Origin of the sequence: Kocuria aegyptia, assembly GCF_039530085.1 — a bacterium.
Taxonomy (GTDB): domain Bacteria; phylum Actinomycetota; class Actinomycetes; order Actinomycetales; family Micrococcaceae; genus Kocuria; species Kocuria aegyptia.
Genome location: NZ_BAAAOA010000018.1, coordinates 1 through 41,266, shown reverse-complemented (window position 1 = coordinate 41,266; position 41,266 = coordinate 1). Strand labels below are relative to the sequence as shown.

Below are 41,266 nucleotides of genomic sequence, written 5' to 3'. Positions count from 1 at the left end.
CTGGGGCCGGGTGGCCTACTTTTCGAGGAGCGGAACTGGCCTACTTTTCAAGGAGCACCGACACGCCCGGCGCCCGAGGGGCAGTACTCAGACGGCATCGGCCCACCGGCCCGCCGACGATCGGCTCCCCGGCGCGCCGTTGTCCGGTCGGGACCGGCACTCGGTGCGGTGCCGGCGTCCATGACAGACCCATCGCCGGGGCTGCGGGACGACACCGTCCCGCACGGGCGGGTCGTCGGCACCGCCCAGGACCGGCCGGTGCCGCCCGCATCGCTCCGGTTGGGGAAGTTTGCGGGCTCAAAAACCTGCAGGCAGTGATCGATGGTGAAGCGGTTCGGGCGCTGCCCCCCGGACGGTGAGTCGCCGGCGGTGCCGCCACGGCACTTCCGCCCGTCGGAAGGTCGGGGAGGGGCCCCCGCCGTGCGGACACACCCCCGGCCCGCACAGCACGGGAAGCGACACACGTCCCCGGTGCACGCAGGCGAGGCTGTCACCAGGTCCTCGAGGGGGGATCACCTGGCGGCTCACGGGCAGGTCCCGACGACCCGTTGAGACGGCGCGCGCGAAAGGGCGGGCCGGCGCGAGCACGGACCCCCGCCGGTGATCGGCGAAGTCCTCTCCGGTCGGATCGGCGCTGGAGCGGAGCTGCGTGCTCGATCATCGCAGGTGCGTGCCCGGAGCCCCTGAAGGGCCCTCCGGCGGTCCGTCCTGGGGCAGACCCCATCATGTCGCGCAGTCGGCGACGACTGCCTCGCCGGAACGGCGCTGGGCGCCACCGGAGGGCGCCGGAAATCCGCGCGGGCGTGCGGAGGGCGACGACGGGTCCGGGGAATGCGACGGGGCCCCGAGAGGATTTCTCTCTCGGGGCCCCGTCGGACGTGCTCGCCGCTCAGCGCACGAGTTCCCGGTCCTGAGATCCGCCGGTGACGGCGGCGGCCTCGTGGTGATGGTGTGCCGCCTCGAGCTCGGCCGGAGTCACCGGTGCGACACGGTCCTCGAAGAAGAACCGGCTGACCCGCTCGCGCGCCTTCTCGCTGCGCGTGACCTTGCCCTTGGCGTTGGGCTGCGCCGGCAGAACCTCGTAGTTCGGCATGTCGACGAGTCGGTAGCGCTTGTACTCGTCGAGCGGCTCGTGCACCTCGATGAACTCCCCGTGGGGGAGCTGCTGCACCCGCCCGGTCTCACGGCCGTGCAGGACGATCTCGCGGTCCTTGCGCTGCAGCGCCAGACAGACCCGGCGGGTGACGATGAACGCCAGGATCGGGCCGATGAAATACAGGGCCCGCAGCCAGTACAGGACGTCGTTGACCGCCACCTGGAAGTGCGTGGCGATGAGGTCACCACTGCCCGTGATGAGCTGGACCGCGTAGAAGGTCACGCCGGCGGCACCCATGGCCGTGCGGAAGGGCGCGTTCCGGGGGCGGTCGAGGAGGTGGTGCTCACGGTCGTCCTTCGTCACCCACCGTTCGATCCACGGCCAGGCCGCCATGAGGGCGAACAGCAGTCCGAGCGGCGCCATCGGCAGCAGGACGTTCATCGGGATCGACATGCCCCAGAAGGTCCACTCCCAGTTGAACGGCCAGGTGCCGGGCATCAGACGGACGGCACCGTCGGTGAAGCCCATGTACCAGTCGGGCTGGGAGCCGGCCTGGACCGGGGAGGGGTCGTACGGCCCGTAGTTCCAGATCGCGTTGATGGTGGTGGTGGCCGCCATCAGGGCCATGATGCCGAACACGATGAAGAAGAACCCGCCGGCCTTGGCCGCGTAGATCGGTCCCACGGGGAAGCCGACGACGTTGTTCTCGGTGCGACCCGGGCCGGGGAACTGGGTGTGCTTGTGCACCACGACCATGAACAGGTGCACCACGATCAGCAGCAGGATGACGGCGGGGATGACGAGCACGTGCAGGATGTACAGGCGCGCGATGATGTCGTGCCCGGGGAACTCGCCGCCGAACAGGAACATGGACAGGTAGGCGCCGACGATCGGCAGCGCCTTCAGGATCGCGTCGGCGATGCGCAGGCCGTTGCCGGAGAGCACGTCGTCGGGGAGGGAGTAGCCGGTGAAGCCGGCGACGATCGCGAGCAGGAAGAGCGCGACGCCGACGAGCCAGTTCAGCTCGCGCGGCCGCCGGAAGGCGCCGGTGAAGAACACGCGGAGCATGTGCACGGACACGGCGGCCGCGAAGACCAGTGCCGACCAGTGGTGGATCTGGCGCAGGAACAGGCCGCCGCGGATGTCGAACGAGATGTCGAGGGAGGACGCATAGGCCGCGGACATCTCGACGCCCTGCATCGGGACGTAGGAGCCCTCGTACTCCAGGGCCGCCATCGACGGCTCGAACCACAGGGCCAGGAACGTGCCGGAGAGCAGCAGGATGACGAAGGTGTACAGGGCCACCTCGCCGAACATGAACGACCAGTGGTCGGGGAAGATTTTCCGGCCGAACTCCTTGACGATCGGCGACACGCCGACACGGGTGTCGACGAAGTTGGCGATCCGACCGGTGCCCGTCTGGGGCTTGTACTCGTAATCAGTGGACGTGGACATCAGTTCGCCTCACCCTGCATCTCCTCGACATGGGTACCGCGCTGCGAGTAGGTCGGACCGACCGGCTCGTGGAAATCGCTGCGGGCCACGAGGTAGCCCTCGTCGTCCACAGTGATGGGCAGCTGGGGAAGGGGCCGGGCAGCCGGCCCGAAGACGACCTCGCACTCGTTGGTGAGGTCGAACGTGGACTGGTGGCACGGGCACAGCAGGTGGTGGGTCTGCTGCTCGTAGAGCGCGACCGGGCAGCCGACGTGGGTGCACACCTTCGAGTAGGCGAAGATGCCGTCGACGTTCCAGTCGGCCTTCTCCGGGGAGACGTTGACGGTCTCCGGATCGAGGCGCATGAGCAGGACGACGGCCTTGGCCTTCTCGTCGAGGTAGCCCTCGTTGTGCCCGATGCTGCTCAGGTTCTCGGGGACCACGTGGAACGTGGAGCCGAGCGTGACGTCCGAGGCTTTGATGGGCGTGCCGGAGGGATCGCGCACCAGGCGGATCCCCTCATCCCACAGGGTCTCCTTGAGGACGTCCAGGTCGGTCGGGCCGAGGTCCCGCAGGAGGCCGACGAACGGCAGGGGAGCGAGCACGGCCGCACCGATGAGGGTGTTGCGCAGCAGGGGCCGGCGCTTGATCCCGGACTCGTCGTAGATCGTGGTGAGGATGCTCTGCGCCTCGGCGCGCTGCTCCTCCGTGCGCACCGCGTGCCGCTCCTCGACCAGCTCGTGGTCCGGCATGAGGGTGCGGGCCCAGTGGACGACGCCGAGCCCGATGCCGAACATGCCCAGGGCGATGCCGAGGCCGAGCAGGAGGTTCTGCAGCTGCAGGGCGCGCGTGGGGTCGGTGTTCGTGACGTCGTAGATGGGACCGTCCACGCGGATGCCGAAGTATCCGACGAAGAACAGGATCGATCCGACGATCGAAATCAGGAACAGCAGGACGACCTGCCGTTCGGCGCGCTTGGCGGACGTGGAGTCGACGTCCGTCAGGCGCGGGCGGTGCGGGGGCAGTCCGGGGTCGGGGAAACGCTCCATCGCCGTGGTGCCCGTGGTGGCAACGGTTCCCGACTGGTGGGGAGTGCCGTCACTGTGGCTTCCCATGTGGTCCCTCATTCTTCTCTTGGTGCAGTTGATCGTAGCTTCGGGGTCCGACATCTGCTGCCGGCGCGGAGCGTCAGGCGGAACGCGAGGTGAGCCAGACGGTGAACCCGATGATGACGGCGAGGCCGAGGGTCCAGACGAGCAGTCCCTCCGACACCGGACCGAGGGCGCCGAGCCCGAACCCGCCGGGGTTGGGGGACTCCTCGAGGGTCTTCAGGTAGGTGATGACGTCCCGCTTCTCCTCGGGGGTGATGTTCGCGTCGTTGAACACCGGCATGTTCTGCGGGCCGGTCTGCATGGCCTCGTAGATGTGCTTCTCCTCGACGTCCATCACCGAGGGGGCGAACTTGCCGCGGGTCAGCGCGCCGCCGGCACCGGCGGCGTTGTGGCACATGGCACAGTTCGCGAGGAAGACCTTGGCTCCGTTGGCGGCGTTGCCCTGGGTGACGTCCAGGTACTCCTCGTCGGGGATGCCCGGGCCGGCGCCGAACGTCGCCACGTAGGCGGCGAACTGGCGGACCTGCTCGTCGTTGAACTGGACCGCCTTCTTCGGTGCCTGGGGTCCGTTGGCCTGCATGGGCATGCGTCCCGTGCCGACCTGGAAGTCGACGGCGGCGGCACCCACGCCGACGAGCGACGGGCCGGAAGGGGTCCCGGCCCCGTCGAGGCCGTGGCAGGTGGAGCAGTTCGCGACGAACAGCTTCTCGCCCTCCTCGATGTCCTGCGCGGTGTAGGACTCGGTCTGGGCCTTGGCCTCGTTGGTGGTGGTGGCGACTGCGTAGAGTCCACCGCTGAGGAGCAGGGCCAGGACCATCAGTACCAGGACGGCCAGAGGGTGGCGCCGCTGCTGCGAAAGTGCCTTCACGTCAAACGTTCCTTTAACTCGGTGTTGGGTTGCTTGGTGCGTCCGCAGGACGGCGCGGCCTACCGGAGGAAGTAGACCACGAGGAACAGCACGATCCAGACGACGTCCACGAAGTGCCAGTAGTAGGACACGACGATCGCCGAGGTGGCCTCGAAGTGGCCGAAGCGCTTGGCGACGAAGGCGCGGCCCATGATGAACAGGAACGCGATGAGCCCGCCGGTCACGTGCAGCGCGTGGAAGCCCGTGGTGATGTAGAACGCGGAGCCGTAGGAGTTGGCCGGGATGCTGATGCCGTGGGCGACCAGCTCGGCGTACTCGAAGGACTGCACCGCCACAAAGATCGCGCCCATGATGAAGGTGAGGGCGAACCACTCGATCATTCCCCACCGCTTGACGTCGAACACGCCGCCGGTCCGGCGGGGCTGGAGGCGCTCGGCCGCGAACACGCCGAACTGGCAGGTCACCGAGCTCAGCACCAGCACGATGGTGTTGGCGAGGGCCAGCGGGATGTTGAGCTTGGCGGACTCCTCGGCCCAGAGCTCCGGGGCGACGGAGCGCAGGGTGAAGTACATGGCAAAGAGGCCGGCGAAGAACATCAGCTCGGAAGCGAGCCACACGATGGTGCCCACTGAGGTGAGGTTGGGTCGGTTGATCGACCCGCCTACCGGCTTGGCTGGGGTATGGGTTGCAGTCGTCACAGAGACATTATGTCGCCAAAACTCCCGGTGGACCAACCAGGAGCGAGGCCGGGCGGTTCGCGCCTCCGGATGCCCGGGGCCGACTCCGACCAGGCGCGCCGTCTCCTCGTGCCCCCGGGCGCGGGAGGACGCGGATGTGCCCGCGCCCGGAGACCGGATGTGATCCCTGACACGGCCCGCCGGCGAAGCGGGTCGTGCTGTCCCGGAGCCCGTTCCGGCCGGTCCGGCGGCGGGCGATACGATCAGGAGCGTGAACACGACGACACCGACGACCGCACCGCACTTCGAGTGGCCGGACCTGATCACCGCGCTGGTCTCCGGCACCGACCTGACCCGCGACCAGGCCTACTGGGCCATGGACACGATCATGTCGGGCGAGGTGTCCGACGTCGTCATCGCCGGTTTCCTCGTGGCCCTGCGGGCGAAGGGGGAGACGGTCGAGGAGCTGACCGGGCTGGCCGACGCCATGGTGGGCAACGCGCGGCCGGTCGACATCCCCGGACCGGCCCTGGACATCGTCGGAACCGGTGGGGACCGGCTCTCCAGCGTGAACATCTCGACCATGTCCGCCCTCGTGTGCGCGGGCGCCGGCGCGAAGGTCGTCAAGCACGGGAACCGGGCGTCGTCCTCCAAGTCCGGCTCCGCCGACGTGCTCGAGGCGCTCGGAGTGCGGCTGGACCTGCCGGTCGAGATGGTCGAGTCCGCGGCACGGCACGTGGGCATCACGTTCCTCTTCGCCCAGACCTTCCACCCGTCCATGCGCTTCGCCGCGGCGGCGCGGGCGCAGCTGCGCGTGGCCACCGCCTTCAACTTCCTGGGGCCCATCACGAACCCGGCGCGGGTCGAGGCCTCGGCGATCGGCGTGGCCGACCGCGCGCTGGCACCGCTGATCGCCGGCGTCTTCGCGGCCCGCGGCGACCGCGCCCTCGTCTTCCGGGGCGGTGACGGCCTCGACGAGCTCACCGTGACGGCGCCGTCGGAGGTGTGGGAGGTCCGCGACGGGCGGATCGACCACCACGACCTCGAGCCGCTCGACCTCGGCATGCCCCGGGCCACCATCGAGGACCTCCGGGGCCAGGACGCCCGGTACAACGCGGGCGTCGTCGAACAGGTCCTGGCGGGGGAGCAGGGACACGTGCGCAACGCCGTGCTGCTCAACTCCGCCGCCGGGCTCGTCGCCTTCGACCCCACCGCGGAGGAGCCGTTCCAGGACCGGATGGCCGCTGCGGTGCGCCGGGCCGCGGAGTCGGTGGACAGCGGCGCGGCCCGCGCCGTCCTGGACCGCTGGATCGCCCACACCGCGCGCTGAGGCACCCCGACGGCGACGCCGGAGGCCGGTGGGGAGCTCGCCCACCGGCCTCCGGCTGCCCGTGCGCCGCGCCGGACCGGTCAGCCGTTCCGGGTCGGAGGTGCCGGGCCGGTCGTGCCGGTCACTCGATGCCGAGCGAGAAGGCCGCGTCGAGATCGTGCTTGCTGTAGGTCCGGAAGGCAATGTTGGTGTTCGTGCCCACGACCCCCTCGACCTTGGAGAGCCGGTCGGCGATGACGTCCGCAAGGTCCTCGTGCCGGTGCACGCGCACCATCGCGATGAGGTCCCAGTCACCGGTGACGGAGTACACCTCGCTGATGCCGGGGATGTCGGAGATCTGCTCGGCGACCTCGGGGATCCGGTCGGCGGAGGTCTTGATGAGGACGATGGCGGTGAGCATGGAGCACCTTTCTGGAGGACGGGGCCGGCCGGGCCGGCGGGACGGGACGATCAGCCCGGACGGCGGGACCGGATCGCGCGCAGTGCCGCGACCAGGACCCGCGGACCCAGCAGGAAGGCGCCGAGCACGGCGAACGTGACGAGGACGAAGCTCGGTGCCGTGCCCTCGCCGACGGCCAGGCGCAGGCCCAGGCCCACCGCCACGGTCGTCACCCACAGCGCGATGCCGTGGGGCCGGACGGCGAACGGGGCGCGCCTCACCCGCCACACGAGCCAGCCCAGCGCGAGCCCGGCCAGGAACGGCCCCGCCGTGACCAGGAGACCGGCGGCGTCCAGGGCATGGGTGCGGCGTCCGAGCCCGGCGAACAGCAGGACGAGCAGGACGTCCACGGCCAGCGCCGCGGCCCAGGGCCCGGAGCCCGCGGTGCGGTCCTCGGGGAGGGTGGTGCTGGGGGCCGACGTGTGCATGCTCGCAGTCTAGTGCGGCGTCGACGGGCCACGGCCCGGCCCGTCGAAGCTTCAGGTGTAGCTTGAGGGTTGAAGGAGTCAGGGCGGCAAACTCTCAACCTTCCACCAGGAGTCGATGGTGCGGGCCGGGCAGGCCCCGGGCGCCGGAGGTACCGGCTGGTGGATCGCGGAGCCGGTCCGCCGCGGTGTAGGCGGCCTTGCCGGCGAGACGCGTGCTCCACGTCGTCCTGGGCGGGCTGTCTCGTCCCGGCGTCCGTCGGCCGTGTGCCTGAGGGTCATCGCACCGGGGGGTGCATCGGAGGGGAACGGCATCGGGGGGAGCCCCGCTCGCCTCGACTTTACATAATGTTGATTATCGGCGTTACGGAGAGGGGTGCCCGCCGGGCGTCGGAACGCGTCATGGCACCCCGCCGGGGTGCGCCGGGCCTTGGTCTCCTGAGCACGCCTCGTTCCCGGGTCGCGTGTGTTCCGCGCCCGGTGGCGGCCGTCGTCGTCGACCGTGGCGTTCATCGGCCGGCCGGTTCGCTGCGGCGCGGCGTCCGGTGCTGCCGTGACGATGCCCACCGGTGGACGGCCCGAGCGCCGCACCGGTGCGCGGCAATACTCGATCCTGCCTTCGTCGACCGGACACGGGCCAGACGTGGATCTCCGAATGTTGCGCCGCCTCGCCCTCGTCCTGTGGCCACTTGTGGGGAGATACCCCGGTCGGCCGTGCTCCGGCGTCCGGGCGCCGATACGCTCGCCGTGGCCGGCAGAGATTAGCAAGGGCAAATTCAGGGTTCATGGGGAGGAAAATCGTGGGACGACGGAATTGTGTGATCGTGGCCGACGGCCGGGGGCGCCGACTGGTGACGTCCGTGCTGGCTCTGTCCCTGCTGGCCCTGGCCGGCTGCGGACAGGACAAGGGTTCGGACGCGCCGCCCGCCGTCGCCTCCGGATCGGTGTCCCTCTCCCCCTCGCACGGCGGCCTGCAGGGCGGGAACCTGGTCCTGGCCGACACCGGTGGGGACACCGACGGCCCGGTCACCGTCCGCTTCGGCGAGGATGAGGTCGAGTGCGAGTTCGACGACCGCTCCGCCCGCCACGCCTGTGTGGCTCCGGCCCGCGGGACCCCGGGCACGGTCGAGGTCTCCTTCGCCTCCGGCGGGAGCGACGTCGGGGAGAAGACCGCCTACACCTATACGACGCAGGGCACGCAGGACGTGCCCCACCTGACGGTGAACACGGAGACCGTGCGGCGCAACGCCGAGGAGATCCGGGCCGATTTCCCGTCGAACGTCCAACTGGGCGCGGTGCTCAAGAACGGCGAGCCCGTGGACGTGTTCGGCAAGGTCATCGAGGACGCCGCCAAGGTCGACTACATCTTCGTGCCGAAGCTCGACGACGCCGTCGCCCTGCGCCAGGCCGGCGTCGAGGCGAAGATCGCCGTGCTCTACGTCGCCCAGGTCGAGGACATCCCCCTGCTCATGCACTACGACGTCGAGGTCGCCGCCACGGACCCCGCCTGGGTCGAGGCGGCCGAGCAGGTGCTGGCGACCACGGGCGGGACGCTGAAGGTCCACCTGTGGGTCGACTCGGGCATGGGTCGCGAGGGCGTGGTCCCCGAGGAGGCACTCCCCCTCGCGCGAGCCATCGAGGACGCCCCGCACCTGGACCTCGCGGGCATCGCCACCCACTTCTCCACCATCACGCAGGAGGACAACGACGCCATCGAGCGCAACGACACCGCCAACACCACGGTCGCCCAGAAGAACCGCTTCGACGACGCGGTGACCGCGATCCGGGACGCCGGTCTGGGGAAGGACGCCCTGATCCACGCGGGCGCCAGCGACGTGCTCGACCAGGAGATCGAGCCGCTGTACTACGACCTCCTGCGGATCGGGGGGATGTTCTTCGGCAGCGCCGCGCCGGATGATCGTGTCTACTCCTGGACGACAGAGTTGAGCCAGGTCAAGACGCTCCCGGCGGGATGGTGCATCGACTACGGGTGCACCGACCCCATCACGGAGCCGAAGAAGGTCGGCCTGGTCAACCACATCCCGTCCCGGGAGAACGACCTGACGTACACGGTCGGCGGCCGGCAGGTCCCGGTGCTGCTGGACCACGGCACCGTCCTGACCCTGGACCTCTCGGGGGTCCCGGAGGCGGCCGCCGGGGACGAGGTCGTGATCGACTTCAGCGCGGAGGCCTTCCACATGCTCGACGCGACGGCGCCGCTGCCGGTGACGACCACCGGCGGATGACCGGCACCGGTCAGGAGCGGCCGGCCGGGTCCTGGGCCTCGTGGTCCAGCACGAGGTCGGCGTGGAAGCTCCGCGCCAGTTCCCGGGTCCGGGAGGCCTGTCGCGCGGAGGCGCCCGGCCGCACGGTGAGGTCCACGTAGACGACGGGCCGGCCGCACGACGCCTCGAGGCGGTCCCGCAGCACCTCCGCCCGGTCGTCGTCGGGCGCGCGGCGACCGGTGCCGAGCAGGACGAACGCACGCTCGAGGTCGAGCTCGGCGGGGTGGCTCCGCGCGATCATGGCGGGCAGCCGGGACTGCAGCGCGGTGAGGCCGACCACAGCGGTCGCCGTTCCCGCGAACCAGGCACCGGCGGCGGAGACCGCCACCGAGGTGATGAGTTTCATGGATCTCCTCCTCCCGCAGGCCGGGGGTCGGTGGGCTCGGCCCGGCGCGGCGCACCGGGGACGGATCGACGAGGACGCTCGACGAGCAGTGGTGCCGCGCGGCCCCCGAGGGGTCCGGTGGCACCACCGTAGAGATCCCAACGTCCCCGGGACAGCGCCTATTCCGGGGACGACCGCCGGCAGCTGTGCCGCCACGCCGGTCCAGCGTCCTGTCAGGGCCGTGGGGCACAATGAGTTCAAGGCGAGGATGCCCTCGCGGAGGCGGATCGAGAGGCCGGGGACGAACATGTGGGAGTGGCTGGTCGAGAACTCGTGGGTCATGTGGCTGATCGTGGTGATCGGGCTGGCCGCCATCGAGATGCTCACGCTGGACTTCCTCTTCCTGATGATGTCCGCCGCCGCGCTGCTGGCGTTCGCGGTGAGCTGGGTGACGGACAGCTTCGTGCTCCAGGTGGTGACGTTCGCCCTCGCCTCCGTGCTGCTCATCTTCGCGGTGCGACCGGTTGCCCTGCGGCGCATCAACCGCTCCACGCCGGAGACCACGTCCAACGCCGCCCGTCTCATCGGACTGCCCTGCCAGGTCCTGGACCCGGTGACCGGCCGCAGCGGGCTGGTGCGGCTGGAGGGTGACACCTGGAGCGCCCGCTCCGTCACCGGCGAGCAGCTGCCTCCCGGCACCGACGTCTTCGTCCACGAGATCGAGGGCGCCACCGTCCTCGTGGCCCCCTATCCCGCCCCGGCCGCCGGCGGCGGGCCGGCACCGCGCCCGTCCTTCTGACCCCACCGACCGCTCCGGCCCGGCGTCGACGCCGGGCCGGAGGGGCCCCATAGAGAGAGGCACCCGTGGACCTAGCCGTCATCGTCCTGCTCGCCATCCTGGTCGTCCTGGTCTTCATCATCCTGCTGCGGTCGGTGCGGATCATCCCGCAGGCGCGTGCGGGCATCGTCGAACGCCTCGGCAAGTACCAGAGCACCCTCACCCCGGGTCTGCACTTCCTCATCCCGTTCGTGGACCGGCTCCTGCCGCTGATCGACCTGCGCGAGCAGGTCCAGTCCTTCCCGGCGCAGTCCGTGATCACCGAGGACAACCTCGTGGTCGGCATCGACACCGTCGTCTACTTCCAGGTGATGGACCCGCGGGCCGCGACCTACGAGATTGTCGACTACATCCAGGCCGCCGACCAGCTGACGTCGGCGACCCTGCGCAATGTCGTGGGCGGGCTGAACCTCGAGGAGGCACTGACCTCCCGCGACAAGATCAACGCCGAGCTGCGCGGCGTCCTGGACTCCACCACAGGACGCTGGGGCATCCGGGTGTCGCGGGTCGACATCAAGGAGATCACTCCCCCGCCGTCCATCCAGGACTCGATGGAGAAGCAGATGCGCGCCGAGCGGGAGCGCCGAGCGGTGATCCTCACGGCCGAGGGCGACAAGCAGTCCCGGATCCTCATGGCCGAGGGCCAGCGGCAGGCGGCCATCCTCTCCGCGGAGGGCGAGGCGAAGGCCGCGATCCTGCGCGCGGACGGCGAGGCCCAGGCCATCCGGAAGGTCTTCGACTCGATCCACCGGGCCCGGCCCACCCAGAAGCTGCTGGCCTACCAGTACATCCAGACCCTGCCCAAGGTCGCCGAGGGCAGCGCCAACAAGGTGTGGATGATCCCCGCCGAGCTCGGCGACGCCCTGCGCGGCGTCGGCGACTTCCTCTCCCGCCCGGACGAGGACGGCCAGGAACCCGAGCGGACCTGGTCGGACGCCGAGGACGGACAGGAGCCCGCGGACGAGCCCCTCGTGACGCCCGACGCCGTCCGGGTGACGGAGGAGGATCTCCAGCCCAACCTGGAGCGCACCACGGTCGACCCGGACGAGTTCACCATCCCCCGGCCCTCGACCATCGACCCGGACGCTCCCGTGCGCCTCGACGACCCGATGCCCCCGCAGGACGGTCCGGCCGCCCGCTGACGCGGCGGCCCGCCCGGGGAACAACCCCGGGGGCCCACGCGTTGCACCCAACGGATCCCGGGTCCATGACCCGCCGACAGCCCGAGCGTGCGCCACTGCCGTGGCCACCGTCAGTTATGGAGGAACCACCACAATGAGCGACCGCAGCCTCAGGGGAATGCGTCTGGGCTCCCAGTCCATGGAGACGGAGGCCGGTGTCGAGCCGGCTCCGCGCCAGCGCGTCGAGTACCGCACCGCGGACGGCGAGAAGGTCACGGTCACCTTCGCGGCGGAGGCGGAGATCCCGCCGGTGTGGGTGTCGAAGACCGGCAAGGAAGCGATCATCGTCAACGGCGAGAAGCCGGTGAATCCCAACGAGAAGCACCAGCGCACGCACTGGGATATGCTCCTGGAGCGGCGCAGCACGGAGGAGCTGGAGGAGATCCTCGCCCAGCGCGTCGAGTTCTACCGGGAGAAGCACGCGATCTGAGTCGTTGCCCGGTACGTGCGGAGGGCCCCACCCGAATCGGGTGGGGCCCTCCGCACGTACCGGGCGGCGCGCCGGAACGCGGGATCAGCGCCGGGCGAGCTTGCCCGCCAGGGTCTTCGCCCGGGCGGTGAGGCCCCACTGCGCGACGCGCACGACGGCCTCCCGGGTCACGTCAGGGCTCATCTTGGACTCACCCTCGGCGCGCTCCACGAAGGTGATGGGCACCTCGACGACGCTCAGGCCGGCCCGCTCCGTGCGCCAGCCGAGATCGATCTGGAAGCAGTAGCCCTTGGAGTCGACGGTCTCCAGCCCGATCCGCTCGAGGGTCTCGCGGCGGAAGGCGCGGTAGCCGGCGGTGATGTCGTGGATCCGGGAGCCCAGCAGCGTCCGGGCGTAGAAGTTGCCGCCGCGGGACAGCAGCTGGCGCTGCAGGGGCCAGTTGACGGTGCGCCCGCCGGGGACGTAGCGGGAGCCGATGGCGAGGTCGGCGCCGCGCTCCACGGCATCCAGCAGCAGCGGGAGCTGCTCGGGCTGGTGGGAGCAGTCGGCGTCCATCTCGACCAGGACGTCGTAGTCCCGGGCCAGGCCCCACCGGAAACCGGCGATGTACGCGGCGCCGAGGCCCTCCTTGCTGGTGCGGTGCAGCACGTGGATGTTCCCGTCCGCGGCCGCCATCTCGTCGGCGAGACGACCGGTCCCGTCCGGGCTGTTGTCGTCCACCACCAGCACGTCCCCGTCCGGGACCGCCTGGCGCAGCCGGTCCATGACGGTGGGCAGCGACTCGCGCTCGTTGTAGGTGGGGATGACGGTCAGTACGCGCACCGGGTCGGTCCTTTCGAGGTCTCACCTGTTAAACCACAGGGCAGGCTCCCTCGCCTTCGGACCAGGCCGGCCCTGAGGGGATGCCGACCTGTTTTCTAAGGACGAGTGAGCCCACCCAGCAGCAGTTGCCCAGCCTATCCTGCGCCGTGCCTGCGACCAAGATCCGGCGGCGGCACGGACCGGCGCGGCACCCGGCGGCTCAGAACCCGGCCGAGCGGTACAGCTCCACGCCGTCGAGCACGGTCTGCCGGCACACGGGCAGGGACGCGCCGTCGAGCGCGGGCAGCAGGGGGGTGCGGGCGCGCGGGTCCGTGCTCCAGGCGGACCCGGTCCCCTCGGCCTGCTGCACCATGAGCGCCTCGACGTCCCAGACGGCGAAGGTGGCCGGGGTGCCCGGCGCGAGCTGGCCCTGCATGGGGTCCGGGTGCCGGGCGGCCCGCCACGCGCCCCGGGTGGACGCGAGGAACGCGGCACGCGCGGAGATCCGCTGGTCGGGGTCGTGGTGGTGGAGGCAGGCCCGGACGGTCTCCCACGGGGACAGCGGCACCACGGGGGCGTCGCTGCCCAGCGCCACGGGCACCCCGGCGCGGTAGAAGGAGGCCAGCGGGTTCATCGCGGCCGCCCGGTCGGCGCCGAGCCGCTGCTCGTAGAGCCCGCCCGGTCCGCCCCAGGCGGCGTCGAAGCCCGGCTGCACGGACACGGTCACGGCGTGGTGGGCGAGCCGCTCGATGCCCTCGGGGTCGATCATCTCGGCGTGCTCCAGGCGGTGCCCGGCGCTGTGCAGCGCCCGCTCCCCCACGAGCTGCTCGGCGCGGTCGAATCCCTCGAGGACGATGTCCATCCCGGCGTCCCCGATGACGTGGAACCCGCCCTGCAGGCCGGCCTCCGTGGTCGCGGCCAGGTGGGCGGCCACGGCCGCGGCGTCGAGGTAGCGGTCCCCCCGATCGCCCGGGGCGTCGGCGTAGGGCGCGCGCAGGGCCGCGGTGCGGGAGCCCAGGGCGCCGTCGACGCACAGGTCACCGGCGAGGCCCACGAGGGACTCCCGGCGGTCCACGGCGCGCCCGAGCAGGTCCGCCAGGGCGGTGTCGAAGCGCTCGGCCACGGCCCGCGCCTGCCCGGCCGTGGCCGCGAGCTCGCCCCGGTAGGGCAGCACGCGGGGCGACGGGCCCTCGGCACCGACCCCGTGGTTGGCGAGGGCCGTGAGCCGGACGAGGTCGTCGAAGGGGGCGACCTGCTCGGCGTTGGCCTCGGCCAGGGCCACGTATCCCTGCGATGCCGCATGCCGCAGAGCGAGCCGGTGCAGCTCGGCGCGGCGCCCGGGGCCGAAGTCGAGGGCCGCGGCACGTACGAGGTCGTGGGCGAGGTTCTCCACGCGGCCGTCGCCGAGCCACCCCTCGAGGCCGGCGAGGTCCAGCCGCCGTGCCAGGGACGAGGACACGACTCCGGAGTGCACGTCGATCCGCGTCAGGTACACCTCGCGCCCGCCGGCGGCCCGGTCGAGCTCCTCCGCCGTCGGCGCCCGGCGCTCCGGCCACACGGACTCGTCCCAGCCCGAGCCCAGGACCGGGCCCGTGGCCGTGCGCGCGGCACGGGCCACGGCCTCGAGCACCTCGTGCAGGGACGCGGCCGCCGCGAGGTCGAGGGTGGACAGTGCCAGCGCGGTCTCCGTCAGGTGCACGTGGGAGTCCACGAAGCCCGGGGCCAGCAGCCGCCCGTCGAGGTCGACCACGTCCATGGAGGAGTCCTGCAGGGACTGCGCGGCCTCCTCGGAGCCGACCCAGGCCACGCGGGCGCCGTCGACCAGCACGGCGGTGGCGAACGGGTCGGCGGGGCTGTAGACGGAGCCGTTGCGGTAGAGGACGGGACGGCCGGGGACGGTGGTGCTCACAGGTCTCCTGTTCGGGCGGGCGTGCAGGCGGACGGGGTGGCGCGGGGCGCGCGGCAGCGCGCCGCTCAGTCCTCGAACGCGGAGTGGGCCACGACGCCGCGGCGCACCAGCGCGATCGCGCGCTGGCACTGGGCTCGCGTGCCGGCGTCGAGGAGGTCGATCTTGGCGAGCTGGTCGAGCATGTCGATCACCTGCTTCGCCCAGCGCACGAAGTCGCCGGCGGCGAGCTCCGTGCCGGTCAGGGCCGTGCTCAGGGTGGCGCCGCGCGCCCAGAGGTACATCGCCTCCACGAGCCCGAACTCCGGCTCCGCGGTGGCCGGGAGGTGGTGCTCCTGCTCGCGGTCGGTGAGCAGGGACCAGTTGCGCACCACGATCTGGGCGGCACGGTCCATGGCGGCGGACGGCAGGACGGGCTGGATGCCCTGCTCCTCGCGCTTGGCCTGGTAGACGAGCAGGGTCACGAGCCCCGCGGTGGCGGCGGGGTCGAGGTCGTCGAGGAAGCCGTCCCGCAGGCTGAGCGCGAGGAGCAGGTCCCGGTCCCCGTAGATCCGCCGCAGCTGCTCGCCGGCGCGGGTCGGCCGGACCTCCCCGTCCGGGAGGGTCTCGAGGTAGCCGAAGGAGCCCAGCACCTCGGAGACGCGATCGAAGGTCTTGGCGATCGTGTTGGTGCGGCTCTCGATCTGGCGCAGCAGGCCGTCGGTGTCCCGGCGCAGCGACCACCAGCGCTCCGCCCAGCGGGCGTGGCTCTCACGGTCCGAGCAGCCGTGGCAGGGATGCCCGCGCAGGGCCTTGCGGACCTCGGTGATCCGCCGTTCCGCCGCGCTGGTGCCGCGGTCGAACTGGATGGTGTGCCCGCGGCCGCCGCCGCGCGGGGGCCGGTGCTCGTGCAGGGCGTTGCGCACGGAGGAGGCGAGGTCGCGCCGCTCCTTGGGCGTCCGGCCCGTGAAGTGCTTGGGGATCCGGATCCGGGAGACCGGCTCGAGGGGCCCGTCCAGGTCCTGGGCGCCCACCCGGCGCAGCTGGTGGTCCAGGGTGAGGATCGAGGGGCGTGGGTCGTCCCGGTTGGGGTCGGTGGACAGGACCACGGCGTAGCCGGCGTTGCGGCCCCGCGGGATCTCCACGACGTCCCCGGGCAGCAGGTCGTGCAGGGACGCGACGGCGTCCGAACGGCGCCGCCGGGACCCGGCCTTCTCCTCGGCGCGCTCGAGGTCCTTGAGCTCCCGGCGCAGGGCGGCGTACTCGGAGAAGTCCCCGAGGTGGCAGGTCATGGCCTCCTCGTAGCCCTTGAGGGACTCCTCCTGGGACCGGACCCGGCGGGCCAGGCCGACCACGGAGCGGTCGGCCTGGAATTGGGCGAAGGAGGACTCGAGGATCTTGCGGGAGCGCTGGGCACCGAACTGGGCGACCAGGTTCACGGACATGTTGTAGGTGGGCCGGAAGCTCGAGTTCAGCGGGTAGGTGCGCTTCGAGGCGAGGCCGGCGACGGCGCGCGGGTCGATCCCGGGCTGCCACAGCACCACGGCGTGGCCCTCGACGTCGATCCCCCGGCGCCCGGCGCGCCCGGTGAGCTGTGTGTACTCCCCCGGCGTGATGTCCACCCGGGACTCGCCGTTGAACTTGTCGAGCTTCTCGAGCACCACGGAGCGGGCGGGCATGTTGATGCCCAGCGCCAGGGTCTCCGTGGCGAAGACGGCCTTGACGAGCCCGTCGGCGAACAGCTGCTCCACGAGCTCCTTGAACGCGGGCAGCATGCCCGCGTGGTGGGCGGCCACGCCGCGCAGCAGGCCGTCGCGCCACTCGTAGAAGCCGAGGACGTTGAGGTCCGCGGCCTCGAGCGAGGCGGCGGTCTCGCCCACCCGGGCGCGGATGGTCTGCTGCTCCTTCTCGCTGGTCAGGCGGATGTCCGCGGTGACGCACTGCTGCACGGCGGCGTCGCACCCGGCGCGGGAGAAGATGAACGTGATGACGGGCAGCAGGCCCTCGGCGTCGAGGCGGCGGATCAGCTGCGGGCGGGACACCCGCCGCGTCTCGGGGCTCGGCCGGAACCCCTCGCCGCCGTTGCGGCGGGAGAACCGGTCACGGGACCGCCCCCCGGGGCCGCGGCCGCCCCTGCGGCCCCCGCGCGGCTGCTCGGCGCGGGCCAGCTGGAGCAGCTCCGGGTTGACCTCCGGCTCGTCGCTGCCGGGGCCCTGGAGCCGCTCGGCGGCCTCCTCGACCGTGGTGTCGTCCAGGAACAGGTCGAGCAGCCGACCGCCCACCTGGACGTGCTGCCACAGCGGGACGGGACGGTGCTCGGAGACCACCACGTCCGTGTCGCCGCGCACCGTGTCCAGCCAGGCCCCGAACTCCTCGGCGTTGGAGACGGTCGCGGACAGGGAGACCAGCTGGACGCTGTCCGGCAGGTGGATGATGACCTCCTCCCACACGGCGCCCCGGAAGCGGTCCGCGAGGTAGTGCACCTCGTCCATGATCACGAAGCCCAGGTTCAGCAGGGTCGGCGAGTCCGCGTACAGCATGTTCCGCAGGACCTCGGTGGTCATCACCACGACGTCGGCCTCGGAGTTCACGGAGGTGTCTCCGGTCAGCAGACCGACCCGTTCGGCGCCGAAGGCCCGGGAGAACTCGTGGAACTTCTGGTTGCTGAGCGCCTTGATGGGCGTCGTGTAGAAGGCCTTCTGCCCGCGGGCCAGGGCCAGGTGCACGGCGAACTCGCCCACCACCGTCTTGCCGGCGCCGGTCGGCGCGGCGACGAGCACCCCCCGGCCCTCCTCCAGGGCCCCGCAGGCGGTCGTCTGGAAGTCGTCCATCTCGAACTCCAGCCGGCGCTGGAACACCGCCAGCTCGGTCCTCGCGTGGGCGGCCCGCTGCTTGGCGGCCAGGTATCGGTCGGCGTAGGAGGACATGCGTCCACCCTACTGCCCGGCCCGCCCGGGGAGGGCCTCGTCAGCCGCCCGTTCGCGACGGGCCGAGCGGATCAGGGGCGGGAGCCGTCCTCGGGGTCGTGGCCCAGGCGCCCGAGCTCCTCGGCGGGAGTCGCGACGTCGGCCGCGGCGCCCGTGCCCGCCGCGAGACGGGCCTCCTTCCGGGCCCGCCGGCGGTCCAGGAGCAGGCACAGCCCGACCGCCACGAAGAAGAGCGTGAGCAGCGGCACGGCGAGGTAGAACATCGTCATCGGGTCCGGACCGGGGGCGGCCATCGCCGAGACGACCATGACGAGGACCACGACGATCCGCCAGCTCTTGAGCACCGTGCGCCCGGAGAGCAGGCCCAGCATGTTCAGGCCCACCAGGAACACGGGCAGCACGAAGGCCACCCCGAAGGTGAGGATCAGCTGGAGGAAGAACCGCAGGTACACGTCCGCGGAGATGAAGTTGGTCCCGCCCGCCGGGGTGAAGGCGGTGAGCGCGTAGACGGCGGTGGGCAGGGTGAGCACCGCGACCGCGATCCCGCCCAGGAACAGCGGGACGGCCGCGGCCAGGAAGCCGATCGCGTAGCGGCGCTCGGACCGGTGCAGGGCCGGCGTCACGAACGCCCAGAGCTGGTAGAGCCACACGGGGCTGGCCAGCACCAGGCCGAGCACCAGGGAGACCTCCACCATGATGTTGAAGGACGAGCCCACGGCCGAGTAGTTGATGGAGGCCTCGCTGCCCTCCGCGGCGGCCAGCCGCTGGAGGGGCTCCGTGATGTAGGCCATGAACGGGATGTACAGGAAGAAGCCGCCGACCATGCCCACCACGGTGGCCACCGCGGACTTGATCAGCCGGTTGCGCAGCTCCCGCAGGTGCTCGGCCAGGGCCATCTGCGCCTGCGGATTGGCCTTGCGCGCGGTCCGGCGCTTCTTCGGGCCGCGGGGGGACTGCGAGGACATGGGGACCTTCGGGACGTGGTGGTGGCGCGGTGCGCCGCGGCCGGGCGGGCGTCCACCGCCCCGGGCGGGGCGCGGGACGGCCGGCGGCGCGGCGGACCGGGACGGCGGAGGAGCCCCGGTCAGGGGCGGGCGGTCAGGCCGGCGGGCGGCCGGGGTGCTGCTCGGGGTCGCGCGGGGCGTCCGTGCCGGACGGGCCGGCGGTTCCGGGGGTGCCCGGGGCCCGGTCCGGGGTCACGTCCCGGCCGGACTCCACGGGCTTGCCGTCGATGACCACGTCCGAGCCGTCCGGCTGGTCGTCCTTCTTCATCTCCTTCACCTCGGACTTGAAGATGCGCAGCGACTGGCCGAGGCTGCGGGCCATGCCCGGGAGCTTGGGCGCGCCGAACAGCAGCAGGATCACCAGCAGGATGATCAGGATCATGAAGGGGCTGTCGAAGAGCCTACCCATTGAACATTCCTTTCCGTTCGGCCCGGCGGATGTCGCCGATCCGCTGCGGCCGGCCCATCCGGTCCTTGCGCTCGATGCGGCGTCTCAGACGGGCGGTTTCTCGTTGGTCACGGCCGGCCCGGTAGTCGGCCACGGCTTGCCCCACCGGGGTGAACAGGGCCGGATCCGGGGCGACCCGCACGGGGCGCTGCACCCCGGCGGCGGCGTCCTCCCAGCGCTGGGAGAACTCCGCGGCCGCCGACTCCGTGTCCCGGAGCAGGGCGAAGAAGGTCTTCACCAGCCGCCACAGCATCAGTCCGAGGAACGCCGCGCCGAGCAGGACGAGGACCGTCCACAGCAGGACCCAGGACCACCAGAGCATGCCCTTCAGTATAGGCGGGCGGATCAGCCCGGCCCGGACGTCCCGTACGCGCCGAGCGCAGAGTTCACCCAGAGTTCCACCTGCGCCACGACGTCGTAGGGGCCGAGCACGGCGAGCTGGCCGCCGTAGCGGGTGACGAGGGCGCACACGGCCTCGGGCGTCTGGAACCCGATGAGCGCGGCCTCGTGGTCGGCCGCCGGGCCGGTGCGGGCCCCGCCGGGGACCCGGACCACGGCCGTGCGGACGGCGTGGTACTGGTCGGCGATCCACCGGCTGCGCCGGTCGGTGACGAGCACGACCTCCACGGTGTCCGGGGTGCCGGGGGCAGGCGGTGCCGCGGCGGCGGCCTCCTGGGCGGCGGGGCGCTCCCCCGCCGGGCCGGCGTCCTCGACGGCGGAAATCCGGTCCAGCCGGAAGTTGCGCATCCCCTCGGCGTCGAGGCACCAGGCGCGCACGTACCAGTGGGTGTTGGAGGAGAAGACCTGGACCGGGTCGACGACGCGCTCCGTGAGCTCGTCGCGGGACGGGACCACGTAGCGGATCCGGATCCGGCGGCGCTGCTCCACGGCGCGGCGCACCGCGGACATGACGTCGGCGAGGGCGGGCGCGGGGGTGTCCGTGATGGGGCGGGCGCCCACCGCGTTGGCGAGCACCCCCGCGTCACCCGCCGCGCCGGCGACCTTCGCGATCGCGGAGGCCACCGCCTCGGAGTCCCCGCCGGGCACGGTGCGCAGCGTCTGCAGCCCCACGAGCAGCGCCGAGGCCTCCGGCTGCGTGAGGCGCACGGGGTCGGAGAGCTCGTCCGCGTTGGAGAGGTAGACGTGGCCGTCGTCCCAGGACGCGTCGATCAGCTGGTCCGGCATGTGCCCGGGCTTGCCGCACACGAAGAGGGTGTTGAGGTCCGCGATCAGCTCCTGGTCGGTGATCCCGAACCGGCGGGCGGTCTCCTCGAGCTCCGCGCCCTGGTGGGCGTATACCCAGCGGACGATCTCGAGCAGCCGTGAGAGGTGGTCGGCGGTGGAGAGCTTGTTGCGCGTGCCCTTGCGGGACCGCAGGCTCCAGTCGACCTGCACCCCGCGGAACCGCGCCGCGGCGGACGCGGCGCTCTCCAGCCGGCGCACCACGGCGGCCCGCACCTCGGCCTGCATGGTGGGGGCGGTGCCGTCCCCGTCCTGGGGGACGACGACGCCGGGGCCGGCCGCGGCGATCTCCTCGGCGAGGATCTCGGTCTCCGCGAAGGGGATGTGCAGCCGGTCCCACCGGTCCACGCCGTTCCCGGCGCCGACGCCCGCCTCCTGCCGGGCGGCCATGCGGCGCAGCATCTGCGCGTGGCCGGGGCGGGCGAGCACCTCCACGGTGCGCGCGGGGGCGTGGGAGACCATGTGGGACAGCGCCTCGTTCATGGAGAACCCCTCGGGCGGGTCGAACTCCTTGCGGGTCACCGTGACGTCGGACATGATCCGTGACAGCCGGAACGTGCGGGAGTCCTTGCGGTCGAGGTCCCAGCCGACCACGTACCAGTTGCCGTAGCGGGAGCCGATCCCCCATGGCCGCAGCCGCCGGGTGGTGAGCTCGTCGGTGCTGCGGGCGAGGTAGTCGAAGCGCACCTCGCGGTGGCGCACCACGGCGGAGAGCAGCGGCTCGAAGGACGGCTCGTGGGCGGTGAGGGTGGGCTGCAGCAGCGGCGGGGCGTCGTCCTCCGGCAGGCCCCCGATGGCGGGCTCGAGCTTGCGCAGGGCCCGGTGGGCGAGCTCTCCCAGGGAGGCGTCCGTCCAGGCGTTGGCCGCCAGCGCGAGCACGGCGGACTCCTCCGCCGTGAACTGCAGCGGCGGCAGCGTGAAGGAGCCGCGCGGGATCCGGTAGCGGTGGCCGTGCGTGTCGTCGGGGAACAGGGGGTCCTCGGAGACCTCCTCGATGGGGTAGCCGAGGTCGCGCAGCTCCGCCTTGTCGCGCTCGAACATCCGCTCGAAGGCCTCGTCGGACGCGGACTCCGCGTACGACGGAACGGCCTCCCGGAGCTCGGCGCGGGTGTACCCGCGTTCGCGGGAGACCAGGGCAATGAGCAGGTTGAGAAGCCGCTCCGTCGATCGGGCTGCCATCCGGTGGGTCCTCAGCGCACGTCCAGGAGGTCCACCACGAAGATCAGGGCCTCGTCCGGGCCGATGACCCCGCCGGCGCCCCTGGAGCCGTAGGCCTGGTCCGAGGGGATCTCCAGCCGGCGGCGTCCGCCGACCTTCATGCCCAGCAGGCCCTTGTCCCAGCCCTCGATGACCTGGCCGATGCCCACGGTGAAGTCGAGGGGCTGGCCGCGGTTCCAGGAGGCGTCGAACTCCTCGCCGGCGGAGAACGTCACGCCCACGTAGTGGCAGGAGATCTGCTTGCCGGGGGTCGCCTCCGCGCCGGTGCCCTCCACGAGGTCCGTGATGACGAGCTCGGTCGGGGCCTCCCCCTCGGGGAAGTCGATCTCGGGCTTGCTGCGGTCGAGCTTGCGCTCTCCGAAGGACATGAGTGCTCCTGTTCGTCGGGTCGTCGACGCGTGGTCGTCGGGAACGGCGGGGCCGCGGCCCCACCGGGCCACCATAGCCGACCGCGGGCTACTCCTCGGTCGCGGAGGGGGACGGCGAGGCGGAGGGCTCGTCCCCGGCCGGGGCCTCGGGGGTGTCCACGGCCGCGAGGATGTCGACGACGAAGAGCAGGCTGCCGGCCGGGTAGTCGGAGTCCTTGCCGAGCTCCTTCTCCGTGCCGTAGGCCTGGCCGACGGGCACGGAGAGGATCACGCGGGAGCCCTGCTTCTTGCCCTCGAGGCCCTCCTGCCAGCCCTCGATGACGTTGTCGAGGGGGAAGGACGCGGGGGCGCCGTTCTCGTAGGAGGAGTCGAAGGTCTCGCCGTCGGACCACTTCACGCCCACGTAGTGCGCGATCACGGTGTCGCCCTCGGCGACCTCCTCGCCGTCGCCCTCGATGAGGTACTCGGAGACCAGCTTCGCCGGGGCCTTGCCCTCCGGCTTCGCCACGGCCGGCACGCCCTCGTCGTTCTCGGTGATCTCCGGCAGGCCCCGGGGGCTGTCCTGCATCTCGCCCTCGATCTGGGTGGGGATCTTCCGGACGACCTCGTAGACCTCCACGGAGGTGGACTCGTCGCCGGCGGCGCCGGCGGTCTCCGGGGAGGAGTACGCGATGATCGCGCCCTCCTTGGCGCCCACGAGCGCCTCGTACATCTCCGGGATGGATTCCTGGAGGCCTTCCTCGAGCTGGAGCACCTGGCCGGCGCCGCGGGAGTAGGTCTCGCCGATGGAGGTGCCGTCGGAGCCCTTGTAGAGGGCCGCCTGCAGCAGGATGGTGTCGCCCTCGGCGAGCTCCTCCCCCTCGCCCTCGCGCAGCTCCTTCGCGCCGGCCTCCTCGGCGTTGAGCGGGGTCTCGAACGTGACCGACGGGGCCGTGCCCGGGTCGGGTTCGTTGCTGAGCTCCACGGAGTCGACGCCGGGCCCGGAGCAGCCCGCGAGGACGAGCGCCAGGGACAGGGCGGCACCGGAGGTGGTCAGGGTCTTTCGCACAGGATTCTTCCTCAGGGGTCGGGCCGGTTGGGGTCGGTGGGTCGGGCGGATCGGGCCGGGACGGCGGCCAGCCTAGTGCAGGGCGCTGGGCGTTGACTGGACGGTGGGCGTCCGGCGGTCCCCGGCTGGGTTCAGACCACGGGGGCGTCCCCGGCGCCCCGACCGGCGGCGCCGGACTCGCCCAGGGCGGCCACCAGGGCGTCGGCCTCGGGGTTCCGTGCGGCGAACGGGTCCTTGCACAGCACCGTGCTGCGGCCGCGGTCGTTGAGCTTCAGGTGCACCCAGTCCACGGTGTAGTGGTGCCCGGAGGCGAGCGCCGCGTCGATGAACCGGCCGCGCACGGCGGCGCGCGTGGCGGGCGGGGTCCGGGCGGCGTCCTGGACCCGTTCGTCGGGGACGAAGGTCGCGGCCCGTCCCCGGCGCTGCAGGAGGTTGAACAGTCCCCGCTCGGGGGCGGTGTCGTGGTAGGCGAGGTCCAGCTGCGCCATCCGGGGCGCCGAGAGGTCCAGGCCGTCGCGGGCGGCGTAGCCGTCGAGCAGCTTCTTCTTGATCGCCCAGTCGATCTCGGTGTCGATCGCGGAGGTGTCCTGGTGGGCCACGGCGTCGAGGGTCCGCGCCCACAGGTCGAGCACCCACGGGACCCGGTCGTGGTGGGCGCCTTCGCGGTCCACGAAGCGGCGCACGGCCTCCAGGTGCTCGTGCTGGAGGTCCAGGGCGGAGCGGCGGGTGCCGTCCGCGAGGAGGACCGGGCGGGTGCCGGTGAGGTCGTGGGAGACCTCCCGCAGGGACCGGACCGGGTCCACCATGGTGCGGTCGGGCAGGATCTGCCCGGCCTCGATCATCCGCAGGACGAGGTCGGTGGTCCCGATCCGCAGGGCGGTGGTGGTCTGGGACATCGTGGAGTCGCCCACGATGACGTGCAGCCGGCGGTAGTGCTCTGCGTCGGCGTGCGGCTCGTCCCGGGTGTTGATGAGGGGCCGGGAGCGCGTGGTGGCCGACGAGGAGCCCTCCCAGATGTGGTCCGCGCGCTGGGAGAAGGAGTAGCTGGGCGCCCCGGTGTCGTCCCCCATCCGCACGGCGCCGAAGTCCTCGGGCCCGGCGGGGTGCACCTTGCCGGCGCCGACGAGCAGCTGACGGGTGACGAGGAACGGGATGAGGATCTGCACGAGCCGGGCGAACTCGGTGCGCCGGGCGATGAGGTAGTTCTCGTGGGAGCCGTAGGAGTTGCCGCGCGAGTCCACGTTGTTCTTGAACAGGTACAGCTGCCCGGCCGTGCCCTGTTCCCGCAGGGCGTCCTGGGCCTGCCGCCGGAGGTCGTCGACGATCAGCTCACCGGCCTTGTCCTGGGCGACGAGGTCCTCGAGCGTGGCGCACTCCGCGGTGGCGTACTCGGGGTGGGAGCCGACGTCCAGGTAGAGGCGCCCGCCGTTGGGCAGGAACACGTTCGAGGACCGGCCCCAGGCCACGACGGGGCGGAAGAGGGTGCGCGCGGCCTCCTCCGGGCTGAGCGGGCGGGCGCCCGGGGCGCTGTGGGCGAGGCCGAACTCGGTCTCCACCCCGTAGATCCTACGGTCCATGGGGGCTACTGGCCGCCCTTCTGGACGAAGCCCTTCACGAACTCCTCGGCGTTGGACTCGAGCACGCCGTCGATCTCGGCGAGCAGGTCGTCGGCGCTGCCGGTGCTGCTCTGCGCCTGGGCGGTGGGGGCCGTGGGGGCGGGGGCACCGGGCTCGGGGAGCTCGGTCTCCTCGCGGCGCTGGGCGCCGGTGCCGAAGATGCGTTCCTGGGCCATGACGGGGTCCTCCTGGGGTGTGGTGGTCGGGGTGCTCAGCCGAGGGAGCCGGTGTGCACCAGGGCGGGTCGGGCCGCGGCGAGGGCGCGGACGAGGTGCTCGGCGTCGGGCGCCGCGGACAGCAGGGGGTCGACGTCCTCGCGGGTCAGTCCGAGCGGCTCGGGCATCGTGATCCGCGCGCCGCGGCGGACGCCGGGCAGGGCGAGCGAGACCGAGTCCCAGTTGGCCGTGAGGACGTCGTCGGGGAAGCGGGTCACCAGCCGGCCCCGGAACCACGCCCGGGTGTCGGCGGGAGGCAGGCCCGCCGCACGCTCCACCTCCTCCGCGGTGAAGAGGGTGCGCATCCGGCCGGTCGCGACCAGCCGGTGGTGCAGCCCCTTCTCCGGGCGCACGTCCGCGTACTGCAGGTCGATCAGCGTCAGGCGCGGGTCGTCCCAGGCGAGGCCGTCGCGCTCCCGGTAGCCCAGGAGCAGGGCGTGCTTGGCGACCCAGTCCAGGCGGTCCGCCAGGGACAGGGGGTCGGTCTCGAGGGCGTCGAGGACCTCCTCCCACAGTTCGAGGACCTCGCGGGTGTCCGGGTCGGGGCCCCCGGTCGCGTCCTCGTGCGCCCGGGCGGCCTCGAGGTAGAGCCGCTGCAGCTGGACGCCCGTGAGCCGCCGGCCGTCCCGGAGCGGGACGGTGGTGGTCAGTCCCGGGTCGTGGCTGATCGCCTGCAGCGCGGCCACCGGGTCGGCGAGGGCGAGATCGGGGGCGGCGCCGGCCTCGATCAGGCCCAGGACCAGGGAGGTGGTGCCGAACTTCAGCAGGCTCGAGGTGTGGGAGAGGTTGGCGTCGCCGATGATGACGTGCAGGCGCCGGTGGCGGGCGCGCTCGGCGTGGGGTTCGTCGCGGGTGTTGACGATCGGCCGGTGGACGGTGGTCTCCAGGCCGACCTCGCGCTCGAAGAAGTCCGCGCGCTGGCTGATCTGGAAGCCCGGGCGACCGCCCCGGTCGCCGAGGCCGACGCGGCCGGCGCCGCAGACGACCTGCCGGGAGGCGAAGAAGGGCAGCAGGCCGGCGGCGAGCGCGGGGAAGGGCACGGCGCGGGGCACGAGGTAGTTCTCGTGGGCGCCGTAGGAGACGGACTTGTTGTCGGTGTTGTTCTTGTAGAGGTTCACCACGTCGAGGCCGGTCGTGGCGGCGCTGGCGGCGATCGCCCGGACCGCGTCGAGGGCGACCCGGTCCCCGGCGGCGTCCCAGAGGACGGCGTCGCGGGGGGTGGTGACCTCCGGGGAGGAGTACTCGGGGTGCGAGTGGTCCACGTAGAGGCGGGCGCCGTTGGGCAGGACGGTGTTCATCACCACCTGCCGCCAGTCCAGGGTCTCGGCGTGGGTCCCGGTCTCCCGGAGGGCCTCGGCGGCGACCTCCTCGGCGGTGAGTACGGGAGCGGCGTCGGTGAGCTGCGACGGGTCCGCCTGCTCGCGGGGAACCGTGAAGCCGCGGGCGTCCTCGAGCGGGGTCTCGCCGTGGTAGTCCCAGCCGGCGGTGGCGCCGGAGGCCCCGAGGCGCCGCCGCACGAGGGCGGCGTAGGTGGTGACCACCTGGCTGGAGAGCACGGTGGCGTTGGCGCGCGGGTTGCCGGCGGCGAGCACGCCGAACTCGGTCTCGGCGCCCATGACGCGGCGGACGCTCACGCGGTGCCCTCCCCCGTGGCGGGTCCGGTCGGGGCGGGACCGGTCCGCCCGGCCGGTGCGGAGGCGTGGCGCTCGCCGGGCCCGGCCGGGTGCGGGTCGCGGTGCAGGACCACGCGCAGGTCCGTGATGGTGTCCCCGCGGCGCCCCGAGATGCGGGCCCAGTCCTCCGGGTTGGAGGTGTTGGGCAGGTCCTGCTGCTCGTGGAACTCCTCGTCCACCGCGCGGACCAGGTGGTCGCGGCCCAGGCCGCGGACCCCGGTGGTGAGCAGGTCCTTGATGGCCTGCTTCTTGGCCCGGTCCACCACGTTGCGGATGACCGCCCCGGAGGTGAAGTCGCTGAAGTAGAGGGTCTCCTCGGTGCCGTCCCGGTAGCTCAGGTGCAGGAACCGGGTGCCGGGGCTCTTCTCGTACATCCGGGCGACGGCGGCGTCCACGAGGCCGGCGACGGCCCCTGTGCGGGAGCCGGCGGCGTCGACCTCGTCCTGGCGCAGGGGCAGGTCCTCGGTGACGTAGAGGCGGAGGATCTCGGCGGCGCCCTCGGCGTCCGGGCGGTCGATGCGGATCTTCACGTCGAGGCGGCCCGGGCGCAGCACGGCGGGGTCGATCATGTCCTCGCGGTTGGTGGCGCCGATGACGATCACGTTGTCGAGGCGCTCCACGCCGTCGATCTCCGTGAGCAGCTGCGGCACGATGGTCGTCTCCACGTCCGAGGACAGGCCGGAGCCGCGGGTGCGGAACAGGGAGTCCATCTCGTCGAAGAACACGACCACGGGGATGCCGCGGGCGGCCTGCTCGCGGGCGCGCAGGAAGATGGAGCGGATCTGGCGCTCGGTCTCCCCCACGTACTTGTCCAGCAGCTCGGGGCCCTTGATGTTGAGGAAGTAGCCCAGGGCCTTCCCGCGCCCGGCGCGGTCGGCGGCGCGCTCGGCGAGGGAGCGGGCGACGGCCTTCGCGATGAGGGTCTTGCCGTTGCCGGGGGGCCCGTAGAGGAGGATGCCCTTGGGCGGGGTGAGGCCGTGCTCGCGGTAGAGTTCGGGGTGGACGAAGGGCAGCTCCACGGCGTCGCGGATCTGCTCGATCTGCGGGCCGAGGCCGCCGATGTCGTCGTAGGAGACGGCGGGGACCTCCTCGAGGACGAGCTGCTCGACGTCGGAGCGCTCGATGGGCTCGAGGGCGAAGCCGGTGCGGTGGTCGATGGACACGGCGTCGCCGATCTCCGGGCGGTTGCGGCGCAGGAGCCCGGAGAGCAGCAGCACGCGCTCCTCGTCGGAGCGGCCCACGGTGAGGACGCGGTCGTGGTCGACGATCTCCTTCACGGTGGCGATCTCGCCGGTCTGCTCGTAGTCGAGGACGGCGCCCACGGTGTAGTTCTGGTCGAGCAGGACCTGCCGGCCGGGTTCGCAGGCGGTGAAGCTCACGAGCGGGCTCAGCGCCACGCGCATGCGGCGGCCGGCGACGAGGACGTCGAGGGTGCGGTCGGTGACGGCGGGCCCGGTGCCCGTCTGCTCCCCGACGGGGGCGCGGCCGGGGTTGGCCTGCAGGACGGTGCCCTGGCTCAGCGGCGGGACGAGGTCGTTCTCCAGGGCGCGCTTGAGCTGGGCGATCTCGGTGCGGGTGGCGTCGAGGAGCCGGACGAGCTTCTGGTTCTGGGTCCCGGCGGCGGCGAGCTGCTTGTCGAGGGCGCGCTTCTGGTCGCGCAGGATGTTGACCTGCCGCTGGGCGTTGATCAGGGCGCGGCGGGTCTGCTCGGCGTCCGCCGGTCCGGCGCCGGCCGGCCCCGTGGTCTGCTGCGGGGAGGTCTCGTTCACGGGCGCTCCTCGTGGGGGTGCTCGGGTCCGGGGGCCGGTGCGGGCGGGGGCGTCGTCCCGGGGGCGTCGGCCGGCGCTCCCGCGCGGGCGGCGCGCTCGGCCAGGCCGAGGGCCTCGCGGCCGGCGCGGCGCAGCTTCTTGTCCGTGACGTCCCGCTCGCCGAGGGCCACGGGGGTCCAGGCCTGGAGGTCCTCCTCGCTGTACTCGGATTTGGAGGCCCGGCGCTTGGGCGCCAGCCGCTCGGAGCCGTCGGCCAGCCGGCGGGCGGAGAGCAGGAAACCGGTGTGGGCGACCATCCGGTGGTCGGGGCGCACGGCCAGGCCCTCCACGTGCCAGCCGCGGACCATGGTCTCGGAGGCGTCGGGCTCGGTGAAGCGGCCGTCGGCGCGCATCGCCTCGGCGGTGCGGGAGAGCTGGGTGACGGTCGCGACGTAGCACATGACCACCCCGCCGGGGGCCAGGGCCGTGGCCACCGCGTCGAGGCACTCCCACGGGGCGAGCATGTCCAGGACCACGCGGTCCACGGAGCCGGGCTGCTCGTGCTCGCCGAGCTCCTCGGCGAGGTCCCCGATGCTGATCTGCCACGCGGGGTGGGGGCCGCCGAACATGGTCTCCACGTTGCCGCGGGCGATGTCGGCGAACTCCGCCCGCCGCTCGAAGGAGTGCAGGTGGCCCTCGTCCCCCACTGCGCGCAGCAGGGAGATGGACAGGGCGCCGGAGCCGACGCCGGCCTCGACCACGCGGGCGCCCGGGAAAATGTCGGCCATCGTGACGATCTGGCCGGCGTCCTTGGGATAGACCACCGCGGCGCCGCGCGGCATGGACAGCACGAAGTCCTTGAGCAGCGGTCGCAGGGCCTGGTAGCGGAACCCGGCGGAGTTCTCGACCACGGTGCCCTCCGGGCGGCCGATGAGCTCGCCGTGGCCGAGCACCCCGCGGTGGGAGTGGAACTCGCCGCCGTCCGCCAGCGTGACCGTGTTCATCCGCCCGCGCTCGTCGGTCAGCTGCACGCGCTCCCCGGCCCGGAAGGGGCCGCGCCGGTTGGCGGCGCCCCGCGGGGACGCGGGCGAGGGGGCGGTGGTCTGGTCAGCGGTTCCGGTCATCGGCTCACTCTCGGGGCGGGGCGTGGTCTGGTCGGGTGGTGCGGGGGCCGGCGGCAGCTGCGCCGACCCCGAGGTCCACCCCCATTGTGTCACCGTGGTGCGGGGTGCCGCCGCCGCGGGGGTCAGCCGGCCAGCAGCCGCTCGAGGGCGGCGGTGCGCAGCACGCCCACCAGGGCGCCGTCGGGTCCCGTCACCACGTAGTGGGGGTACTCCCGGGCCGCGACGGCGCGCAGCAGCGCCTCCTCGCGCAGCCCGGCGTCGAGCACGGCGTCGGCGGGCAGGTGCTGCAGCACGGACGTCAGCGGGGTGTTCGCCCGCCGGGCCGCGGGCACGGCCTCGGCCGCGGCCGGCACGAGCAGGCCCACCACCTGGCGGTCCGGGGAGACCGCCAGCACGTGCGGGACCGCGCCGCCCGGGCCTGCGTCGCGGGCGAGGTGGTCGGTGACCACCCGGTCGGTGTGGGCCAGGGAGGCGCCGGACGGCACCGCCACGGCGGGTTCGGCCAGCGCGGCGGCGCTGACGCCGTGCACGCGGGACAGCACGGTCGCCCCGCGCAGGGAGGCGCCGGCGCCCTGCCACATGAAGCCGGCGATGAGGACGACGAGCACGAGGGCGACGGGCTGACGCCACAGGCCGGTGGCCGCGGTCCCGGCGACGAGGCCCACGGCGAGCAGCCGGCCCGTCCAGGCCGCCACCACCGTGCCGTGGTGCTCCCGGCCCGTGACCGCCCAGACGAGGGCCTCCACCACCCGGCCGCCGTCCAGGGGAAGACCCGGCAGCACGTTGAAGACGCCCACGATGAGGTTCGCCCACGTGGTGAGGTCGAGCAGCACCCAGCCGAGCGTGGGGGACGGCTCCCCCGTGCGCAGCAGCGTCCAGCCCGCCAGGCCGAGCGCGAGGTTGACGGCGGGTCCGGCGAGCGAGACCACGGCGGAGGCCAGCGGCGTGCTGCGCACGTCCCCGAAGTGGGTGTGGCCGCCGAGCAGGCTGAGCACGATCCGGCCCGTGGGCCAGCCGAAGGCCCGGCCCGTCCAGGCGTGGGCCAGTTCGTGCAGCAGCACGGACAGCGCCAGGGTCAGGGCGAAGCCGAGGGACGCGGCGTAGTTGAGCGCGCCCAGCCGGGGGTAGGCCTCCATCAGTACGGGGGTGTAGAGGACCACGGTGACCACGGCGATCACGAACCACGACCAGGAGAGGGTCACGGGCACCCCGCCGATGCTGCCCAGGGGGACGCCCGCGGAGCGGGTCCGGCTCACGCGCGGGCCCCGGCCACGATCCGCCCGAGGTCCTCGGGGCCCACCCCGGCGAGGCTGGGCAGCACGAGGTCGGCGCCGGCGTCGTCGAGCGGGACCATGTTGGGCACGCCCACGGTGAAGATCCCCGCGGCGGTCGCCGAGCGGATGCCCGTGCGGGAGTCCTCGACGGCGACCATGCCGGCGCGCTCCAGCGGCCGGCCCACGCACTCGGTCAGCGCGGCGGCGCCGATCCGGTACGGATCGGGGGCCGGCTTCGCCGGGTGTCCGAGGTCGCCGGTGACCACGACGTCGAAGACGCCCGGGCCGCCGAAGGCGTCGAGGACGACCTCGGCCAGGGGCGCCTCGCTGCTGGTGACCAGGGCCAGCGGCACGCCGCGCTCGCGCAGGGCGGCGACCAGCTCCGGCGCCCCCTCCTTGTACACGACCCGCTCCCGGGTGCGGGCCGCGACCCGGGCGAGGAGTCCGTCGACGATCTCCCGGATCCCCAGGCGCACCCCCTGGCGCTGGAACACGGCGGCAGCGTCCTCGAGGCCGGTGCCGACCATGGCCAGGGCATCGGCCTCGGTCCAGGTCCCCCCGTGGGAGCGGACCAGCTCGATCTCGGCCTCGATCCAGTACGGCTCGGTGTCCACGAGCGTCCCGTCCATGTCGAACAGCACGGCCGTGGGCAGGAGGTCGTCGGGGGGCGCGGACGGGAGCAGGGACATGGGCTCCATCGTAGTGTCCGCAACACGGTGCTCGTCGTGCCGGGGCCTCTTGCCGTCGATGCCCCGGCGCGTAGTGTGGGGTCCGTGAGCAACAACTTCGACGAGACGTTCCCCCGTCCCCAGGCGGGGCCGTTCGGCGTGGTCCGCGAGGACGGTGACCAGGAGCGCGTGACCGTGCTGGTGGCCGCGTTCGAGGGGTGGAACGACGCCGGGGACGCCGCCACGGACGCCGTGCAGTTCCTGGCCGGCCACTACGGGGCGAAGGACGTCTTCGAGGTGACGTCGGACGACTACTACGACTACCAGTTCTCCCGGCCCATCGTGCGCCGCGGGGCGACGGGCGAGGTGAAGATCGTCTGGCCCACGACCCGGCTCTCCACGGCCACGGTGCCCGGCACCAACCTCGACCTGGTGCTGCTGCACGGCTGGGAGCCCTCCTACCGGTGGCGCTCCTTCACCGCGGAGTTGCTCGAGCAGGCCACCCTGCTCGACGTCGACTTCGTGGTGATGGTCGGGGCGCTGCTCGCGGACGTGCCGCACACCCGGCCCATCCCGGTGACCAAGACCTCCGACACCGCCGAGCTCCAGGAGGAGCTGGACATCGACTCCTCCCAGTACGAGGGGCCCACCGGGATCGTGGGGCTGCTCTCCCACATGGCCTCCCTCGGCGGGTTCCCCACCGTCAGCCTGTGGGCGGCGGTGCCCCACTACGTGGCGCAGTCCCCCTCGCCGAAGGCCGAGCTGGCCCTGCTGCGGGAGCTCGAGGAGCTGCTCAGCATCACGCTGCCGCTGGACGCCATCGCCGAGGACGCCGAGGCCTGGGAGCGCGGGGTCAACGAGCTGGCCTCCGACGACCCCGAGATCGCCGCCTACGTCCAGCAGCTCGAGGAGGCGAAGGACACCACGGACCTGCCCGAGGCCACCGGGGACGCGATCGCCAGGGAGTTCGAGCGCTACCTGCGCCGCCGCCGCGACGAGAAGTGAGCGCGGCCGGCGCCCGGGACCGGACGCCGAGGGGCGGCACCCGGTGACGGGTGCCGCCCCTCGGCATCGCACGGGACCGGGCCCGTGGGCGGGTCAGAGCTCGATGCCGAGCCGGGCGTCCACCAGGTCCCGGACCAGCCGGGCGTCCGCCCCGCGCGGTCCCGGGGTGCCACGGGTCAGGGCGTCGGCGGCCCACGCGTCCAGGGCCGCCAGCGCGGCAGGGGCGTCCAGGTCGTCGGCCAGGGCCGTGCGCACGGCCGCCAGCAGCGGGGCCGCGCTGCCCTCCGGAGCGACGGCCAGGGCTCGGCGCCACGCGTCCACGCGGGCGACGGCGCCGGCCAGCACGAGGTCGGTCCAGTACCAGTCCTCGGTGTAGCGGTGGGCCAGGATCGCGGTGCGGATCACGGCGGGGTCCACCCCCTGGGCCCGGAGGGCGGAGACGAGCACGAGGTTGCCCTTGGACTTGGACATCTTCTCCCCGTCGAGCCCGACCATCCCCGTGTGCAGGAAGTGCCGGGCCATGGGCCGGCCCGTCAGCGCCCAGCAGTGGCCCGCGCCCATCTCGTGGTGCGGGAAGACCAGGTCCGAGCCGCCGCCCTGGACGGTGAACGGCGCGGGCAGGTGCTCGAGGGCGATGAGCGAGCACTCGATGTGCCAGCCCGGACGCCCCGGGCCCAGTGAAGCGCCGTCCCAGGCGGGCTCGCCGGGACGCTCCGCGCGCCACAGCAGCGGATCCAGCCGGTGCCGCTTGCCGGGCCGCTCGGGGTCCCCGCCGCGCTCGGCGAACAGCGGGAGCATCTGCTCGGGAGTCAGGTGGGAGATGTCGCCGAGCACCCACGCGTCGTCGTCGTCGGCGGGCAGCGCGCCGGCGGCCTGCACGTCGAAGTAGACGTCCCCGTCCGGCTCGCCGTCCCGGCCCTCCACCCGGTAGGCGAGGTCGCGCGCCACGAGGCGCTCGACGGCGGGGACGATCCAGCCGACGGACTCGGTGGCGCCCACGTAGTGCTGGGGCGGGAGGACGTTGAGCGCGCTCATGTCGGTGCGGAACAGCTCGGTCTGCCCGGCGGCCAGCTCCCGCCAGTCCACGCCGGTGGCCTCGGCCCGCTCGAGCAGGGGGTCGTCCACGTCGGTGACGTTCTGCACGTAGTCCACCGGGGTCCCCGCGTCCAGCCAGGCGCGGTGCAGCAGGTCGAAGGCCACGTACGTGGCGGCGTGGCCCATGTGGGTGGCGTCGTACGGGGTGATCCCGCAGACGTAGAGGCTCGCCCGCTCCTGCCGGGGCAGCTCCACCCGCCGTCGCAGCCGGGTGTCCTGCACGACGGGCAGGGCCGCCTCGCCGGGGAGGTCGGGGACGGGACGGGCGGACCAGGCTTTCATGCTCACCTCGGGTGGGTCGGGGATCGGGCGACGGCCACGGGGCCTCACCCAACCTACCGGACCGGCCGGCGTCCCCGGATCCGGGGTGACGCAGGGCTCAGGCGCTGATGAGCCCCAGGCCCAGCAGCACGAAGATGACCAGGCCCAGCGCGATGCGGTACCACACGAAGATCGTGTAGCTGCGGTTGGAGATGTAGTGCATGAACCAGCCGATGATCACGTAGGCCACCACGAACGCGATGCCCGTGGCCAGCAGCGTCTCCAGCATGCCGAAGGGGCCGGTCTGCGGCTGCCCCACGGACTTCGCCAGCTTGTACAGCCCCGAGGCGAAGACCGCGGGGATGGCCAGCAGGAACGCGTAGCGGGCGGCGGCCTCGCGCGTGTAGCCCATCAGCAGCCCCGCCGTGATGGTGCCGCCGGACCGCGAGACCCCCGGAATCAGGGCCAGCGCCTGGGCCAGCCCGTAGAGCAGGCCGTGCTTGACGGTGAGGCCGTCCAGGTGCCGGGCCTGCCGGCCCACCCGGTCCGCCACCGCCAGGAACACGCCGAAGACCACCAGCATCGTGGCCGTGATCCACAGGGAGCGGAACTCCGTGTCGATGTAGTCCTCCAGCAGCAGCCCCAGCACGCCGATGGGCAGGGAGCCCAGGATGATCAGCCACCCCATCCGGGCGTCGGGGTCCGAGCGCTCCACCCGTCCCACCAGCGACAGGGTCCACTGCTTGAGGATCCGGACGATGTCCCGCCAGAAGTAGATGACCACGGCCGTCTCGGTGCCCAGCTGGGTGATGGCCGTGAACGCGGCGCCGGGGTCGGCGCTGTTGGGCAGCAGCTCGCCCACGATGCGCAGGTGCGCCGAGGAGGACACCGGGAGGAACTCGGTCAGGCCCTGGACGAGGCCGAGAATGATGGTTTCGATCCAATTCACCCGGCCACCCTACGGCACCGTCCGCGCCGCCGATGGCGGGACAGGCCCGGGGATGACCGGAAGGGCCCGCCGTGTGGGCGGTCCCCGGTGGAGGCGGGGCGGGCGGCGGCGGTCAGCGGGCGGAGCGGGCCCCGTCCGTGTCGTCGAGGTCCTCGTAGTCCTCCTCGTCGACGAGGTCCTCGTCGAGCATCTCGTTGTCCTCCAGGAGCTCCTCGTCCTCGTCCGAGTCGTCGTCGGAGTCGTCCTCGTCGTCCGAGTCGTCCTCGTCGTCGGAATCGTCCTCCGCGAAGACGGTCAGCGGGGTGACCTCGTCGTAGGCGTCGTAGAGCGCCTCCTCGTAGGCGTCGAAGGCGTCGGCGATGGCGATGTAGGCGCCGTCGACGGCGGGGTCGTCGTCGCTGCGACGGTTGGACGCCGCGACGAGGTGTTCTTCGAAGGCGCTCACGAGGGCCTGCAGCGCAGCACGAGGATCATTGCTCATGGAGTAGACGTTAGCGCTAATCCGTGCAGAATGGGGACCGATGAGAGAACAAGTCCGGACCAGCTCGGCCACCCTCACGAGGGACGCCGACGAGCGCTACGAGTACCTCCTGCTGACGGTGGCGCCGCACGAGCCGGTCGGCGACGCACGGGCCCGGCTCAGCGAGCACGCCGAGTACGGCAAGTGGGAACTGACCCGTTCTGTCCTGCTCTACGGTGGCACCCGCAAGTACTGGCTGCGCCGCCGGGTGATGCGCGTGGAGCGCACCGCCTGAGCCCGGACGCCTCTCCCGCCGACCGCTCTCAGCCCCCGATCGGGCCCAGCAGCGCCTTCGCCACGGCCGCGTGCACGGACTCGCTGTCGGAGGGGTGGTAGATCCCGGCCAGCACGTCCCGGTACAGCCGTTCCAACTCCCGACCCCGGGAGTACTGGGCCCCGCCGGCGGTGCGCAGCGCGAGGTCCACGACCTCACGGGCCGCCTCGGTGGCCCGGTGCTTGACCCCGGAGAACAGCAGGAACCAGCGGGGGCCGTGGTCCGGGGCGCCGGCGGTGCCGAGGGCGTCCACGTCCGCGGTGAGCCGGAGCAGCTGCAGCTCCACCCCGTCGCGCAGGAGCGCGGCCTCGGCGATCTGCCAGCGGACGTCGGGGTGCTCGGCACGGGGTGCTCCCCCGCCGCGGGCCCGCCGGGTCCCGGCGATCTCCACGGCCAGCTCCACCGCCCGGTCCGCGATCCCGGTGTAGACGGCGGCCAGCAGCAGCTCGAAGCAGCCGAAGACGCCCCACACCACCGGGTCCGGGTTCGGTCCCACCGGGGTGCGCGTGAGCACCTGATCCGCGGGCATCGGCACGGAGCGCAGCACGGTGGTCCGGGACTGCGAGGCGCGCATGCCCAGGGTGTCCCAGTCGTCGAGGACCTCGATGCCCTCCGCGGCCCGGTCGAGGAAGCCGAACACCAGCGGGGTGCGCCCCTCGGCGTCGTCGCGGGCGTGGACGATTAGCCGGGTCCACACGGGGGAGAGCGAGGTGAAGATCTTCGTGCCGGTGATCCGGTAGCCATCCTCGGCGGCCACGGCGGTGGTGTCGGCGTCGAAGAGCACGGAGTCGTTGCCGGCCTCGGAGATGCCGAAGGCGAAGATCTCCCCGGCGGCGGCCTGCTCGAAGATTCGATCGGCCCGGGCGTCCCCCCGCAGGCGCAGGGTGTGCGCCACGCCCACCAGGACGTGGTGCATGTTGATCCCCAGCGCCGTGGCGGGCGCGGCCGCGGCGAGACGTCGTTGGGCGGCGACCGCCTGCTGCAGCGTGAACCCGAGTCCGCCCCGGTCCCGCGGCACCAGCATGAGCGGATAGCCGATGCGCACCAGATCCGCGAAGTCCTCGTCGAAGAACCGGTTCTGCCGGTCGTAGCCGGCGGCGCGCTCGCGGAACGTCGCCAGCAGCTCGTCCGGCAGCAGGGTCTCGGGTGCCAGGTCCCCGGGCGCGGGGGCCTGGGTCGCCATGCCCTCGGGAGGCCGGTCCTCCGGGGCCCGGTCCTCGGGACGTGGGGGCTGGGGCTCCGGCCCGGTCGCGTGCGGCATCTGGCTCCTGTCGGCGGTCTTCGGGGTCGCGATGGCCCGGAGGCCGTGCGGTCCGGGGCGGTGGGGAGGGCGGTACCTGGTCAGTACCGGGTCAGCAGCCGGTGCAGCACACGGGAGCCGAACTCCAGGGAGTCCGTGGGAACGCGCTCGTCCACGCCGTGGAACATGGCCGGGAAGTCGAGCTCGTCGGGCAGGCGCAGCGGCACGAAGCCGTAGCCGGTGATGCCCAGCGGGTCCAGGGACTTGTTGTCCGTCCCGCCGGAGAGCATGTACGGCAGCACGACCGCGTCGGGGTCCTCGGCGTGCAGCGCGTCGACCATGGCGTCGACCACGGTCCCCGAGAACGGCACCTCGAGGGCGATGTCGTCCGACTCGAACTCGAAGGAGACGCCGTCCCCGGCGAGCTCCGCGAGCTTCTCCAGCACGATCTCGCGCTGGCCCGGGAGGTAGCGCACGTCCAGCCCGGCCTGGGCCGATCCGGGAATGACGTTGACCTTGTAGCCCGCCTCCAGCATGGTCGGGTTCGCGGTGGTCTGCAGGGTCGCGCCCACGAACCGGGCCACGGAGCCGAGCTCGGCGAGCAGTCGCTGGGGGTTCTGGGGGTCGAACTCCACTCCCGTCAACTCGGTGACCGAGTCGAGGAACGCCCGGGTGGTCTTGGTCAGCTCGATCGGCCACTGGTACTCGCCGATGTTGGCCAGCGCTCTCGAGAGCCGGGTGACCGGGTTGTCGTCGTTGATCTGGGAGCCGTGCCCGGCCGTTCCCTGCGCGTTGAGGCGCAGCCACATGAGGCCCTTCTCCGCTGTCTGTAGGAGGTAGGCGCGCCGGCCGCCGATGCTGGCCGAGTACCCGCCGACCTCGCTGATCGCGTCGGTGACACCGTCGAAGAGCCCGCGGTGGTGCTCCGCGATCCAGTGGGAGCCGTACGCCATGCCGGCCTCCTCGTCGGCGAAGAAGCCGAAGACGATGTCCCGCCGCGGCCGGTCTCCGCTGCGCACCATGTGGCGCAGCACCGAGATCATCATGGCGTCCATGTCCTTCATGTCCACGGCGCCGCGGCCCCAGATCATGCCGTCCCTGATCTCGCCCCCGAACGGGTCCACGGACCAGTCCGCGGCGATCGCGGGCACCACGTCGAGGTGGCCGTGCACGAGCAGGGCGTCGGCGGAGGGATCGGTGCCCTCGATCCGGGCGAAGACGTTGGCCCGGCCGGGCGCGGACTCCAGGACGGTCGTCGAGAGACCGACCTCCTCGATCAGCCCGGCCACGTACTCGGCGGCCCGCCGCTCCCCCTTGGCGTCGCCGCTGCCGTAGTTGGAGGTGTCGATGCGGATGAGGTTGCGGCAGATCTCGACGGTCTCGCCCTCGGGCGACGACGCGTCCGCCGCGGCGGGAACGGTCTGAGGATCGGTCATGGCGGTCCTTCCTGGGGTTCCTGGTGGGCGGATGGGGCTCAGCGGACGGGGCTCAGCGGACGGCGGTGTCGCGACCCGGGTAGCCCAGCAGCACCAGGCGTCCGGACTCCTCGACCACGACGACCTCCTCCGTCTGCTCGGGCGCGTTCTCGGGGGCGACCTCGAGCCGGTACCCGTCCGCGGTCTCGACGGCCTTGCCCTGGACGGCGAGCGTCCCGTAGCGGGAGGTGTCCGGGTGCCGCTGCTCGAGGTGGACGCCGCAGTACTGCGAGCTGCCCTCCGTGGCACGGTGCACGAAGTCGTGGGACAGCAGGTCGCAGGCGCCGTCCCAGTCACGCTCGGCCATCGCCTCGACGAATGCCCGGGTGGTGCCCTCGGGGGTGTCGAGGTCCGGGCCGCACCCGGTGAGGCCCAGGGCGGCGGCGAGGACGAGCCCCAGCGGGCCCCGGACACCGGCGGCGCGGGCGGCGTGGACGGTCATCGGGCTCCTCTCCGGGCGTGCGCTCCCAGCCTATCCTCACCCGCCGCGGACCGGTCGCCGGACGGACGCCGCCCGGAGGACGCCCTCGCCGGCGGTGGCAGCCGCCCTCGGGGTGTCGCCTCGGCCGGCGCCGGGCCCCGGCCCGGGAGGTCGGAGGGTCGTGGAGCGTGCTGCTCGGCGGGACGGGAACCGCTCACTATAACCATGGGGGAACGGGCCTGTCGGTACATTCCGTGATGTCGCCGTTATCGTTCCGTGATAGACGAAACAAATTCACACATTTCCTATTTGCAATAGAAATTCCCTAGCCTTTCCGTGGGCGCCTTCCCCAGCCCAATCTGTCTCGTCGTCCGGCCGGACGACGACAAGCCCCCGCCGCGCGGAGCCCCCGACTTCTCCGTGCGTGCAGACAGACCAGGAAGCAGAAGCACCCATGGCGAAACATCGCTGCGCCCCCGCGCGCCGTCACGGCCGTATGGCCGCTCTGGCCCTCTCCGCCGGCATCGGCGTCACCACCCTCGCCGGCACCTCCCTGCTGGCCGCTCCGGCGGCCCAGGCTGCCGCCCAGGACATCGTCGCGGTGGACGCAGCCACCCGACAGGCCGACGCCCAGATCATCCTCGACGAGATCAACCGCTACCGCGAGTCCCTCGGCGTGAAGCCGCTCAAGTACTCCGCCACGCTGTCCCAGGTGGTGCAGAAGGAGTCCGACCGGCAGGTGGTCGAGGAGAAGTTCTCCCACAGCACCGCCTTCCTCACCGACCCGAGGACCGGGCCCTGGACCAGCGCCAACGAGGTCATCGCCCTGGAGTACCACCGGGACGTGCGCGCGCTCGTGAAGTGGTGGAAGTCCTCGGCCGCCCACGACAAGGCGATCAAGGATCCTCGCCACGAGGTGATCGGCATCGGCCTCACCTACGCGGACGGCCGGCTCGAGAACACGGGGCAGCCCTGGCAGGTGCTCTCCACCGTCAACCTCTACGGGTACGCCAACGGCGGCGCACCCGCGGACGCCTCGGCTCGTGTGACCGGGGCTCCTGCCTACATCTATGAGACGTCGACGCCCGTCCAGGTCCCCGTCCAGGTCCCCGCGGGCTACGGCGTGGGCGGCGCCATCGGCGCCAAGTACCACGCCCTGGGTGGCGCTGCGGTCGTCGGTCAGCCCGTGATGGCGGAGCGGGGCGGCCTGCGCGCCGGCGGCGTCTATCAGGAGTTCTCCCTGAACGGGCGCAAGTCCACGCTGTACTGGAGTCCCGCCACGGGCGCCCACCAGGTCGAGAACGCGACGGTCATCGGCCAGAAGTTCGTGGCCGCGGGGCGGGAGAACGGCTACGGCTTCCCGACCACGGAGGAGCGCCGGCTGGCCGACGGCTCCTCCTACCAGGTCTTCTCCCGGGACGGGGTCCTCACCAAGGTGCTGTGGACGCGCGCCCACGGCGCACGCGCTGTGAGCGAGTCCGGCGCCATCGGCCGTGCCTGGAAGGCCGCAGGCTTCGAGCGGGGCTACGGCTACCCCGTCACCGACGAGATCCGCTCCGGGACCACCGTCTACCAGCGCTTCTCCAACGGATACAAGGTGAACTGGTCCCCGGCCACCGGCCAGGTGTGGGTCACCGGCTGGTGACCCCGTGCCCCGGGACACCGTTCCCGGGGGGCACCGGCCGGGCGCGGTGCTCGAGCACGATCGTGCCGACGTGGCCGGGCCGACTCCCTCCCCCGGAACGGGTCGGCGGCCCCGACCCGGCGATGGCGAAGGTCGACCAGCGGCCGCAGCGCGGTCGTCCCGGGCGCGCGCACCACGCCGGCCGGGTCCCGCCGGCTGCCCACCAGCAGCCCCTGGAGCCGCGCCCGGCGCGCCATGGGCAGCGCCGTGCGGGGGCCCCGCCCGCGCCGACCGCCGGCGGTCCCTCCGTCCTCGGTCGGCGTCCCGCCGGAGACCGGCGAACCGGAGACCAACGAGCGGGCGTGGTCGTCCAGCGAGCTCGCGTGCACGTGGTCGCGGAGCCCGCCGGGGCCGGGGCGCCGGGGGCGGACAGCTCCTCGAGCCGGGCCAGGCCGCCGGGGCGGGGACGGTCAGCTGCTGCACGGGTGGCCCCCCAGGGCGGGCGGTGCCCGCGCTCCCCGCCGACGACAGCTGCCGCAACCCTGCATGTCATCAGCAAGCTTCCCATTCCCTTGAGGGCGGATTAGGGTGGCCTTACCTGTGCGCCCCGGGTCGGAACGTCCTCCGGCAGCGCAGGACCAGTGCACTCGATGACGGAGGTCAGCATGTTCACGCACAGCCAGACGCTTCAGTACCGGGCCAC

At 72.6% G+C, this 41,266-nt stretch carries 37 protein-coding genes; 8 read left to right on the top strand and 29 right to left on the bottom strand.

Features of this window, described 5'->3' with window-relative positions:
- Positions 1-889 precede the first annotated feature (889 nt).
- The 4 genes from qcrB to ctaE form a co-directional block, all read right to left on the bottom strand.
- Positions 890-2,551 carry a cytochrome bc1 complex cytochrome b subunit gene (qcrB, locus tag ABD220_RS08845; protein WP_344121737.1) on the bottom strand — a complete coding sequence of 554 codons (1,662 nt, stop codon included), beginning with the start codon at positions 2,549-2,551 and terminating at the stop codon, positions 890-892.
- On the bottom strand, positions 2,551-3,645 hold the full coding sequence (gene qcrA, locus ABD220_RS08840; RefSeq protein ID WP_344121735.1) for a cytochrome bc1 complex Rieske iron-sulfur subunit: 1,095 nt from the start codon (positions 3,643-3,645) through the stop codon (positions 2,551-2,553). Before qcrA ends, qcrB begins: the two co-directional genes overlap by 1 nt.
- Before the next feature lie 73 nt (positions 3,646-3,718).
- Positions 3,719-4,510, bottom strand: coding sequence for a cytochrome bc1 complex diheme cytochrome c subunit (qcrC, locus tag ABD220_RS08835; RefSeq protein ID WP_344121734.1), 792 nt, complete (start codon positions 4,508-4,510; stop codon positions 3,719-3,721).
- Between the two features lie 59 nt (positions 4,511-4,569).
- Complete coding sequence (gene ctaE / locus ABD220_RS08830; protein WP_344121732.1) at positions 4,570-5,208, bottom strand: aa3-type cytochrome oxidase subunit III; 639 nt, start codon at positions 5,206-5,208, stop codon at positions 4,570-4,572.
- Positions 5,209-5,458: 250 nt separating this feature from the next.
- Between ctaE and trpD the strand changes: the two genes are divergently transcribed.
- Positions 5,459-6,517 (top strand): anthranilate phosphoribosyltransferase, encoded by a 1,059-nt coding sequence (gene trpD / locus ABD220_RS08825; RefSeq protein ID WP_344121731.1) that lies wholly within the window; start codon positions 5,459-5,461, stop codon positions 6,515-6,517.
- Between the two features lie 121 nt (positions 6,518-6,638).
- Here trpD and ABD220_RS08820 read toward each other — a convergent pair whose 3' ends face one another.
- Positions 6,639-6,917: an Lrp/AsnC family transcriptional regulator gene (locus ABD220_RS08820; RefSeq protein WP_344121728.1), complete on the bottom strand. Its 279-nt coding sequence runs from the start codon at positions 6,915-6,917 to the stop codon at positions 6,639-6,641.
- A 50-nt stretch (positions 6,918-6,967) separates the two neighbouring features.
- Positions 6,968-7,384 (bottom strand): DUF3054 domain-containing protein, encoded by a 417-nt coding sequence (locus ABD220_RS08815; protein ID WP_344121725.1) that lies wholly within the window; start codon positions 7,382-7,384, stop codon positions 6,968-6,970.
- A gap of 797 nt (positions 7,385-8,181) precedes the next feature.
- Between ABD220_RS08815 and ABD220_RS08810 the strand changes: the two genes are divergently transcribed.
- Entirely contained in the window at positions 8,182-9,627 is a 1,446-nt protein-coding gene (locus tag ABD220_RS08810; protein WP_344121723.1) for an alanine racemase, read from the top strand.
- A 10-nt stretch (positions 9,628-9,637) separates the two neighbouring features.
- Here ABD220_RS08810 and ABD220_RS08805 read toward each other — a convergent pair whose 3' ends face one another.
- Positions 9,638-10,012, bottom strand: coding sequence for a hypothetical protein (locus tag ABD220_RS08805; RefSeq protein WP_344121720.1), 375 nt, complete (start codon positions 10,010-10,012; stop codon positions 9,638-9,640).
- Positions 10,013-10,298: 286 nt separating this feature from the next.
- Between ABD220_RS08805 and ABD220_RS08800 the strand changes: the two genes are divergently transcribed.
- From ABD220_RS08800 to ABD220_RS08790, 3 genes are all read left to right on the top strand, one after another.
- The gene (locus ABD220_RS08800) at positions 10,299-10,790 is read left to right on the top strand and encodes an NfeD family protein (RefSeq protein ID WP_344121718.1); all 492 of its coding nucleotides are present in this window, start codon (positions 10,299-10,301) and stop codon (positions 10,788-10,790) included.
- Between the two features lie 65 nt (positions 10,791-10,855).
- Positions 10,856-11,971 (top strand): SPFH domain-containing protein, encoded by a 1,116-nt coding sequence (locus ABD220_RS08795; protein WP_344121716.1) that lies wholly within the window; start codon positions 10,856-10,858, stop codon positions 11,969-11,971.
- A 133-nt stretch (positions 11,972-12,104) separates the two neighbouring features.
- Positions 12,105-12,440 (top strand): RNA polymerase-binding protein RbpA, encoded by a 336-nt coding sequence (locus ABD220_RS08790; protein WP_344121714.1) that lies wholly within the window; start codon positions 12,105-12,107, stop codon positions 12,438-12,440.
- A gap of 84 nt (positions 12,441-12,524) precedes the next feature.
- On the opposite strand, the gene ABD220_RS08785 is transcribed toward ABD220_RS08790, so the two are convergent.
- From ABD220_RS08785 to ABD220_RS08710, 16 genes are all read right to left on the bottom strand, one after another.
- Positions 12,525-13,262, bottom strand: coding sequence for a polyprenol monophosphomannose synthase (locus ABD220_RS08785; protein ID WP_344121712.1), 738 nt, complete (start codon positions 13,260-13,262; stop codon positions 12,525-12,527).
- Positions 13,263-13,461: 199 nt separating this feature from the next.
- A complete protein-coding gene (locus tag ABD220_RS08780; RefSeq protein WP_344121710.1) occupies positions 13,462-15,150 on the bottom strand; it encodes an amidohydrolase in 1,689 nt (562 codons plus the stop codon).
- Between the two features lie 65 nt (positions 15,151-15,215).
- Positions 15,216-18,053, bottom strand: a complete 2,838-nt coding sequence (locus ABD220_RS08775) for a DEAD/DEAH box helicase (protein ID WP_344121708.1) — start codon at positions 18,051-18,053, stop codon at positions 15,216-15,218.
- A 71-nt stretch (positions 18,054-18,124) separates the two neighbouring features.
- The gene (tatC, locus tag ABD220_RS08770; RefSeq protein WP_344121705.1) at positions 18,125-19,018 is read right to left on the bottom strand and encodes a twin-arginine translocase subunit TatC; all 894 of its coding nucleotides are present in this window, start codon (positions 19,016-19,018) and stop codon (positions 18,125-18,127) included.
- Between the two features lie 133 nt (positions 19,019-19,151).
- Entirely contained in the window at positions 19,152-19,466 is a 315-nt protein-coding gene (gene tatA / locus ABD220_RS08765) for a Sec-independent protein translocase subunit TatA (protein ID WP_344121703.1), read from the bottom strand.
- Positions 19,459-19,827: a hypothetical protein gene (locus ABD220_RS08760; RefSeq protein ID WP_344121700.1), complete on the bottom strand. Its 369-nt coding sequence runs from the start codon at positions 19,825-19,827 to the stop codon at positions 19,459-19,461. Before ABD220_RS08760 ends, tatA begins: the two co-directional genes overlap by 8 nt.
- A 23-nt stretch (positions 19,828-19,850) precedes the next feature.
- Positions 19,851-21,926, bottom strand: coding sequence for a WYL domain-containing transcriptional regulator (locus ABD220_RS08755; RefSeq protein ID WP_344121698.1), 2,076 nt, complete (start codon positions 21,924-21,926; stop codon positions 19,851-19,853).
- A gap of 11 nt (positions 21,927-21,937) precedes the next feature.
- Positions 21,938-22,333 (bottom strand): FKBP-type peptidyl-prolyl cis-trans isomerase, encoded by a 396-nt coding sequence (locus tag ABD220_RS08750; RefSeq protein WP_058874923.1) that lies wholly within the window; start codon positions 22,331-22,333, stop codon positions 21,938-21,940.
- 88 nt (positions 22,334-22,421) lie between these two features.
- Positions 22,422-23,381, bottom strand: a complete 960-nt coding sequence (locus ABD220_RS08745) for an FKBP-type peptidyl-prolyl cis-trans isomerase (RefSeq protein WP_344121695.1) — start codon at positions 23,379-23,381, stop codon at positions 22,422-22,424.
- Between the two features lie 131 nt (positions 23,382-23,512).
- Complete coding sequence (gene pafA / locus ABD220_RS08740) at positions 23,513-24,958, bottom strand: Pup--protein ligase (RefSeq protein WP_344121693.1); 1,446 nt, start codon at positions 24,956-24,958, stop codon at positions 23,513-23,515.
- A gap of 5 nt (positions 24,959-24,963) precedes the next feature.
- Positions 24,964-25,173 (bottom strand): ubiquitin-like protein Pup, encoded by a 210-nt coding sequence (locus tag ABD220_RS08735; protein ID WP_344121691.1) that lies wholly within the window; start codon positions 25,171-25,173, stop codon positions 24,964-24,966.
- A gap of 35 nt (positions 25,174-25,208) precedes the next feature.
- Entirely contained in the window at positions 25,209-26,846 is a 1,638-nt protein-coding gene (gene dop, locus ABD220_RS08730; protein WP_344121689.1) for a depupylase/deamidase Dop, read from the bottom strand.
- The gene (arc, locus tag ABD220_RS08725; RefSeq protein ID WP_425552537.1) at positions 26,843-28,654 is read right to left on the bottom strand and encodes a proteasome ATPase; all 1,812 of its coding nucleotides are present in this window, start codon (positions 28,652-28,654) and stop codon (positions 26,843-26,845) included. The genes dop and arc overlap by 4 nt, the downstream gene beginning before the upstream one ends.
- The gene (locus ABD220_RS08720) at positions 28,651-29,757 is read right to left on the bottom strand and encodes a tRNA (adenine-N1)-methyltransferase (RefSeq protein WP_344121687.1); all 1,107 of its coding nucleotides are present in this window, start codon (positions 29,755-29,757) and stop codon (positions 28,651-28,653) included. The genes arc and ABD220_RS08720 overlap by 4 nt, the downstream gene beginning before the upstream one ends.
- Positions 29,758-29,879: 122 nt before the next feature.
- On the bottom strand, positions 29,880-31,013 hold the full coding sequence (locus ABD220_RS08715) for a site-2 protease family protein (RefSeq protein ID WP_344121685.1): 1,134 nt from the start codon (positions 31,011-31,013) through the stop codon (positions 29,880-29,882).
- A complete protein-coding gene (locus ABD220_RS08710; RefSeq protein WP_344121683.1) occupies positions 31,010-31,720 on the bottom strand; it encodes an HAD family hydrolase in 711 nt (236 codons plus the stop codon). Before ABD220_RS08710 ends, ABD220_RS08715 begins: the two co-directional genes overlap by 4 nt.
- A 75-nt stretch (positions 31,721-31,795) precedes the next feature.
- Here ABD220_RS08710 and ABD220_RS08705 point away from each other — a divergent pair, with 75 nt between their 5' ends.
- Positions 31,796-32,704, top strand: coding sequence for a PAC2 family protein (locus ABD220_RS08705; RefSeq protein ID WP_344121742.1), 909 nt, complete (start codon positions 31,796-31,798; stop codon positions 32,702-32,704).
- A 93-nt stretch (positions 32,705-32,797) separates the two neighbouring features.
- Here the strand turns inward: ABD220_RS08705 and mshC are convergent, their stop codons facing one another.
- The 3 genes from mshC to ABD220_RS08690 form a co-directional block, all read right to left on the bottom strand.
- On the bottom strand, positions 32,798-34,081 hold the full coding sequence (gene mshC, locus ABD220_RS08700; RefSeq protein ID WP_344121681.1) for a cysteine--1-D-myo-inosityl 2-amino-2-deoxy-alpha-D-glucopyranoside ligase: 1,284 nt from the start codon (positions 34,079-34,081) through the stop codon (positions 32,798-32,800).
- A gap of 97 nt (positions 34,082-34,178) precedes the next feature.
- On the bottom strand, positions 34,179-35,009 hold the full coding sequence (locus ABD220_RS08695) for an undecaprenyl-diphosphate phosphatase (RefSeq protein ID WP_344121679.1): 831 nt from the start codon (positions 35,007-35,009) through the stop codon (positions 34,179-34,181).
- 112 nt (positions 35,010-35,121) lie between these two features.
- Complete coding sequence (locus ABD220_RS08690; protein WP_344121677.1) at positions 35,122-35,490, bottom strand: primosomal protein; 369 nt, start codon at positions 35,488-35,490, stop codon at positions 35,122-35,124.
- 40 nt (positions 35,491-35,530) lie between these two features.
- Here ABD220_RS08690 and ABD220_RS08685 point away from each other — a divergent pair, with 40 nt between their 5' ends.
- Complete coding sequence (locus ABD220_RS08685; protein ID WP_344121675.1) at positions 35,531-35,764, top strand: DUF5703 family protein; 234 nt, start codon at positions 35,531-35,533, stop codon at positions 35,762-35,764.
- A gap of 28 nt (positions 35,765-35,792) precedes the next feature.
- Here ABD220_RS08685 and ABD220_RS08680 read toward each other — a convergent pair whose 3' ends face one another.
- The 3 genes from ABD220_RS08680 to ABD220_RS08670 all read right to left on the bottom strand — a co-directional run bounded on the left by ABD220_RS08680 (position 35,793) and on the right by ABD220_RS08670 (position 38,960).
- A complete protein-coding gene (locus tag ABD220_RS08680) occupies positions 35,793-36,986 on the bottom strand; it encodes an acyl-CoA dehydrogenase family protein (protein ID WP_344121740.1) in 1,194 nt (397 codons plus the stop codon).
- Positions 36,987-37,144: 158 nt separating this feature from the next.
- Positions 37,145-38,479, bottom strand: coding sequence for a M20/M25/M40 family metallo-hydrolase (locus ABD220_RS08675; protein ID WP_344121673.1), 1,335 nt, complete (start codon positions 38,477-38,479; stop codon positions 37,145-37,147).
- 52 nt (positions 38,480-38,531) lie between these two features.
- Entirely contained in the window at positions 38,532-38,960 is a 429-nt protein-coding gene (locus ABD220_RS08670; protein ID WP_344121671.1) for a hypothetical protein, read from the bottom strand.
- A 433-nt stretch (positions 38,961-39,393) separates the two neighbouring features.
- On the opposite strand from ABD220_RS08670, the gene ABD220_RS08665 reads away from it, so the two are divergent.
- Positions 39,394-40,584 (top strand): CAP domain-containing protein, encoded by a 1,191-nt coding sequence (locus ABD220_RS08665; protein WP_344121669.1) that lies wholly within the window; start codon positions 39,394-39,396, stop codon positions 40,582-40,584.
- The last annotated feature ends 682 nt before the right edge of the window (positions 40,585-41,266 follow it).

Coding starts and splice junctions, on each gene's coding strand:
- pafA (WP_344121693.1), bottom strand. CDS start 24,958: ATGGACCGTAGGATCTACGGGGTGGAGACCGAGTTCGGCCTCGCCCAC.
- ABD220_RS08685 (WP_344121675.1), top strand. CDS start 35,531: ATGAGAGAACAAGTCCGGACCAGCTCGGCCACCCTCACGAGGGACGCC.
- ABD220_RS08675 (WP_344121673.1), bottom strand. CDS start 38,479: ATGACCGATCCTCAGACCGTTCCCGCCGCGGCGGACGCGTCGTCGCCC.
- ABD220_RS08800 (WP_344121718.1), top strand. CDS start 10,299: ATGTGGGAGTGGCTGGTCGAGAACTCGTGGGTCATGTGGCTGATCGTG.
- qcrB (WP_344121737.1), bottom strand. CDS start 2,551: ATGTCCACGTCCACTGATTACGAGTACAAGCCCCAGACGGGCACCGGT.
- ABD220_RS08815 (WP_344121725.1), bottom strand. CDS start 7,384: ATGCACACGTCGGCCCCCAGCACCACCCTCCCCGAGGACCGCACCGCG.
- ABD220_RS08665 (WP_344121669.1), top strand. CDS start 39,394: ATGGCGAAACATCGCTGCGCCCCCGCGCGCCGTCACGGCCGTATGGCC.
- ABD220_RS08775 (WP_344121708.1), bottom strand. CDS start 18,053: ATGTCCTCCTACGCCGACCGATACCTGGCCGCCAAGCAGCGGGCCGCC.
- ABD220_RS08720 (WP_344121687.1), bottom strand. CDS start 29,757: ATGACCGGAACCGCTGACCAGACCACCGCCCCCTCGCCCGCGTCCCCG.
- ABD220_RS08750 (WP_058874923.1), bottom strand. CDS start 22,333: ATGTCCTTCGGAGAGCGCAAGCTCGACCGCAGCAAGCCCGAGATCGAC.
- mshC (WP_344121681.1), bottom strand. CDS start 34,081: ATGAAAGCCTGGTCCGCCCGTCCCGTCCCCGACCTCCCCGGCGAGGCG.
- qcrA (WP_344121735.1), bottom strand. CDS start 3,645: ATGGGAAGCCACAGTGACGGCACTCCCCACCAGTCGGGAACCGTTGCC.
- ABD220_RS08805 (WP_344121720.1), bottom strand. CDS start 10,012: ATGAAACTCATCACCTCGGTGGCGGTCTCCGCCGCCGGTGCCTGGTTC.
- ABD220_RS08760 (WP_344121700.1), bottom strand. CDS start 19,827: ATGCTCTGGTGGTCCTGGGTCCTGCTGTGGACGGTCCTCGTCCTGCTC.
- ABD220_RS08710 (WP_344121683.1), bottom strand. CDS start 31,720: ATGTCCCTGCTCCCGTCCGCGCCCCCCGACGACCTCCTGCCCACGGCC.
- ABD220_RS08755 (WP_344121698.1), bottom strand. CDS start 21,926: ATGGCAGCCCGATCGACGGAGCGGCTTCTCAACCTGCTCATTGCCCTG.
- ABD220_RS08820 (WP_344121728.1), bottom strand. CDS start 6,917: ATGCTCACCGCCATCGTCCTCATCAAGACCTCCGCCGACCGGATCCCC.
- ABD220_RS08735 (WP_344121691.1), bottom strand. CDS start 25,173: ATGGCCCAGGAACGCATCTTCGGCACCGGCGCCCAGCGCCGCGAGGAG.
- ABD220_RS08790 (WP_344121714.1), top strand. CDS start 12,105: ATGAGCGACCGCAGCCTCAGGGGAATGCGTCTGGGCTCCCAGTCCATG.
- tatA (WP_344121703.1), bottom strand. CDS start 19,466: ATGGGTAGGCTCTTCGACAGCCCCTTCATGATCCTGATCATCCTGCTG.
- ABD220_RS08690 (WP_344121677.1), bottom strand. CDS start 35,490: ATGAGCAATGATCCTCGTGCTGCGCTGCAGGCCCTCGTGAGCGCCTTC.
- ABD220_RS08680 (WP_344121740.1), bottom strand. CDS start 36,986: ATGGCGACCCAGGCCCCCGCGCCCGGGGACCTGGCACCCGAGACCCTG.
- ABD220_RS08670 (WP_344121671.1), bottom strand. CDS start 38,960: ATGACCGTCCACGCCGCCCGCGCCGCCGGTGTCCGGGGCCCGCTGGGG.
- tatC (WP_344121705.1), bottom strand. CDS start 19,018: ATGTCCTCGCAGTCCCCCCGCGGCCCGAAGAAGCGCCGGACCGCGCGC.